The organism is Planctomycetaceae bacterium (assembly GCA_041398825.1).
Taxonomy (GTDB): domain Bacteria; phylum Planctomycetota; class Planctomycetia; order Planctomycetales; family Planctomycetaceae; genus F1-80-MAGs062.
Map to the genome: position 1 here is coordinate 115,091 of JAWKTX010000014.1, position 41,145 is coordinate 156,235.

Sequence of the window (41,145 nt, forward strand, 5' to 3'; positions counted from 1 at the left end):
CTGGCGTAGACTTCAGGCAGGGAGTCATTGCGGAAGTGCTCCCCGAAGAACAGGGCTCGTCCGGGAAGTCTGATCAGGCGATTTCCACCCGATGCGTTCGTATTGTTGCAACTGAACTGGCGCATCTCCCTTTGCCTGATGGTGGGGACTGTGGCCGGGAAACATCGCTTCGAGGACGAGTTGTGCTTGTCTGTGACGGGCTAAGCCAGTCTTCACTTGGCAGACTCACGGAATTCCGAACGGATGTCCGTCGCGGATCTCGGATTGGCGCATCCATCGTGTGTGATGCGACGCCGGCGGACGGGCATTTGATGAATGCAGATTTGCTGATGGCTGTCTGCAGTTCGGGCTACGCAGGAAGTGTCTTTCGAAGCGATGGCCGGGTGAATCTGGCTGTCTCCATGGATGCGGAATTCCTCCGGCAGCAATCATCCATAGCGCATGCTGCTGCCGCGATCCTGAAGAGCGCCGGAGTTCGCCCACCGGAACGACTGAGTGAGCTGATTAGAAGTCGGGAGAACGCGGCGAGCCATGCTGCATGCGATGGCATCTGGGTCAAAGGGACTCCGCCTTTAACACGAAGCAGTCCGCGTCTTTCTGCGGATCGTGTTTTTTTGCTCGGTGACAGTACAGGCTATGTCGAACCGTTTACGGGCGAAGGGATGGCGTGGGCACTTACAGCCGCATCAGCGGTCCAGCCGGTCATTGCAGACGTCGTTGCATTTGGCTGGACCCCTCAATCTGAACAACGGTGGAACACCATCTTCTCTGCGTCCGTCGGGCGTTCCCAGAGCCTATGCCGCTCACTTTCGAACAACCTGCGTCGAAAATGGCTTCTGCACCCGATGATGACGCTGTGCCAGTTATTTCCGTTTGCCGCTCAGTCACTTGTCAAGAGAATGAACCGCATGCCTGCCATGCTGGAGCAATCATGAACAGACCCTTCCGGATTCTTGGTCTCGGAACCGCACTGCCAACCCACCATATTGTTCAGACAGAGGCTGCTTCGTTTGCGGAAACGTGCCTTGCGGGTCAGGGGGGCGAGGCCCGACGATCATCCACTCTGGTTCAGGCGTTGTACCGTCGCTCGGGTGTAAAGACGCGACACAGCGTCGTTTTGAATTCGTCCACAAACGGCACCGCTGCGACCCAGGATTTTTACTGGCCGTCAGACACGGAACAGGACCTGGGGCCGGGGACCGCGGCACGTATGTTGCGGTACGAAACCGAATCTCCACTCCTGGCCCACGATGCAGCATCGCGTGCGATGGAAGAAAGCGGCGTTCGTGCAGATCAGGTAACCCACCTGGTCACGGTTTCGTGCAGTGGATTTTCGGCGCCAGGTTTTGATTTATCGCTCATCGATTCGCTTGGTTTGTCGCCGCGCACTGCGCGTACACATGTTGGCTTCATGGGATGCCATGGAGCGTTGAATGGCCTTCGTGTGGCCGCGGCGTTTGCCAGTTCTGATCCGAATGCTGTCGTTCTGGTTTGTGCGGTAGAGATTTGCACACTGCACCATCAGTACGGATGGGACCCTCAACGTATCGTTGCAAATTCGCTGTTTGCAGATGGTGCCGCAGCCGTTGTGGGTCGTGCCGCAGACAGTAAACATACGTCTTCGTCGGACGAGACATCCGAATCAGGGGGACACGCGACAGGGCCATCCCTCGCGGTGATCGCGCATGACTGTTGCGTGATCCCTGACACTCGGGAAATGATGACCTGGCGCATTGCCGATCATGGGTTTCAGATGTCGCTTTCTCCGGAAGTGCCCGATGTTATTACTCGCCAGTTGGCTCCCGTACTGATCGCTTTTCTGGCCAGGCACCAACTGACGATCGAGCAGGTAGGAAGCTGGGCAGTTCATCCAGGTGGGCCGCGAATCCTGAAGGCTGTTGCAGATGTGGCTGGGCTGACCGATGAGCAGCTGGCCCCTTCACTGGGAATTCTGGAGCGATGCGGCAACATGAGTTCGCCCACCGTTCTGTTTATCATTGACGAATTGCGTCGTCGGTCCGCGCCAATGCCCTGCGTTGTGATGGGATTTGGTCCGGGACTGAACGTCGAAATCGCCCTGATCAACCACTGAGATCAACCACTGAGATCAACCACTGAGATCAACCACTGAGATCAACCGCTGAGATCAACCGCTGAATGGGAACAACATCGGAATCAGGATTGTGGCGGTTAGCCACAGCAGAGTGTTCAGTGGCAGTCCGACTCGCAGGAAGTCGCTGAAACGGTAACCGCCGGGCCCGTAAACCATCATGTTTGTCTGATAGCCGATCGGCGTTGCGAAACTGGCAGACGCCGCAAACATCAGAGCGATCAGGAAAGGCCGCGGGCTGACTTCCAGCAGTCTGGCAGTTTCCAGGCAAAGTGGAAACATCAGTGAAGCGACCGCATTGTTGGAAACCATTTCCGTCAGGATGGATGCGATCAGATAGAAACAGATGAGCGCCGCTACGGGCCCGAATGATTCGGTGGCTTTGACCAGGGTTTGAGCGACCGCCGCAGCGGCCCCGGAATTTCGCAGTGCGTCGCCCACGGCAAATGAAGCAGCAATGGTGATCAGTACCTGCCACTCGACACTTCGTCGAGCATCGCCCGATGAAAGACAGCCGGTCACTACAACCGCGCTTGCGATCAGCAGAGCGGCAACGGCCGTGTCAACCAGTCCGGTCGTCATCAGAATCAAAAGAATGGCAAACAGGCTGAGCGCGATCCAGGCGCGATCGCTTCGAAGTGGCCGCCAGTCTTCCACGCTGCTGACCAGATAGAAATCCGTACTGTTTCGGTTCGCTCGAATGAAGTGGGGACGCGTTTGCATGAGCAGTGTATCGCCCGGGCGCAGTTCGATGTCGCCCACTTTGTTTGTCAGGCGAGCTGCGTTTCGATGGACGGCAAGCACCGCTGCATTGTAGGTCGCCCGGAAATCCGCTTCCCGAATCGTCTTGCCCACCAGCGGCGACGTTTCGGAGACGACGGCTTCCACCAGTTGCCGTCGGCGTTGCTGACCGGGAGAAACCTGATACTCAGGATCCGCCGCAGGCAACAGGCCACCGATCCGTTCAAGTTCAACAATGCTCGAGACGACTCCTGTAAAGACCAGCCTGTCACCAGCGACCAGCATTTCTTCCGGACTCACCGGTGCGATGATGCGACCTTCCCGATCGATCTCAATCAGAAACAGTCCTGGCAGGTGACGGAGGTTGGCCTGTTCGACGGATTGCCCAATCAATCTGCATTCGGGCTGGACCATCATTTCGACGAGGTATTCGCGACGCGAATCGCCCAGTTGTTCCAGCAGTTCCTTTCGCTCGGGCAGCAGGCGTGTTCCCAGCAGCAGCAGATATCCCATGCCAATCAAAGCATAGGGGATCCCAATCACAGAGATCTCGAACAAGCCCAGTGGTTTCAGTCCTTCGCGGAATCGCTTTGCTGCAATGGACTCAGGGGCGGGTTGTGAATCCGATGACTGTGTGTCTGAGTTGATCTGATCTGGCTGCTGTTCCTGCAGCAATGCATATTCGTCCCGAATCTTCCCATCGATCAACAGATTTGTACTGGTGCCAATCAGAGTGCAGGTACCACCAAGGATTGCCATGTAAGAAATAGGGATCAGCAGTTTTGATGGAGAGATGTTTCGGCGGCGACACCATTCGATCACGATGGGCATCATCATCGCAACGATGGGGGTGTTGTTCAGAAACCCGGACAGCGGCACAATCAGGAAAGACAGACGCGCGATCGCGCGGCGCTGTGAACGAACGCTGCCCAGTACTCGCTGACCGATAAAGTCAAGAAGTCCGGTTTCCCGCAAAGCAGCCGAAATGATGAACATTCCTGCGACCGTCAACATGCCGGGGTTCGCAAATCCTTTGGTAACCTCAGCCGGCGAAATGATGCCAGCTACGGAAAGCACGGCCGCCGCAAATACAAAAACAACATCCGGCGTAGCCCAGTCCCGTACAAGCGCGATAAATACCATCAGTGTGGTAATGAGCGTGAACCAAGCTTCCCAACCCATGATGAATTCTCTTCTTCCCTGTTGGTCAGGGATGCCCGAAACTTTTTCTTGCTGTCGTTCGTGTTAAGCAGGTTGATTCACATCGGAACACATTCAGGTTCGAGTGAGCAATTGTAAGAATACAGTCCCTGCTCTCTCAGACGTCGGATTACCCGGATTTGTTCTTCACGCCAGCTAGGCACTACCTGCCCGTGCTGCCAGCGTGGTGAAGCCCCACGATGCCTGCCAAAGCCCTCAATGCAGAGTTCCAAGTGCGGAGATTCACGGAGAACGTCTCCCGGTTTGTGGTTTCAGATTGTACGACAGGTGTTCATTAGAAGGGAATTGGCCTCATGGGCGGTATCCAATTCGGGATTCGAACCGGGAATTCTACCTGCTGACACAGGGAGGCGTTGGGGTTAAGATGGCCGGACCTGCCATTACGTCGTGTCTGGCGATGGCAGGAAGATACGACTGATTCGTCCTGTTGTTTCCAGCGGTTGGGATGAGTTCATCAATCCGCATTGCGAGAATTCAATCATGTTCCCCAGCTTCATGAACCGCCGCACGTTTCTGGGCCAGGCAGGATTAAGCCCCGGAGCTGCTGCTCTGGCGGCAATGATGGCCGCAGATTCAAACGTCGGCAAAGGAGCGACCCCCGAATCAGCCGGGTCAGCTGTGGTCGGCCATCAATCGGGATCTCATTTTCGGGCCCGGGTGAAGCGAGTCATCTTTCTGTGTATGGCAGGTGGTCCGTCGCACCTGGAGACTTTTGACCCAAAGCCGGCACTGGCGAAACTGGATGGTCAGCCAATGCCCGAATCCTACACGGCAGGCCAGCCTATCGCTCAGTTGCAGGGCCAGGCACTCAAGTGTCTGGGACCTCAGACCCGATTCCGTTCGTGCGGCCAGAACGGCCTGGAGATCAGTGAATTTCTGCCGTGGCATCAGAAGATGGCAGATGACATTTGCGTCCTGCGGTCGCTGGTGACTGAGCAAATCAACCACGACCCGGCCCACACATTCATGAATACCGGGACGGCCATCAGTGGTCGCCCCTCTATGGGATCGTGGGTGAACTACGGACTTGGAAGTGAGGCACAGAATCTTCCGGGGTTTGTTGTTATGACCAGTGTTGGAGGGCGAAATCCGCAGCCGATCGCATCACGACAATGGTCTGCTGGATTTCTTCCGGGCCGTTTTCAGGGTGTGGAGTTCAATTCTACGGGTTCTCCCGTGCACTATCTTGACACGCCCCCGGGTGTCAGCATGGAAAGTCAGCGAAGACTGCTGGATACGGTTCGCGAGCTCAACCTGCATCGCAATCGCAGCCATCCCAATCCTGAACTGGAAACTCGCGTGAGCGCATACGAGATGGCATTTCAGATGCAGATGTCGGTGCCAGAACTGGTTGATATGTCAGATGAACCGAGGCATATTCTGGAAATGTACGGGGCAACTCCAGGAGACGGATCGTATGCATCCAACTGTTTGCTTGCCCGTCGAATGGCAGAACGCGGGGTGCGGTTTATTCATCTTTATCATCGCGGCTGGGACCATCACGGAGGATTAGTCCAATACATGAATACCTGTTGCGGCCTGACGGATCGACCCACCTGGGCTTTGATTCAGGACTTAAAACAACGCGGCCTGCTCGATGACACTCTGGTTATCTGGGGTGGAGAATTCGGTCGTACACCAATGTTCCAGGGAAAAGGCGGAGCGGGTCGGGACCATCACATTAAAGGGTTTTCGATGTGGATGGCAGGTGGTGGCATCAAAGGCGGGACCTCTTACGGGGCGACAGACGAATTGGGATACAACGCTGTTTCGGATGTTGTACATGTGCGTGATTTACATGCGACAATGCTGTACATGCTTGGCCTGCAGCATGACCGACTGTCTCTGAAGTATCAGGGGTTGGACATGCGGTTGACAGGTGTCGAACCGGCACGCGTGATTCATGACATTCTGACATAGACGTAGTGGAATGAATGAACGGAAGCGTTGATGTCATGGAATTCTATCCCGTAGCTTTCAGGCATTTTCTCATGACACCTGTTTCTCGCCGCAGCGTTCTGAAATCGGCCATTCAATCCATGACGACCGCTGCATCTCTGCCTGCTCTTGCTGTTGCGGGTTCAGGGGTACCTCGAATGCTGTCATCATCGTCGGCCATATCGGCCGTGGTTACAGAAGACGGGATGGCGGGAGAACGTCCGATGCAGGATGCGGCTGTGTCGGTCATCAATCCACGTGCTCGAGTTCCCGTGTCTTTTATCATTGACGACTCGACGTGCCTGGTAAATCTCGCTCATTACGCGATGCCTCAGTTTGCCGAAACGTGGCCTGATCGAAAAGACTATCAAAAGCCATGGTGGACATGGCCTCGTGAAATTCCCGACGCTTTTGTTCGTAAATTCGGAGAATGGTGCGCGGAGCGAGAGATTAAAGGCAAATACAGCATTGTGCCTCAGCCGGCCTGTGTGGGATGGGTGGATCGTGAATTGCCCGGCTGGTCTCACAAGCAGCTCGAATCCAGCCTGGATCTTGTCCGGACGCTGATGCTGCCCAACTGGGATATTCATCCGGAAATGGCTACCCATACCCGAGTGATTGACGTGAGGACAGGCCGACCGTTTCCGGATCGCGGCGAGAACTGGATGGAGAACTGGGGCTGGACCACGGGGAAGTCCGTGGAGCAGTTGACAGAGTACCTTGCCTATTCCCTGAATATTCTGAAAGAGGCGGGGCTGCCATGCGAAGGTGTAACAACGCCTGGTGGATTTGCTGGTCGTGTGGTTTCCGAGTTGTCGCAGGCAACATTACGTTCTGTTCGCGAAGTCTTTCGTGCAGAGATTCCGCACTATTTCAAGTTTCTCTACACGGGCGAACAGAGTGTTGTACCTCGCGTTGAGTATGCAGCCGGGTTGAATTCGGAGAGACCGGAGTGTGTTGTTTCGGTCATCGGCTGCACGGGTGACTGGTTCGGAGGCTGGGATGGCGACGAAGCGGGCGACCCCGACAGATTCATCACTGAGGACTTGCAGACCGGCCGTATGGTGGAAGTCATCGATCGTGGCGAACCGGCGATCATGGTCTGCCATTGGCCCGGCATTTATTTCAACGGAACGGAGCACGGATTCAACGTGTTCAGGACCGTGGTCGAACGGATGCATGCTCGATACGACCACCTGCTTTGGATGAAGCTCAGCGAGATTTCACGCTACTGGGCAGCCAAAGAACTCACCGCGATTCACTTTCAGCAGGAAGAGAACATCACCGCCGGATCGACCCTTCAGTTTCGTGCTCCTTTTTCCTGCCCGGATTTTACCGTTCAGTGGAAGAGGGACGCGGCATCAACGGTTGGCCGACTGATAGTTCGGACGGACGATTCGAATGTCGAACTTCAGCCTGTCAGTGGCCTCCTGAATCTGAGGGCTGGAACGTACCACCAGCATGGTGAAACAGTAACGGCCTGCTTCAACCTGTTCAGGGGGCCGTCAACATTGGTCTGTCAGACATAGTCCATCCGCCGGGAACGTTCGCTTCCCGAGGGATGTCCCGCCGGATGTTCAGGCATCGAAATCGGGCCTTCGGATTTAGCCTGTTGCCTGCGGCTCAAAGAACGCACCATTTTGAATTCCGGGCGTGTGTGGGTGGGACGAACAGAGTCTCAGTTCACCAAACTCCGGCCTTCGTGGCAGTCTGCGGACAACGTCGGTTGAGTTAAGAACGAGCGACGGTAAGATCTCGCGGGTCGCAGTTTTCGAGCTTTCTGCCGCCCGAAACGGCCCGGAGTTACAGTGGACGGGCCAAAGGATCTTACTCGTTCATGAATTCTGACTCTGCCTCTGCTGGCAACCGCCCTGGCCCACGCCTCCAGCATTTTCAGGCTCCTCAGGGTGATTTGGCAATTCTGCCGGGTTCCGGGAACCCAGTCTTCGCCGGGAAAATTGCGGAAGAACTGGGCGTCAAACTCGTGCCGTGTGAAGCCCAGATTTTCAGTGAAGGAAACGTCTTCGTTCGAATTCTCGAAAACGTGCGTGGGCGAGATACCTTTGTCATCCAGGGTGTACATCGACCTGTCAATGATAACTTTGTAGAGCTGCTGTTCTGGATCGACGCGCTCAAGCGGGCCAGCGCGCAGCACATTACCGCGGTCATTCCGTATTTCAGCTATGCGAAGGGGGATAAGAAAGACGAGCCACGTGTGTCGATCCGCGCTCGTGTTTGTGCCGATGCACTTGAAGCTGCCGGAGCGGATCGGGTGCTCACCATGGATTTACACAGTCCGCAGATTCAGGGATTCTTTAGCGTGCCTGTTGATCACTTGTACGCTCGCGCTGTGATCTGTGAACATGTGCAAACGCTGGGCATCGATAACCTTGTCGTCTGCAGCCCTGATGTTGGCTTTGCAAAATCTGCGTCGGCCTATGCGAAGATTCTGGGTGTGCCGGTTGTCATTGGCAACAAAGAACGCAAGGATCACAGTGAACGAGCGGAAGTGCTGGAAGTAATCGGTTCGGTCGAAGGACGCAATGTGCTGATGGTGGATGATTTTACCATCACAGGCGGCTCGCTCTGCAGTATGGCGGGCGTCCTGAAAGCACGGGGGGCGAAAGACATTTACGCTGCCGTTTCACACGGAGTGCTTTCGAAAGGAGCGGTTGCCCGCATTGAGGCCAGTGAAATTCGAAAGCTGTTCATGACGGACACGATCGAGCCCAGCGACGAGCCACTTGGCGATCGCATTGAAATTATCAGTGTCGCACCGCTGTTCGCGCAGGCGATTCGATCGATTCACGATCGAACAAGCGTCAGCATGCTGTTTCCGGATGGAACCAGCTAACGGCGTGTTGCAGGACGTTCTCCCCTCCCACTGGCATTTGTTTACATGTGATCTTCTGTTATGGCCAAGCTTTCTCCGATGATGGAACGGTACATGGAGGTCAAGCGGGAGAATCCCGGTGCCATGCTGTTGTTTCGCATGGGTGATTTTTATGAGCTGTTTTACGAGGACGCTCAGAATGCTGCACGAGTGCTGGGACTAACGCTGACCAGTCGGGATAAGTCTTCCGAGAATCCGGTGCCGATGGCGGGTTTCCCTTATCATCAACTGGATGCCTATCTGCAGAAGTTGATTCACGCCGGCTTTCGGGCCGCTATTTGCGATCAGGTTGAGGACCCGAAAAAGGCAAAAGGTCTGGTCCGCCGCGAAGTGACGCGCGTTGTGACTCCCGGGACACTGACGGACGACCAGTTACTGGATCCGCGCGAGAGCAATTTTATTGCATGCATTGCTCCGTCGAAGACGACCATTGGTCTCGCCTGGCTTGAACTTTCAACAGGCCGCTTTCTGGTTTCGGAAATTGAACCCGCGTTATTACACGATGAGTTGGCGCGTATTCAGCCAGCGGAGTGCCTGATCCCGGAAAGTGCTGTTGAAGAGCGGTCGCTCTCGCTGACTCGCCCGGATCTTGGCGGTCCTGTTCTGACGCCGCGCCCGGCCTGGTGTTTTTCAAAAGAAGAAACTCGCCGCCTGCTGAATGAACACTTCGAAACCGCCACGCTGGAAGGCTTCGACATCGAGATGTTTTCTCCGGCAGTCACAGCGGCGGGAGCATTACTGGAATACGTCCGGGATACGCAACGGACGGCATTGCCACACATCGAGCGGATCGAGGTGTTTCGCCGCAGTCGCCACATGATTATCGACGAAGCCACTCGCCGCAGTCTGGAATTGACGCACACGATGCGGGATGGTCGCCGCGAAAACACGTTGCTTGGTGTTCTGGATCAAACTCAGACACCGATGGGCGCGCGATTGATGGCAGAATGGCTGTCGAGCCCGCTGACGGATCTCGAACACATCACTCAGCGGCTGGATGCAGTTGAAGAGCTGATTGGTGATATGAATCTGCGCGATCAGTTGCGTGCATCGCTTAAAGAAATCTATGACCTGCAGCGTCTGACATCACGCGTTGCAACGGGGCGATGCAGTCCTCGCGACCTTGTGTGCCTTGCTACCACACTTGAGCAATTGCCGCGCTTACGGGCGCGTCTTGCCGAACGCAGGTCACGACGTTTACAAACGCTGGAGCAACGAATCGAACTCTGTCCGGAAGCAAGGACAGCCATCCGTGACATGCTGGTCGACGAACCGCCGAACACGGTGACGGATGGGGGAGTGATCCGGCCTGGCTTCCATTCGCAACTGGATGAACTTCGCGATCTTGCTCGCGGAGGCAAGCAGTGGATTGCCAACTACCAGGCCAAAGAGAGTACGCGAACCGGAATCCCGAATCTCAAGATCGGATTCAACAAGGTGTTCGGGTATTACCTGGAAGTCACGGGTTCGCATCGAGACAAAGTTCCGGAAGATTACATCCGCAAGCAGACGCTGAAGAATCAGGAACGTTACATCACTCCTGAGTTGAAAGAGTACGAAGACAAGGTGCTGCGAGCGGAAGATCAAAGCAAAGCACTGGAACAGGAACTGTTCGCAGAATTGCGTGAGAAGGTGGCTCATTTCGTGCCGTTGCTGCTTCGAACTGCAGAAGTTCTGGCAGAAATCGATGTCTTCGGATCGCTGTCGCACCTTGCGGCTGTGGCGGGATATTGCCGCCCCGAACTGACGGTGGAACCGGTTGCGGATATCCGTGAAGGTCGCCATCCGGTTCTGGATCGCCTGATGCCGGCCGGGCAGTTTGTCCCGAATGACATCCGACTGGGCATTGAAGGCAGTGAACCGGAAAAGCCGGTTGCCGGTCGCGTACAGATTATCACCGGTCCGAATATGGCCGGGAAAAGTACATACATTCGTCAGGCGGCATTGATCACAATTATGGCTCAAATGGGCTCATTTGTGCCCGCCAGCGAAGCGCGGCTGGGAATTGCAGATCGCGTCTTCGCTCGGGTTGGTGCCAGTGATGAACTCGGCAAAGGCCAGAGTACATTCATGGTAGAAATGACGGAGACCGCTCGCATTCTGAACGCCGCATCGTGCCGAAGCCTGGTGATTCTGGATGAAATTGGCCGGGGGACCAGTACCTACGACGGCATATCGCTTGCCTGGGCCATCACCGAATACCTGCACGATGAACTTCAGTGTCGCACACTGTTTGCAACCCACTATCACGAGCTGACGGAGCTTACACAAACCCTGAAACATGCATCCAACTGGAATGTGGCTGTTCAGGAAAACAACGACGATGTCATTTTTCTGCATCGAATTGTCGAAGGCGCTGCGGGGCGAAGTTATGGAATCCACGTGGCGAAGATTGCCGGAGTCCCGCGCTTTGTCACAGAACGTGCGACGACAATTCTTGATACACTGGAGAGCGATCACCTGAACAGCGATGGTCGCCCCAAAGTGCCTCCGCGAGAAACTCGGCGCCAAAGAAGTCGACAGCGCAGCCTGTTCGACATGCCGGAAGATCCTATTCTGGATGAGATTCGACAGCTTGAAGTCGATAATCTCACTCCGATCCAGGCGCTTCAGGAGTTGGCGAGACTGCGCCAACAACTCAGGCAACGCAGCGAGTAACAGGAAAGAACACCCACACCCCAAGGTACACTGGACGTGCCAGTGGGATTCGGCGAGTTGCACCAGCAAATCGCAGTTGATGCATCCTCAGGCAGATCCAGATCATCACCACCGAACGTATCCGTAATGTGGACCGACCGCCCAGTGTTGGAGACCATCGCAGGAATTGTCTGTTGGGAATCAGTGCTGGAAAAGGAATTCCTTGCTGTTGATGATGGCCCATGCAATGTCTTCCAGAGCGCGGGTGCGGTCGTCATTGGCGGCAATGTGGGCTGCGGCAATTTCCTGTTCGCGCGGAGAAGCTTCTCGACTGAGTGCAGCCAGGTAGAGAGAGTTGATGATCTCCGCGTCCGATTTTCCTGCCGTGATCATTTGATGGACAACCCCGGCATCGGATCGGAGTTTGTTATGGACAGTTGGCCCATTGATCAGCTGGAGAGCCTGGCTGAGGTTGCTGTCCGTACTGCGTTCGCATTCACAGGGTAGTTCGCGTTGTGGCTGCCCGAAGACCTGAAGAAACTTATGGCCTTCCGGCGGGTCAACCAGATCGACAGCACATGTGCCTGCCGGCATTCCCGGGAATTCTTCCTGAAGGCCGGTGACGGTGCAAATTGCATCGAGCAGTTGTTCTGCGGTTAACATCCGTGTTGTTGCATGGCTGAAATAAATTTCGTCGTCTTCATTGAACTGATTTCGCCGGGAACTGAGCTGGTAGACGCGGCTTGCCATGATTGTGCGAATCAGGTGCTTTGCGGAGAACCCGCTCTTGACAAGTTCGTCGGCAAGATAGTTCAGCAGTTCCGGGTTGGAAGGTGGATTAGAATCGCGGAAATCATCGACGGGATCAACAATTCCCCTGCCAACGACGTGTCCCCAGATGCGATTGGCAACGGATTTTGCGAAGAAGGGATTCTTCGGGCCGGTTAACCAGTTGGCAAAGATGACTCGACGATCCTGATCAGCAGGAACATCAACGTCGCCTTCCAGTAGAAGTCGCGTCTTCATGACCTGGCCGGTCCGTGGCTGAGTCACCTCACCACCTCCGCTCACGAAGATGAATTCATCATCCGGTAGTCCGGTTTCTTTTCGTCCAACTCGTTTGAACGCTGCTGCCAGGCCGTAATAGTCGTCCTGTGTCCATTTTTCGAAAGGATGATTGTGACACTTGGCACACTGGATACGAACGCCCATAAACAGCTGGGCAGTTGTCTCTGTCGCATCGATTTCGTCACGGCTGGCCTTCCAGTAATAGGCAGCGGGGTTGGCTTGGGTGCTTCCGGTGGCGGTCAGGAGTTCTCGCGTGAACTGATCCAGCGGGGTATCCTGATTGACCACATCAAATAACCACCGTCGGAACTTATGAACGCCGGTCGCGGACATCTTGCGGCTGTTGCTGCGAAGAAGGTCGGCCCATTTCATGGACCAGAAGCGAGCGTAGTCGTCGCTTGCCAGCAGACGCTCGACCAGTTGTGCTCGCTTGTCCGGGGATGCATCCGAAATGAACTGCAGAGTTTCATTTGTGTTCGGCAGGCGTCCGGCAAGGTCCAGTGTGGCCCGTCGAAGGTAGTCTGTATCACTGCATAATTCGGAGGGCTGAATCTGAAGTTGCTGCAGTTTTCCAAAGACGAGCTCGTCGATCCGATTGTTTGGTGATGGGTTGGGCCACTGAAAATCCGGTCGGTCGGTCAGGAATGTAATCATGGTGGTCGACATGCGATCCAGGTACCGGGCCAGAATAGTTGCTTCACCGCGCCCTTCTCGCCGAACGACTCCGGCAGCCGAAATCGTAGCAATGTTTTCGTCAGAAGAATCGAAAGCGGTCAGGGCAGTCACGTCGCGGATGGTGCCATCGCTGTAGTAGCCGTTTACGACCAGTTGCTGGCGGTCTGCCCCATCCCGCAAAACGCGAGGCGATGGCAGCAGTTCGATGCGATCCAGCGTCGGAGTTCCTTCTGGTTCGGTTCGCATTCCTTCCGCAATCCATTGCCGCAGGACAACGTGGCTGGCATCGTTAGCGTCGAGTCGACGACCACCACCATGCGCGACTTCCATCAGCGGCTTTCTCAGCAACAGACTTTCATCCGGTTGAAGCACATTGGAACGACGATTGAAGAACTCACCGCGAAGAGTGACCAGATCCAGTTCCGGATCGTACCCACGCAGCGACAGGCGAAAACCGCCTTTTCCAGACGGTGAACCATGGCAAGCTCCCATGTTGCAACCAGACTTTGTCAGCGCAGCGAGAACTTCCGTGTGAAACAGAACAGGGCTCGATTGTTCAAAGCCAGTCACAGTCACGGTTGCGGAAGACTCTTTACCATCGACGACGGCTTTGATGGTGGCGGTTCCGTTGCCCGTCGCTTTCGCGATTCCATGGTCAACAGTGACAACGGCCGGGTTATCCGATTCGATGGTGACTTCGTGAGTCATGTCGCGAATGGTCAGGGTGTCCGGGTTGGCGGTCACCATCAGTTGTTGGGTTGCACGCGGCCCCTGCAGTACGAATTCTGCTGGTTGAAGTTGCACACTGTCAGCAGTTGGGGCGTCTTCGGCAGCAGCGAATGCCGAAGTGATGCTCAGGCAAACGATTGCGACGCATCGAGATTTGAAAACGGTCGTCATCATGATGGAACCTCGGATTACGATTTGTTCGCTTTTCGGCGAGCAACAGGCGAGTCGTCGTTTCGGAGCTGTTGGCACAAGTCTGTGACAAGTTTGCAAAGACTCTTTCGACTTCTCCAGAGACACGAGATTCTCACGAATCCCGTAACCGTGACGCTTTACAATGGGTCTTCTATTCAACGATTTCCACCGTAATCGGTGGAAGAGGGTAGGTGGCTGTTTCCTTGTCTTTCCTGGCTGTTCCCTGCACGAAGACGGAGCACTTGCCAACGGCGGCGTCAGCGGCCGCAGTGACCGTCAGTATGGCTTCGGACTTCTCATTTTCGAACTTGATGTTCGGCACAGTGAGACCTGGCAACAATTGATCTGCTGGCGCTGCGAGGGCGATTTCTATCTCCATTTTCCAGTCATTGTTTCGTACGGCTTTCAATGCAACTGTCGAGGATTCTCCTCGCTTGAGTGTGACGACTGCAGGATCCGGCGTGATGGAAAACTGAGCCGCAGGACGGATCGCAGCAAAGACGTCGGATCGAGCCAGGATTGATTGAAACCGTTCCCCGGCTTTGGCCTTTGTCGGTGGTGGTGCCGTTCGGGTGAAGACCAACGGGGGAGTTTCCCGCCCAGGCGACGTGAGCTGAAACTGAAGAGCTCCAAATTCTGTGGTAACGTCTTCACTGGCTGCATTCGTCGCGGTCAGTGTGATGGGGACCACGGATTGCTTTGGACCCAGGAAGATCGGCATCATCACCAGGGCATCTGGTAAATTCACGGGCTCCAGGACCAGTGGTCCGTCAAAGTGAATTCGTTTGACCGTCGCTGCCAGCGAAAGGCTGCCTCCCCGCGGGACATTCATTCGGTCTGAAGGGATGGTCAGCTCAATTCGACCTTCGCCTCGGTTCAGCTGCAGTTCGTACGTCCATTCAGGTCCACCCCGCCCGGCCAGCTCCTTCACCAGAAGCAGATACTCACCAGCTGCCGGAAGCGACGTGATCAGCTGGGCATCCAGCGGACCGTTGTCGTCTGCCTCTGCCAGCTTCTTTCCATCGGACGACCACAACTGCAATACCAGGTCTGCTGCGCTGCCAATGTCACGCGTGGATGACGTGACGCAGAGTGGCGATGCGTCAGTGGCCTGAATGCGATACCAGTCAATATCTCCCGGTTCCTGAAGTGAGCCGGTGATGAACTGAGTCTCAGCGGACACCAGCGAGGCCGACTCCTGATTGTTGTTGGGTTCGGCGTCGTTGGCAGCTTCGGACTGCTGCCAGGGGTGCATGCGGGCATCGATGGACTTCAATGGAAAATCACCGATGCGAAGATGGAAGAAGTGCCTCCCGCCTCCCGTGTATTTGACATCACGAAGTTCGATGTTGTATTCCCCCGATGCCGGCGCCTCAAAGCGAAGGGCAGCGTCTCCCTGTAAACCGGGGACATCGTCAGAGAATCCCACTTCTCTCCCTTGTGGATCTGTGATTCGCAGGACGGGATCCAGGTCCGATCCAAGCCGTCTGGCCAGCACTTCCAGCGACAGCCCCTGGCCCTGTTGCAGCGGGATCCTGAAGAAACGTGACTTGACCGGATTCAGCTGCCCGACCACAAACGCGGACTCCGGAATCAATTGTGGAGTGGTGGAAACTTCAGACTCCGCTGCCAGTTGAACTCCGGGAAGGACATCAACCACCAGAAGCTGCGAAGCTGACGAACCCTGGTCGGTGATAACCCGTGCCGAATAAACATCCGGTTCAACGTCTTTCGGGACATCGCCTTCAAAAACCACCAGATTGTCCACATTTTGGTCGTGCCCTGCTGTCGGGGACATGACTCCGAAGGGTAGCCACAGTCGGCGAACGTTCTTCAGGCCTTTTCCGTAAACCGCCAATGTCGAGTGGCTTCCGGGCTGGAGAGACGAATACTCAATCCGGTCAATCGTCGGTTCCTGCGATCGTGCATCGATGCCGGGGAAAACGGAGACGGCAAGGACCGACAACCAAATGCAGGTGCGAATGGTGGCAGCAAGACGAGGATTGTTAGTGAGTTCAGCCATGGAAGGCAGGTTTTCGAAGAACAAATGGCTGGGGTGGGCGCGTAGGAAGAGTGCCAGTCTACGCAGCTGACAGCGGCTTCGTCAAAGCGAAAGCCCCTTCTGAGGGAGTTGCCGGCTGTTTTGATTCGGGCATTCGTCACATTCGAACGGGATCAAACCACAGTCCCCGGAGAATGACGAAACCATAGGAAGGACGGTTTTGACAACTGGGCGCAAAACGGTCATTCTTAAAACAGCGGCAGGGGATTTGCCCCTGTCAGATCAGATTTCAGACCGAGAAGAACTGCTGCCTGAGCCGCCGGGCTGTTTCCCTTGATGGCCCGTCCTGAGCTTTGTGGTGTGATTTGGCAGCGACCGGCTCGGAGGGATTTCGCAGGGTGAGATCGATGAAGACTGTCTTTGCGTTCGCATTAATTCTGGTGTTCTGCTGCACGCTTATTTTTAGTGGCCCGGCGGTTCTTAGTGGCCCGACTGTGTCTGCAGCATTGCCACCTGAAGTCCGGAAGGAACTGGCCAGTCTGCAGAAGGACCTGCGATCCGTGACGACGCTGGTGCGAAAAAAAGAAGTGGATGAAGCCAAGGCCTTGATTCGGAAAGTCGAAGATCGACTCGCCGAATTGGCGATCAGCGACGACGAAAAGGACCGGAGCTTCACAGCGCTCAAAAGCACTTTGGAGCGGTCGAAGCTCCTGATTCCGGTGAGTTTCGAACAGCAGGTGGCCCCGATATTGAAGGACAATTGTGTGAGTTGCCACGACGCCGATAGTGCTGGAGGCATGCTGCGTCTGGATACCTATACAAATATGACGCGCGGAAGCCGAAGTGGTCCCCTGGCAATTCCCGGGCGTCCACTGAATAGTTTGATTATGGCTAAAATCATGACGCCGGATATGCGGCAACGAATGCCCAGGAACGCGGCGAAACTGTCAGACGAAGACATCAGCTTGATCGGCCGGTGGATTGAGCAGGGTGCGGAATTTGATGGCGAAGACAAGGACGCCATGATTGGCGAATCCACAACTCCGAAAAAGCCACCTGTTAAAGTTGTCATGGCCGATGGATCCGAAACCGTATCCTTTATGAAGGATGTTGCCCCGTTCCTGGTCACAATCTGTCTGGGCTGTCATTCAGGAAACAACCCTCGGGGCGGTTACAACGTGACCACATTCGAACAGTTACTTTCGGATGGCGACACCGGCAGCACGATTGTCCCTGGCAATCCGGACGAGAGTTACATTGTCGATCTTGTCCTTCGACAGGACCCATTGAAGATGCCGGCGGGCCAGGCCCGAATCAAGCAGTCGCAGGCTCTGGCGCTGGAAAAGTGGATCCGTGAAGGTGCCCATTTCGATGGTCGGGATCCGAAAGCACCATTGCGAAGTCTGGTGCCCACCGATGCAGAAATCGAAGCGGCCCGTCTGGCTGCGATGTCCGACGAAGACTTCAGCAAACGCAGAATCGATCAGGCTGCCAGCATTTGGAAGCAGGTTTCACCAAGAGCCGAAGGCGTGACTCATACAACTGATAATCTTGTCGTTCATGGTAACGTCACGGACGCTCGATTGAAGCAGTTCGGCGAATGGGGCGAATCGCACCTGGCTGGCCTGATGGAGAAATACAAGCTTCCGTCCGGTAGTCAGCCATGGCGTGGACGGTTGATCGTATTTGTCACGAAGGATCGTTTCGACTACGAAGAATTCAATACTGTCTTAATGGATGGCAGAAGGACGCCCAAAAGTATTTCGGGACACGCATTCCTGACGCCTCGCTTCGAAACGATGTATGTTGCGATGCATGACGTGGGCGATACTGAATCCGCAAATTCCATGTCTGCACAGCAATTGCTGAATTCACTGCTCAGCGAAGCCTATCTGAATCGTAGTGGTGCAAGTCTTCCGGACTGGCTGCGACAGGGTTTTGGGATGATGGAATCCGGCATGGCGCCCGGTTCTGAGTTTGCAAAGGCGCTGCCAGGCCGCGCGATTCAGGCTTTATCGACCATCACAGACGCCAGCAGAATCTTCGAAAACAATACGTTCGCTCCGGATGAAGTGGGCCCCGTTGGTTATCTGCTGGTCCGGTTTTTGATTTCGAACGGAGGTGTCGGAAAGATTCAGCAACTGATCGGCTCGCTCAGCACAAATCCGAATGTTGGCCAGGCGATCCAGCAGGCTTATGGAACATCGGCTGCGAATCTGGGGCAGGCATTCATGAAAAATGGCCGTTGAAAACGCTGCCCGCCAGACAGATCAGCAGTTCTCACCGAGCCTGATGGTTCGGTTGAGTGGTAAACACGACTCTACTGGTGTTGAAGGTGTTGAATTGAAGGTGCAGAAAATGAATCGGATTGTCGTGGCGTTGCTTTGGCACCTTCTGTTCGTGCCTGTGGTCTGTGGTCAAAGTTCGGAGTATTCCCTGGAAGAGAATGTCCCGTATCGATCGGGCGATGAGCTGACCGACTACATGAGGGAACGTTGCCGGCTGGACGTGTACTACCCCCGAAACAAGACTCAGTTTTCCACCGTGGTGTGGTTTCACGGCGGCGGAATCAGTGCCGGAGAAAAGTCGATACCGCCGGGGTTAAAAGAAAAAGGGATTGCGGTTGTCGCCGTCAACTATCGATTGAGCCCCCATGTTCGGGCTCCGGCCTATCTGGAAGATGCCGCAGCGGCCGTTGCATGGACCTTCCGTAATATTGAGCGATTCGGGGGCTCCCGAGCCAGGATCTTTGTCAGTGGGCATTCTGCAGGCGGCTACCTGACCAGCATGATTGGGCTGGATAAGTCGTGGCTGCAGGCGGAGGGCGTGGATGCTGATGATATTGCCGGGTTAATTCCGTACAGCGGTCACACCATCACTCACTTTACCATTCGAAGTGAGATGGGGCTGAGCAGGACCCAGCCGCTGGTCGACCGGTATGCCCCCCTGTTTCATGTCAGGGACGATGCGCCGCCGCTGTTGCTGATCACGGGGGATCGAGACATGGAGATGCTGGGGCGGTATGAAGAAAACGCTTATCTTTGGAGGATGATGAAGGAAGCCGGGCATGCGAAAACTGAATTGTTTGAGCTGGAAGGGTACGATCACGGTGGAATGGCCGAGCCCTCTCACCCACTGCTGCTGAAGTTCATTCGACAGCACGCGTCCCGCTGACCTTGACGTAGGAACTGTTCCAGAAACCTGGAATTGGTTGTGCATGAACAGCAACAGGAGTTTGCACATCCTTCAGGCCGGTCTATGAGGCGGTTTACCTTGTGAAAGGCCCGGAACTTGTTCTCTGGCTTTCGGAATATCGGATAAGGGAACGGTATCTGGTGTTGAATGGCGGCAGTATCGTCGGTATTCTCCCGCGTTTCCGCGATTTTTGCCGTGTCTGGGATCACCATCGTACGGCTTGATGGAATCACTTGAAGAGAATCTCTGGTCGGTGTGTACGCAAAGCGGGCGTGCCGGAGCTGAGATTCTTCCTGTTTGATGTCTGGAATTCTTTCCGGCGGAGACCTGATTCCAGTTTGCGGGCCGAAATGGCCGAAACAACGCTGCATCCACCCATTTGGTTACAGGACGCGTTTGTTGGTGGCGTTTTGTCGGTATACCCGACTTGTGAATACATTTGACAGAATTTGAATTGGGATATCCTCGATGTCCGAAGATCTTCGACTTCCAGTGGAACGCCGCGGTAAGCTGGGTTCAGCAGAAAGCCGGCGCCTGCGAATTGCTGGTCGTACGCCTGCAAATCTTTACGGAATGGGTAAATCGCCCGAATCCGTGACTGTTTGTTCAGAGCTTGTTGAAAAGCTTGTCGCGACTCGATCATCTGTTGTTGATGTCGAGCTGGACGGGCAGACTGAAAAGGCTGTGGTGCAGGAGCTGCAGTGGGATGTCTTCAGTACGCATGTTCATCACCTGGACCTGAAGCGGGTCGATCCTGATGGTGTGGCGACTCTGGATGTTCCTATTGAGCTGCGTGGTGAGGCGGTTGGTTTGAAGGACGGCGGTGCAATTCGCCAGTTGTCCAAAACCATCCGAATTACTTGTCCGGATTACCGGATACCTCGGTCAATCGTAGTTCGAACAGGGGCTTTGCGGATTGGCGATTCTGTGAAAGCGGGCGATGTTCAGTTGCCTGAGCACGCGACCCTGGCAGGTGATGCAGGGGCCGTTCTTGTTGAATTGTACGACCCCCGAAAGGTTTGATCGTCGCTTGTGTCGGGTTGTGCAGACTGATGAAATTAATCGTAGGCCTCGGGAATCCCGGGGCGCAGTATGCAGGTACTCGGCACAACGTTGGGTTTGATGTGATTTCGGATCTGTGCCAGCGATGGCAGGTTGGGAAATCACAGCTGAAATATCAGTCAGAGATGTGGGAGTCTTTTCAGGGGGGCCAAAAGGTCCTTCTGGTAGCCCCTCAGACATACATGAATCGAAGCGGAGAATCTGTTCAGCAGATTGCCCGCTTTTTTCAGGTTCCGTCGGAGCAGGTTCTTGTGATCTGCGACGATATGAATCTGCCGGTGGGGCAGCTCCGATGGCGGGCTGCGGGATCGGCTGGTGGTCAAAAAGGATTGGCGGACATCATTCTTCGTTTGGCAACGGAGCAAGTTCCCCGGTTGCGGATCGGGGTTGGTCGGCCACCCGGAAGAATGGACGCAAGTTCATGGGTTCTGGGGCGATTTCGCCCTGATGAACAGGATGTGATAGGCGTTGCCCTGAAAAGAGCTGCAGATTCTGTGGAAACAGCGGTCTGTGAATCGGTAGTGGCAGCGATGAATAAGTACAATCGTGCTGACGAAGGCTGACCCCGTTCTTCCGAGCGGGGGTGGCAGATAGAATTTGCCCTGGTTTGTAACCTGTTGTTGAGGAGCGTGAGTTAGGTGTCTGTTGCAGAAGCAAAACCGGTTCGAGAGAACCAATACGAAGGCATGTTCCTTGTTGACAGTGGCAAGTTCGCCATGGATTCAGAAGGCGTCGTGGCCCAGATCATGGCGGTTCTGAAGCGTGCGGGGGCCAATGTTGTGGCTCATCGTCCCTGGCAGGACGGAAAGCTGGCCTATGAAATTGAAGGCATGAAAAAGGGCCTGCATTACATCGTCTGCTTTACCATGCCAAGTCAGGGGATGACGGTCCTCAACCGTCAGGCACATTTGAACGAAACAATCGTTCGGCACATGGTTATTCGCCATCCGAAAGAAGTGTTCGAAGCAACTGTGGCTGCAATCACTGGTTCCGGTGCGAGCGAAGAATCGGCCGAAGAAGGTGAATCTGCCCCTACTGACGAAGGCTCTGAAGCAGCAGAATGATGCTGCACCTCCGTCCAGAGTTTCCGTCCCGTACACGTGGCGTTGTGGCTCTGTCTGAGGATCATCAACCGCGGAGTGTCCTGCGATGGCATCGTTCAACAAGGTGATTTTGGTCGGAAACCTGACTCGTGACCCCGAAGTTCGCTACACAACCGGCGGAACAGCGGTAACTGAGCTGGGGATGGCCGTGAGTCGTCAGTGGACCGATAAAGGTTCGAATGAACGAAAAGAGGAAACCACGTTTGTCGACGTGACACTCTGGGGCCGAACTGCAGAGATTGCAGGAGAGTACCTTTCGAAGGGGCGACCCGTCCTGATCGAGGGTCGATTGCAACTGGATCAGTGGGAAGACCGGGAAACGGGTCAAAAACGATCGAAGCTGAAGGTGGTTGGTGAGTCCATGCACATGCTTGGTGGGCGCAATGACAGCGGATCTGGCGGAGCTCCCCAGTCAGCTGGTCAGGGGCGACCTGCCAGCAATCGTTCATCGATTGGAGCAGGCGGAGACGAAGATCACAGCGGCGGGCGATCACCGGATCAAACGTTTTACGACGACGTACCGAGTTCGGATGACGACGTGCCGTTCTAGCATTGTTTGGAATCAAAAGGCTGAGGTCATAGCCTCGTTTAAGATTTAAGGAATTGGTGATTCAATGGTTGGTCAGTCTTCATCTGCTTCCCGCTCAATCGAAGTGTTGCTGGTTCACGACGTTAACAATCTTGGCCACCGGGGCGAAATTGTCCGAGTGAAGCCGGGCTACGCCCGTAACTATCTGCTGCCGCAGGGCAAGGCAACTGTGGCCACGGCTCAGAATAAGCGTTTGGTCGAGCGCCACAAAGAGCAACTGGCTGCTCTGGAAGCTGATCGTATTCGCAGCTTCGTCAAGATCGCTGAAGCTGTTGGCAAATACAGTGCAACGATTGAAGCTAATGCAACCGCAGACAACCATCTTTATGGTTCTGTTGTTGCCAAGGATATCAGTGAAGCTCTGAAGGCTGCAGGCCACCCTGTTGAGGCAGAACATGTTCGCCTCGAAGGACCAATCAAGGAACTGGGTATGTACACAGTGAAGCTGAAGTTTCACGAGAAGGTACAAGCCGAAGTCAAAGTCTGGGTCGTTCCATCAGCAACCAGTGCATAAACAATCACTCTGGTGAACGGACTTTGTCTGTCACTCCCCAAAAGACTCTGATCCTCAGCTGGTGCAAACCGGCTGAGGATTTTTTCTCGGATTCGTGCAATGGCTGAACGCTTCGATTCCTCTTCCCGAGGCCGCAGAAAACGCTTTGACCGATCTCGGAGCGAAGACGATGCAGCGATCGATCCTGTTCGATTACCGCCTCAGAATCTGGATGCCGAACGTGGTGTGCTCGGTAGTATATTGCTCATCAATGAAGCGATTGACGAAATCGGTGAAGCGCTTCGCGCAGAACACTTCTATGTGGACGCTCATCAAAAGATCTTTGCCGCAATCATCCGAATGTACGAGGAAGGCGTTCGTGGTATCGATGGTGTGACACTGGCGGAAGAGCTCCAGCGGCACGGTCATCTTGAAGAGATCGGTGGCACTGCGTACCTGGCTGAGATTCTGGAAGCCGTACCCCACGCTGCCCACGTCCGTTATTACGCGAAAATCGTGCGTGAAAAGTGGATGTTGCGAACGCTCATTTACAACTGTACGGAAATCCTGGCGGACAGCTATGCGCTCACTGAAGATGTCGAAGAGCTTCTTCAGTCCGCTGAGAAGCGGATTTTCAGCATTATGGAGCAGCAAACGAATACTGGTAATATCGCCATCAGTGATATTCTGATCGAAACGTTCAATCGCCTGGATGAACGGATGAAGACAGAAGGCGACGTGACCGGTATTACCACCGGGTTCGCTGACCTCGACCAACAGACCACCGGGCTTCAGCCAACCGAGTTAATCATTCTGGCGGCTCGTCCTTCCATGGGGAAAACGGCGTTGGTTTGTAATGTTGCAGAAGCTGTGGCGAGGCGTTCAGGAAAGGGCGTCCTGCTGTTCAGTCTTGAACAGTCTAATCTGGAGCTTGCCGAAAGGTTTCTTGCGATCACCGCTCGAATCAATGGTCACGATTTGCGGTCGGGCAATCTGACTGACGAACAACGTGATCTGCTCTACCAGGCATCTGATGAATTATCCCGCATGCCGTTGTTTATTGACGACAAACCCGGGAGAACGATGACGCAGGTGGCCGCCATTTCCCGGCGTCTGCATCGCAAGAGCCCCCTTGGCGTGATCATCATCGACTACCTTCAGCTGATTGAACCGGATGAAAAAGGCATTCCGCGTGAACAGCAGATTGCTCAGATTTCACGTCGCCTGAAGTTTCTTGCGAAGGAGCTGAGAGTTCCCGTGATTGCACTGGCCCAGCTGAATCGTGGTGTTGAGCTGCGCGAAGACAAACGACCACGTCTGGCGGACCTCCGCGAGAGTGGTTCCATCGAGCAGGACGCCGACATGGTGATGTTTCTGCACCGGCCTGATGCTTATGATCCGGAAGATCGTCCCGGGGAAGCTGAAATTGTTGTCGCCAAACACAGAAGCGGTCCCACAGGTATCGTCCGATTGACCTGGCGAAAAGAGTACATGCGATTTGAAAACTACAGCCCAGTCGCCGACATCGATATTGATATCTGAATCATCGTTTTCAGTGATGTTTCAATTGATTTCAGAGGTACAGAACTGCCCTGAATCCACCTTAAACTGAGCTGTTGACCTGAGCAGAATGACATGTTGATCTGTGGGTGAGGATTGACACTCTTCGCACTTGTGTCAGCACCAGCCATTGATATACCAATCCATTCCGAATGAACATCGTAAACTCCACCGGATGTCTGGTTAGGACCAATGTCAATGCAGGCAATCATTGATGCAATAAACGATCTTATCACCGATCACTGGGTGAAGTTTGTTTCCGCCGCCGCATTCACCATTGTGGGATGGATGGTGGCGCGCTGGCGAGCAGACCGCGAATGGCGAAAGCGGGAATTCTTTAACCGACTCAATATCTCATTGAATTCGATTGTGGATGGTAAACTCAGGATCCGGACTGTCAGTGAAAAACTATGCTCTGAAATCTTTCTTAATCGCGTGGCGGTTGATCGACTGATATCCACAGCTCAGGCAACAACCAAAGAGAACCCGATTATTCCCATCCCTCGGGATGACTGCTGGTTCTATCTGAATTCGGTCCTCAATGAACTCTCAGAGCAGTTTGCTGATGGGCTTTTTCGGCGCGAAGCCGGACTCAATCACACGTCAGTGACATACCTGATCTGCCTGACAAATGAATGTGACGGTGAAGTTCGAACTCGAAAAGTTCGGGCAATGGTGATTCGGAAAGAACTACTGGAGACACTGCCGGAAGAATCGCCGGAGCTGGAAAGTCCGAACCACGCCATCCGATGGAAGACCATTCAGAAGATGCAGGCAGTCTGGAAATCCGAGCCCTGGAAGTTTCTGCAGGCGGAAATCGTCGTCTGATTGCTGCTGTCCTTCAGGGACGCTCACCATCCCTGCAAATAGCCTGCCGCGCGGATTTGTATTATGTCCGACTGCATCATCGTGATGTCGCGCTATCCGGTGCCGGGTTTGGCCAAGACGCGGTTGATCCCCGCCATAGGTGCCATGCGCGCTGCAGCACTTCATGAACGCATGGTTCGGCACACCCTGAACACTGTGGATGAATTTCGTCGAAGCAGAAGCGTCGACGCATGTGTTTGTTATACAGGCGGAACAGCCGAGCAGATGCGTGAGCGATTCGGGAGCCATTTCCGGTACGAGAAGCAATCCGAAGGCGACCTCGGCCATCGAATGCATAGGGCGATCATCCAGGCGATTCAATCGGGGGCCACTCGTGTCGTGGTCATTGGAACGGATTGTCCCAGCCTGAATACGTCATTCATTGAACTCGCTTTTGATCGCCTCATGGATGCAGATCTGGTTTGGGGGCCCGCCAGGGACGGCGGATATTACCTGCTGGGATGTCGTCGCGTCCATGAAGTGATTTTCAACGACATCCATTGGGGTACTGCAGGCGTGCTGTCTCAATCGATCCGAAGCGCAGAATCGGCCGGACTGATTTCGGCCAGATTGCCTGCACTTTCAGATGTTGATTTTGCAGAAGACCTGGTGAGTTGTCGGAGACTGTTCGTCGATGCGAGCGACGTATTCCCGCCGTGTATTCAGGACCGGCTGTCGGTAATTATTCCAACGCTTAACGAAGAATCATGCCTGCCTCGCACCCTGAAACAATTCTCGTCTTTGCCTGACGACAGTTCACTTGAAGTAATTGTGGCTGACGGAGGGAGCTGCGATAAAACGATCTCAATTGCTGAAAGTTTTGGCGCACGCGTGGTTTCGTGCAACAGTGGACGTGGGCCTCAACTCAATTCCGGGGCCTGTATCAGTACCGGAGAATGGTTGCTGTTTCTGCATGCTGACACGCTTCTTCCGCCAGACTACCGAAGCCAGATCGAGCAGTTGCTTGCTGAAGTTCCGTCAGTCAATCCTGCCGATCGGCAGTCTCAGCGATTCATCAGGGCGGGAGCATTCCGCCTGCGAATTGATGCCGAGGGCTGGATCTATCGGATTATCGAAGCGGGGGCCAATCTTCGATCGCGATGGCGACAAATGCCATATGGAGATCAGGCGTTTTTCATTCGGTCTGGCGACTTCTTCGATGTCGGCGGGTTTCAGAACTGGCCGCTGATGGAAGACTTCGAGTTCAGTCAGCGAATACGTCGTTGTGGCCGATTCGCTTTGGCTAGTGGATCTGTCAGAACATCAGCACGCCGCTGGCAGAAAAAAGGTGTTGTCCGAACCACCATTCGAAATCAGTTGACAGCTCTTGCCTTTCGCCTGGGAGCATCCCCGGAATTTCTGGCAGACAGGTATCGGCGATAACTGTCTCCTGCTCGAGCCGGTCCCGTTTTTCAACAGACTGCCAGAAATACCGAACGGACGAATTCCATCTTTCATGGCCGATATACCGTTCAGGTCGACATCGGAGCGCGTTTGATTGGCGTGCACGGTCTCCTGTTTGGACCCTTTGTGACCAATCCGCAGAGGAGGCGATGATTCAATCGCGGTCTCTTTGAGACACTGCACTCTGGCCATGCCGATTCGTCCAGTGGAACATGCGAAATAAACGCGTACGGTGGTTTTCGAATCGACAGCCCGGGGAATGATGTGCCCAGTTTGCAGCTCATCGTAGACTTACAGAGCGCTGCCCAAACAGCTATTCCGAATGCATTCATGCCGCAGCAGTCTCTCAACTGAGCCACCGTGATTTCGTTTCCGGCCCATTTGGGGTTCATTGCGGAATTGTTACGGATGGCGAGGCGACCGCTGGCTGGCCTTGTCTACAGCTGCGGCCAACTGGCTTCGAGTGAAAGGCTTGCTGAGGAATGCCCAGTTGCTGCGGGGCGGATGCGCCTGAGAAGCGGCCCATCCGCTCATCAGAATCACTGACACTCCGGGAAAGCGAGTTGTGAACTCGTCCGCCAGGAAGAAGCCATCAGCTCCATCGCCGAGACTGATATCCGAAAGCAGAATATCGATATCGGTTGATTCCGCGATCTGCAGCGCGTCGGCCGCATTTTCGGCAATCTGAATCCGATGGCCATCACGCCGAAGAATGGCAGCGGTCGAATCCAGCACCGCTGGCTCGTCGTCGACGACGAGAATTGACAATCCACTGTCCGCGGTTTCAGAATCCAGGTCTGTCAGCAGGGTTACTGACGGTCGAGGAAATCTGAGAATGACTTTTGTCCCCTGATTCGGTTTGCTTTGAATCAGCAGGTGACCACCGCTTTGTGACATGAATCCATGAGCAATGCTGAGCCCCAGACCATTCCGTTCCGGAAGGGGCTTTTCGGAGAAGAACGGTTCAATCGCTCGCTGGCGGATTTCATCCGTCATACCGGAACCGCTGTCGGTCAGGCGGAGTTCAATCCAGTCCCGACCAAATGCAGGGTCATCAAAGTCTGTTGCGCCCGCAGTAAGGTTGCGAGTCTCAATGACCAGATCCCCGCCACGGATCATCGCCTGCTGTGCGTTCGTGCACAGGTTGCCGATGACGGTACGAAGCCGATCGACATCGACGTTGCACATCCACAGGGCGGGGGCTGGAACCATCTTCACAGCAATATGAGGTCCGACGGTTTCTTCAATGCGTCTTACGTCTTCATGAAGCAGCTGATTCAGGGAAACGAGGCGAGGTTGAAGAATTTGTCCCCCGGAAAATGCCTGTAGTTGCCGGGCCAGCGTTGCAGCACGTGAGGAAGCTCGCAGAGCGCTGTCCAGAAGCGGCGATTTTGGAGTGTCACTCGATTCTGACAGGTGCAGTTCGATGTTGCAGTCGACGACGGTCAGTGCATTATTGAGTCGATGGGCGATGCCTGCCGCCATCTGGCTGACAGCCTGCAGTCGTAATTGTTCGGCGGATTTCTGGCGTGAAATGTCAATTGTAATCGCCGATATCACGTCCTTGTCTGTCAAGGAATCGACCGTGGTGGAAAGCGACGTCTGGACCCAGATTTCCCGACCGCTTTGATGCTGCAGTCGATACTGGCACGTGGCCGCTCTTTGATAGGTCAGTACTTCCATACAGCGATCAAACCGAGGCCGGTCGGCTTCCACAATTAACCCGCGCCAATGGCTGAGGCTGCCAAGAAACGACGTCGACCGGAGTCCTGTCAATGTCGTGGCAGATGTCGATATCAGCAGCAACGACCCGGTACCAGGATCCATTTGCCAAAGTACGGCTGGTACGGTTTCAATCAGATTCCGGTACTGTTCAGAATCATGATTTACGTCCGAACTGATGCGCAACAGTCGGGAAACATCGTCCATCACCAGAATCGATTCATTTCTGGTTGATCGCGTCTGATCGGATTCGCCGGTCAGTGTGATCTGGTACATCCCTGTGGACCACGGCATCAGTCGTGAGGTGCTTCCCTGTCCGCTCCGGCTATGCTCCTCGAATAACTCAATGATCATTGGAAAGGGTAACGCATCGGTGAGACGCATCATTCTCAGCAGCGCAGGTTCGACTCCGGTGAGCGTCACCATTTTTTCGTTGGCGTAAAGAATTCGCTGATCGGTATCGACAACGGCCACCGCCGACTGCAACCCCTTCATCACTCGACCGGCCAGCCCCTCCGCATGCATCAATGTGGCGGCTCGCGCTTCCATGTACGAATCAATCACAAAAGTCACATCGAAGAAAACGCCTCTTACAAATGCGGTGCATGCTGCCAGCGGATCATCTGCTTCTGTAGCCAGTGCACGCAGGAATCCGGCCAGCTGACGAGCCAGCCCGGTCAGATAGTGCTGTGGTTCAAGTCCAATTTCTTCATGAATCACTCCGATGCGCATTCGAGACGCCGCATACGGCCGATCGAATCTCGCCTGCATCAATTCCTGCCAGTAGGTCTTTACCTGTTGTTTCAGCGCAGTCACCCGTTCTGGCGGGACCAGCATTCGTAAGTCCTTCGACGACGCGAAGTGTTGGTAAAAATCCTGCAGAATCGAAGGTGTAGCCCGATCCACAATACTGGCTGTTTCCTGCAATTTCCGCACATCGCGATCATCAAGTCCGATGAAGTCCATGCGAGATTTTGTCTCCATCTCGCTTAACTGCAGTCGTGACATCGTTGGTCGCGGTGCGCGAAGATTTTCTGCAGAAGGAGCGGAAGTAACACCTGCTTTGTTACCGACTCTGTTCCCCGATTCGCCACGGCGAGCCTGACTGGAAGGCACCGAAAGGTCTTCGTGATAGCCGTAGGACTGCAATGCCAGGCTGACGTCAAACAGCAAACATCTGGACAGAACCTCGATGCAGCGAATTCCATGGATCGAATCGCACCTATACGTCAGCAAGGTGGGAAGGAGCGCTGTGAGAAAGTGGCACGCGGCGGCGATGTACCACTGAGGCGTTACTTGAAGGCGATAGTGGACCCAGCCAATTTTCAGACGGCTGTTTACATAATCAGAATCGATTCTCGCGCAGAACAGCTGTTTCAGATAGTTGTACTGGGCCTGACGCAGTCGTTCACGGCGATTCTCCTGAACGAATAGTGGTGCAATCGAAGGCGTTGCCGCAAATCGGTCGTACAGACTGTTCAAAAATGAATCCAGATGCGGTTCGACGCTCGGCCAGAGCTCAGCCAACTGAGATCGATCCGTCTCATTGATGCCAATCGCCTGAAGCCGCTGCTGAAGATCTGCGTGATTGATATGGAAGGATGCAGCCAGATTTTCCGGATTCATTCGTGTCTTTCTCCTGGCCCAGGCAGTGTAAATACGACGGCGGCCAATATCAGCACATGTCAAATCGTGATTCAGCAACAATGCTCTGCCATGAAAATTGCCTCCTGACGTTCAGGAGGCAACTACTCTGTGTGACAGGATCTTCATCGTCCGTTTCAGTCACACATTCTAGAAGCCACGCGCCAGAAGTCACACTGGCAAGCCGTGCGGTCAGTAAGCAGGTGGAATCGCCAGTCCACACCCGCGAGAAAAATCTGAGCTTCACCGTCGAGTGTGTTCTGCACCCCGAAAAGCAGTCTTCGAAGAACGCCTGGCGCACAGCGAATGGCTTCTTCCTCGCGCCCTGGTCATAACTGAATATCGTCCGATTCGATTGTGATCAGCAATTGCCGTGTAATGGGTGTGATCAGAATGACTCGATTGGCAAGACTGCGAATTGTCCGTTCAAACAAATTGCGAACTGTTCGAGCGTTACCAAATTGGTCATCTCGGGTACTGCACATCGCATGAAAACCCTTCGACAACTTCTTGTCGGCATCCGGAGTAACGACATAGTGATGTTGCCGACACAACTGGTGAAATATGTGCAGCAATTCCTCGGCGGAATAATCCGGAAACAGAATTGTTCTCTGAAATCGAGAGGATAGGCCCGGATTCGATTTCAGCAGCTGTTGCATCCGAGCGGGATATCCGGCAAGAACAACGACAAGCTGATCGCGTTCATCTTCCATTCGTTTTAGCAGAACCTGCGTTGCTTCCTCACCAAACGGGTCGTCTCCCTGTTCGGCGACAAGGCTATAAGCTTCATCAATAAACAGTATGCCACCGATCGCTTCATCAATACACGCATTGGCTTTGATGCTTGTCTGCCCCGCATATCCGGCCACCATACCAGAGCGATCGGTTTCAACAATATGCCCCTGCTGTACGATACCCATGGCTCCAAGCGCGCGGCTGAGAATTCGTGCCACCGTTGTCTTGCCCGTGCCAGGGTTACCCACAAATACCGTGTGAAGGGTAATCGGCGTTCCCGGCAATTGATGTCGTTCACGCTGTTGTTGAACCCGCAGAAAATTGATGAGTCCTCGCACTTCCGACTTCACGTTTGCCAGACCAATCATCTGATCCAGTTCCGCCATCGCTTCGCCGATTGCAGTGTGTTCGGACTCGCTTTGACCGCCAGCTCCCGGGTTCCTCTTCTGATTGGAAGCCCGGGACTGATTTCCATCGGACTTCATTTTTTTCCCAGTTGTCTCGCTGGATTTCTTTGGGCCCATTTTCTTTCTTGCGAGGCTTGTCTCCCCGGCAGGACGAACACTTTTGCCGGGCTCCGTAGCCACCTGCATCCAGGGATCGGCGACCGCGGTTTCTGACCGTGCGGACGGACTGTGACGCATCCGCAACGCAAACACAGATTCCATGGAGTCAACAATTCGATTCAGGGCCTCCCCCTCTGACGGCACGATACGACCGTCGGCTTTAGCGATAATGTTTGCGATACGAATTGCCAGACAGTCCAGTTGTGGAATCTGTTCTGCCAGTGGCGGCATCTGCACGAAGACTTCAAGAAGTGCCTTCCATCGCAGCGATTTCGCGAGGTTGATGGAGTTCTCGAGCGCTCGGTCGAGATTTTGCTCGTCGACACGATCGCCCCAGACATGTTTCAGAAGCACCAGCCCCGCTTCACGTTCAGCTCGATGCCAGCGTCGGTCGCAGAACGCGATCTCTACGAAGATCTTGATCAGCAATCCACGATGAAGATCCGCCATCGTGTCTCGGAAGAATTCCAGTCCATTGGGAAGTCGGTTCGGGCAGAGTCGGCCGCAGAGCATCGCACCGGCCGAATAAAGGGTCTCGATTTCCTTCAGACTCTGGCGGAGCTCCAGCATCAGGTCTTCATCCATCGCCGGCTGCCGGACGATCTCCGGCGGCGAGGTTACCAGATTCCGAATCCAGTCTTTCATACGGCGAGACTTTGCCTGAGGAACGCGCGTCGAACGACCGCCAGTCGTTTTGAAACGGGCCGAGACTTCCCGATCGAGTGGCGGTCGCCCGACAATCTCGTCTGCACATGGGGAGCTCTCCGGTGAAGCGGAATGTCGCGTGCAAAGTCCTCCGACGCAAGCGTTCCATCGCTCCTGACGGATTTCCACTGACCGATCTGCCTCAGTTGAAGCCGGGCACCGCTCGATCGCTCATTCAGTTCGATGACGTTTTGGTTTGTTTGAAATCTGCAGGTCTGCGGTCAACCAGTCCGTTCAAAAACCGGGACAGACACGCAGGACGAACGGGAACCGTCGTGTCTTGAGGTCTCCTGCTCAAGCCAGTCCCGTTTTTCAACCGGCTGCGAAATGAGGGCACCTGTCAGCGATTAACGTGTCCGGAAAGGTTCGACCGGCTCGGATGCCGTTCGGTAGTCGTCTCTGTCCGTGAGCTGCACGCTGACAATCTGCTGGCGTCGACCCCGGTGCACTTCCATCCGTGCTGCGGTACCAACATCCGCAAGGCTGACAAGGTTGATCAAGTGATTCTCATCCTGAACCACCACCCCGTTAAAGGTGAGGATGACGTCATCCGCTTTCAGGCCGGCGAGAGCCGCTGGTGTTGATTGGCTATACACCCTTGTGATTCTCGCACCGGTCGCTCTGGGCAGCCCCAGTCGTCTGGCGGCTTCGTCGGTGAAGTCGCTGTCCAGCTCGACACCCAGGTAGGCTCGACGTACCTTGCCGTGTGTGACAAGCTGCTCGAAGACTCTGTGTGCAAGATTGCTGGGGATGCTAAAGCCAATCCCCTCATTGCCGCCACTGTTAGATGCGATGGCTGTATTGATGCCCACCACCATCCCGTGCATATCGATCAATGGACCACCACTGTTGCCCGGGTTGATAGCGGCGTCCGTCTGGATGAAGTCCTGATTGATGACTGTGCGATCTTCGGTCAATGAGAGGTCTCGGCGGCCCTTTGCACTGACAATCCCCATCGTCACAGACTGGCTTAAACCGAAGGGGCTTCCAACAGCCAGAACGAAATGACCAATCTCCAGTTGATTGCTGTCTCCCCATCGGCCTGTTGGCTGGCCTTTGTCGGCCACCTGAAGCACCGCGAGGTCGCTCTCGCCATCCCGAAAGACTCGGGTTGGGTTGACAATTTCACCCGTCGCAAGAGTGACATTGATTTGAGGGGAATCTGCGCCCCGGACGACGTGATTGTTGGTGATGACGTACAGTCCCCGAGCTTGAGTGCTTCGCATCAGCACGCCGGATCCCGTCTCTTCAACTTTCCGACCATTGTCGGTACGAATCGCCTGAATATGGACAGCGGCGGGCATCACCTGTCGGGAAACGCGTGCAATATGCTGGCCGCTCTGAAGCAGAGATTCAGCCGAGGGGGGGATGTAGTTCTCGCGATCCAGTTCCGGTTTGGCATTCGCAGTTGAGGTAATGCGCAGGTGGCTGAGATGCCCACCGATCGCCAGACCGACGGACAGAATTGTCACGCATTGCAGAATTGAAAAATATCGTCGCGCCATCAACGGACTCTCCGATGGAAAGTGTCACATCCTGTGGCGCGGGTCCGTCCGCTGTGAGAAATTCATGCTCTGCACGCACACGAAGCGTTTGAAGCAGGCTTCAGACGGGAAGTATGGTGAGAGTTGGCTCTTCGCCTCCTGCGAAACGGCCAAAACGATTGTGCTGAACAGGTAAAATGAGCTCGCTCATTTATCTGCACACCACAGTCCTCGTATCGAACGGCTGATTGGGCAAAAGCAAATCGTTTTCGGTAGAAACTGCCGAACTCAGCCTGAAGTCAGTCTGCCTGCCGAGCGACCGTCAAACTCTGCTCAAAAGCAACAGTGATGACGCAATATGACGGCTTTCAGTGCTGCGAAGAGAATGCAGCGCATGGCAATAGAAAGGGCGGAGCAGCCTGGCTGCTCCGCCCTTTGTTCTGGCATGGAGTATGTCTACGGCGAGCCGTCTGGCTCGAGTCGGAGACTTTAAAACACGACGGTTTCCAGTCGTCCTGCGTGCCTGTCCTGGATTTTCAACGGACGGTTAGCCACCAACAGCCGCCAAACCTTCCAGAAAGCCCTGTAGTTGTCTGCTGCGCACAGGATGTTGAAGCTTTCGGACAGCTTTCGCTTCAATTTGGCGGACGCGTTCGCGAGTGACTTTGAAGATTCGCCCCACTTCTTCCAGTGTGTAGGTGTATCCGTCACCAAGACCGTAACGCAGCTTGATGATTTCTCTTTCGCGATAGGTCAGTGTCTTCAGAACGCTGTCGATCTTATCCTTCAGCATTTCCGATGCAGCATTGCTGACCGGGCTGTCATTGCCACGGTCTTCAAGGAATTCCCCGAAGCTGTTGTCATCGCTGTCGCCGATCGGCTTGTCGAGGCTGATTGGCTGACGAGAAATCCGCATGACTCGTCGAGCTTCTTCAATCGGCACACCCGCAACTTCGGCCATTTCATCAACGGTCGGTTCGCGTCCAAGCTCCTGAAGCAGGTCGCGTGCCGCCGCTCGCAACCGCGTCATGGTTTCGATCATGTGCACGGGGATTCGGATTGTCCGTGCCTGATCGGCAATGGCCCGTGTGATTGCCTGGCGAATCCACCACGTCGCATAGGTAGAGAATTTATACCCGCGGCGATACTCGTACTTATCAACCGCACGCATCAGGCCGGTATTGCCTTCCTGAATGAGATCCAGAAAGGTGAGGCCTCGGTTGCGATATTTCTTGGCGATGGATACCACCAGTCGCAGGTTCCCCCCCGACAAGTCGCGCATCGCCTTTTCGTATTCAGCGTGACGCTGAAGGATGTTCTCCATTTTGACGGCCAGTGAATCGGGGGATTCTTTGGTCATCTCAATCAGGTCATCCAGTTCCTTCTGCATACTGCGGGTTTCGTCTTCGGCGGATGACAGATTCTTCAGGTTTTCGATGTGATCCTGAAGCTCGGTCATGCGGAGAGAAATCTGCTCCAGTCGCTTCATGCAGGGCTGAAGGCGCTGGGTTCTCAGGCTGAGTTCCTCCAGCAGTGTGATGGTGCGTCGTCGACGTTGTTCAACCTGCTGAACGACTTCCTGTCGGCGATCTTCAGGAGTTTCCGGATTGAAGATGACGGCGTAATCCGCTGCATCTCTGACTCGAATTGACTCAATCGTTGCCAGATTGAATGGCATTCGGCCAAGGATTTGCTCCTTCTCCAGGCTTTCCGTCATCGACACTTTAATCGTGCGATCAAACGGAAGTTCGCTTTTATGAACGCGAGTCAGGGTTTCATGGCAGAAGTTCAGCGCGAACTCTGTACCCAGCAGCGCGCGTCGGAAGCGTCTTCGGGTGACTTCGATCTGCTTCGCCAGAAAGATCTCTTCTTCGCGGGTCAGCAGCGGAATTTCACCCATCTGCGACAAGTACATACGGATCGGGTCTTCGGTGCCGCGGCCGCTGTCTTCGAGTCGAATCTCCGGACGGCGTTTCTTCGCGGTCGCCGGATCCTCAGGCTCTTCAACAACCGGATCGGGAACCAGTTGAAGATCCATTTCTTCCAGACACATGATCAGGTTATCGAGTTGTCGGGGATCGTCTGCTTCATCGGGCAGGAAGGAATTGACCTGATAAAAGGTCAAATGTCCCTGCTTAAGCCCGATTTCGATCAGCTTACGAAGTCCCTCATCCAGACGATGCATGAGCAGTTGCTCCTGAGTATTCACTTCAGATTGATACGTTGACCCATTTGATTCAGACGAAAGCTGTACATCTGACGGAGAGCATCCTTCTGGTCGTTATTAAGTTCGCTCGATGCGTTGTCGCTTTGAGCCAATTGTTGTTTCGACAGAAGAGTTCTTTGTTTCTCGCGTCTGAAGAGCAGCGGCTGCAGAACACGCTGCAGATGCATTGGTATCCCCTGGTCTTCACCAGGTTCCGCTCCTTCCGGAACCTCCTTCATCAGATTCAGAATATCCTTCTGCTCGGCAGAATCCATGACTGCATTCATCAGGCTCAGCAACGCTGAATCTGAGTCCGCGGCCACGACCAGCCGACTGATTTCGGGAAGGTCTCCTTCTTCTTTTCTCAGATCAATACACAACTCCAGCAGACGCCGGTGTCGAGCATCTTCGAAGTCATCCGGCCCAATCAAGTGTCGAATAACATCTATGAATTCCGGGCACGTGAGGATGATCTCCAGCAGTTCTTGTTCCGCAAGGCGAATCGCCGGCACGGAAATCTGGTTGACTGGATCGTCCTGAAACGCGTCGGTTTCTTTCGTTGGCGTCGTGCCCTGACTCTCCTGATCTCTTCGAAGTTGGTCCCTCTGGATCTTTCGTTGAGATTCACCCTGTTGTCGCGAACGCATGTCCAGCAGTTGCCTGCGGGCCACGCGTTCATCGACCTGTACTCTCTGGCAAACCGTTCTGAGAATCAGGTCCTCCCGAACTGTTCCCCTGATACTGGTCGAAGCCACCAGCAGTTCCAGCATTTCGTTCAGAATCTGCTGCCGTGCATTGATGGTCTCGTTCCCGTACCTGCCGGAAATCATCTGCAACTTGTATTCCCATGCCTCGGGGGCACTTTGAATCAGTTGCCGAAGATCGTCGGCCGTATTGTTTTCAAGATAATCTGCCGGATCCTTTCCTTCTGCCAATGTCAGTATTCGGAGGTCCAGATCCTGTCCAAGGAACCGAGTGATCGAGCGTTCAGCGGCTTTCTGTCCGGGATCATCTCCGTCGTACGTCAATACGACCCGGTCTGCAGAACGCCGCAAAAAACGCACATGTTCTTCGGTGAGTGCTGTGCCAAGCGTCGCCACCACATTGGTGACTCCGGCCTGATGACAGGCAATCACGTCCATATAACCTTCCACAACAACTGCGATTCTGCACTTCCTGATTTCCTGCCGAGCCCGATCAAACGCATAAAGCATTCTGCTTTTGTGAAAGATACCGCTTTCCCGACTGTTCCAATATTTCGCATCACTCTCGATGTTGCCGCCGGGCAGCAAGCGTCCTCCGAACGCAACGATTCGACCTCTCTCGTCAAGAATCGGAAACACTAAACGACCCACCAGATTGTCAAAGTGTCCTTGCCCGTTTGACCTTTCCTGAACAAGTCCGGCAGAAACCAGTTGCTGAGGGGTAAAACGTCCTCTCGCTTTCTCGAGAAACCAATTCCACTCCTCGGGGTGATACCCGATCCGAAAATTCCGCACGGTCTCTGCGTTGAGATTCCTCTTCGACACGTAATCTCTGGCGTTGGCGGCCTCGTTCCCCCGGATCAGGGAATGCTGCATGAGCGACGCAGCCCACTCCAGAATTGCATAACTATCATTCTTCCTCTGCTCCGACTCTGCCGAATAATGCGGGCTGTTTTGTTTTGGAATCTCCAGGTTCGCTCGGCGAGCCAGGCCTTCGATTGCCTCCGGAAATGGAACTTTCTCCATTTCCATCACCCATCGAAAACAATCTCCGCCTGCGTCACACACCCAGCACCGATACGACTGACGATCCGGGTAGACGTGCAGAGAAGGATTCTTGTCCTCATGAAAAGGGCACAAACCAACATAGTCAGAGCCACCGCGCAAAGGCTTCAATGCAACAGTTTCTGACACCAAATCAACAAGACTGGTGCTGGACCGTACGAGTTCCTTGAATTCGTCACCCATACCCAGCGACACAGACGACTCCCAATCCACATCGCGAACAGCCGATAGAGACGGCGATTCGGGGCGATGCACTATTCTTTATTCAAAACAGCAGAAGTACATGGCGAGGCCGCGCCTCAAGCCAAAACACTCAACCGCTGACAAATGACGTTTGCTCAACTTGTAACGCCACAGAGGTGCATCCTGAACGACTGGTTCGGCGTCGGTCAATTCTAGCCGCCTAACAGCTTCGGTCAAGAAGATCAACCCAATGTGGGAGGCAAAACCCACTGGTGCAAACTCAGGTCAGGCACAAGCTGGATCAACCCGTCATACTTGCCAGGGTGCCCCAGTCGCCCCTCTTTCTCAACCGGAACAGACACGCTGACCGACCAGCTTTGAAATACAGAACGCGCCGAATAAGCTGTGGTATCCGAGGAGGCTTCTTATTCCTGATCGGCCGTTTGCTCCGACAAAGTCCACCGCAGGTACGCTTCCAGGAACTTGTCCAGATCGCCGTCCAGGACAGGTTGAGGATTGCCGACTTTGGTCCCGGTTCGGGCATCTTTGACGTATTGATCCGGATGGAGTACGTAATTCCGGATGGTTTGGCCGCCAAACCCGATCTTTGATTTCTGACCCCGCTTCGCGGCGATATCCGCGTCCCGCTTGTCGATTTCCTGTTGGTACAGCTTTGCCTGCAGCATTTTGCGAGCGGTCGCCCTGTTCTTGTGCTGACTGCGTTCGTTTTGACAAGCCGCAACAATACCTGTAGGTATATGCGTCAGGCGAACCGCCGAATCGGTCTTGTTGACGTGCTGTCCACCAGCGCCAGATGAGCGATAGGTATCTTCTCGCACATCTTTGTCCCAGTTAATCTCAATTTCGATGTTGTCGTCCAGTTCCGGGGTTACATCGACGGCAGCGAATGCTGTATGGCGACGACCAGCTGAGTCGAAGGGACTAATTCGAATCAGACGATGGTTTCCGGTTTCTCCGCGCAGATAACCGTAGACGTAGTCGCCCGAAATCAGGATGGTGGCATTTCTGATTCCAGCCTCTTCGCCGTGAGAGATGTCGATTTCTTCGACCTTGAAATCGTTCCGTTCACCCCATCTTGCGTACATTCGAAGCAGCATCTGCGCCCAGTCTGCGGAGTCGGTGCCGCCTTCTCCGGCCTGAACCGTGACGTAGGCAGAGCATGCATCCTCCGGGCTTGCCAGGGTGGCCTGTAATTCGACTTTGTCGATATCGGCCTCAAGCTTTCCGACGGCCTCTTCCAGTTCTCGTTCGGAATCACCGGAATCGTCATCTTCCGCGAATTCCATCAATACTGTGACGTCTTCGCCACTGCTCACAATTCCTTCCAGGGGACCTACGGTTGCCTTCAACCGGCGCATTTCATCCATGACCAGCTGAGCTGCCTGCTGGTCATTCCAGAAGTCGCTTGCGGACATTCGATCGTTGATTTCTTCGACGCGAGCTTTTTTGCCTGCCAGGTCAAAGACAGTCTCGCAGGTGAACGATTCGCTTTAGTAACTCTTCGCTCTTGTCTCGCAATTCCGGATCCATGTCGGCACATCTTCTAAATGCAGAGTTTCTACAGAAGGACTCATCCCCCCGGGGGATTACAGTCACTGGTTCAGAATTTCACCAAAGGGCGTCTGCCCCTGCAATTCGTTCCGGGACGGAATGAGAGGCTTTGCCTGAATTGGCGATGGCCAGCCCGAATACGGGGGCTGTTCACCAGCCAATTGCCGGCTTTTCCGGGGCTGCGCGATTCAAATCGCCCTGATACCTCTACAAATCCTGTATTTGACCGAAACCGGATCCCCGCAAAAGTGTTCAAGCCAACTCTGCTCCGTAATTCTGAGTCCAGTTGGGCGAGGCTGAATCTCATGAACTCGAATCCGCGTCCCGTTCGTCTCTCACTGCGTTATTGGTGCATTTGTTTCACAATCGCATTTCCTGTCTGCGTAGTTTCGGCCACCCGAATGCACGCTGTAGATGGGGCCCCCATGGCAGAGAGACGGGCGGCGATCCAATCAACGGACGAGGATCGGTTTTCTGTCGCTGCCGTCGCAAATCGAACTGACGCCCACATCGGGCTGCCTGAATCTTCGGCTGATCCTGCGGATGACTACACGTTTCTGCGGCGCGTCTATTTGGATGTCGTGGGGCGACCCGCAACACCAGCAGAAATTACAGCATTTGGATTTGATCCGGATCCGGACAAACGGGATCGGCTTGTTGAGCGACTTCTGAAATCGAACGAGTATTCTGCCAACTGGACGCGATACTGGCGTGACACAATCTTTTCTCGAGCCACAAATGTTCGAGCAGGTCTGGTTCGACCGGCATTCGCCCAATGGATGAACGACCAGCTCAGCGAGGGCGCTGGATGGGATCAGATCGTAACGGAATTGCTGACCGCCACAGGCCCGGTCAACGACAATGGTGCATCTGCACTGATATTCGCTCACGAAGGTGTCCCGGAAGAAATTGCGGCTGAAGCATCTCGTCTTTTTACCGGGATTCAGATCCAGTGCGCGAATTGCCATGATCACCCATGGGATCAGTGGAAACGCGAACAGTTTCACGAACTGGTTGCGTTCTTCCCCAGAATCAGCGTCCGGCGTGAACGCGGCTCGGACAATATGTTCGACTATGAAATTGCCTCAGTAAACAACAACACCCGAACGAACCCCGCTCTGTCTCGATTCTTCCTGACACGATTAGACCGCAATCGGGATGGAGCAATCTCCGAAAGTGAAGCGAAAGAAACACCCATCGCTCGCATTTTTGCTCAGCCACAGGCGCGAGAGAACATCGATAAGAACGGCGACGGGCGAATCACGATTGATGAAATCGCCAATGCCCGGCCGCCGGAAAATCGGCCCGGCCAGGGAAAGACTGAGCACTTCATGCCGGACCTGTCTGATCCGGCATCCGAAGGCACTCGTATCGATCCCAGGTTCTTTGTCACGGGACAGCGCGTTCGTACCGACATGACGGACGAAGAAAGACGCACCGCTGTCGCTCGGCTAATCACATCAAAATCGAATCCCTGGTTCGCCAAAGCCATTGTCAACCGGATGTGGTATGAGCTCACGGGTACAGCGTTTTACACGCCGGTCGACGACATCGGCCCCGGGCGAGAGGTTCGGCATGAAGCCGCACTGGAATCTCTTTGTGAAGGCTTCATCCACAATAACTACGATCTGAAGTGGTTGATTCGAGCGATCACTCGAACCGCCGTGTATCAAAGATCGCCCAACTCTGATGGCGACGGTTTCCAGCACTGTGAACCCACCCGACTGCGGGCCGATCAGTTGTATTCTGCTCTCTGCCAGACCCTGAACGTTTCCTCGCTGCCCATTCGATCCGCTGATGTTCGCCCGGGCATGATGTATCGCAATGGACAGGCTGATCCGGGGCGAGAATCTTTTTCCCGGGTCTTTGGATTTGATCCTTCTGTTTCTCGATCAGAACTGACGGGCAGCATTCCCGAAGCGCTGTTCATGATGAATTCTCCCGAGGTCCAGCGAATCATCGCTGCCAACCGGGATCAGGATACGGTTTCGCAGTTGCTCACTCGATTCACGGACAACGATTCTTTGATCTCTGAAATGTATTTAAGGTGCCTCGGCCGGGAACCCCGTAATTCAGAAGT

At 54.5% G+C, this 41,145-nt stretch carries 26 protein-coding genes (1 of these 26 running past the window's edge); 17 read left to right on the forward strand and 9 right to left on the reverse strand.

Annotated features, from left to right (window positions below):
- A protein-coding gene (locus R3C20_22010) for an FAD-dependent monooxygenase (protein MEZ6043181.1) crosses the window boundary here: on the forward strand, window positions 1–935 show its 3' portion. Its footprint begins 343 nt before the window's first position; the window shows 935 of its 1,278 coding nt (coding positions 344–1,278); its start codon lies off the left edge, out of view; its stop codon occupies window positions 933–935.
- Window positions 932–2,092, forward strand: coding sequence for a type III polyketide synthase (locus tag R3C20_22015; GenBank protein MEZ6043182.1), 1,161 nt, complete (start codon window positions 932–934; stop codon window positions 2,090–2,092). Before R3C20_22010 ends, R3C20_22015 begins: the two co-directional genes overlap by 4 nt.
- Window positions 2,093–2,146: 54 nt before the next feature.
- Here the strand turns inward: R3C20_22015 and R3C20_22020 are convergent, their stop codons facing one another.
- Window positions 2,147–4,033, reverse strand: coding sequence for an SLC13 family permease (locus R3C20_22020; GenBank protein ID MEZ6043183.1), 1,887 nt, complete (start codon window positions 4,031–4,033; stop codon window positions 2,147–2,149).
- 519 nt (window positions 4,034–4,552) lie between these two features.
- On the opposite strand from R3C20_22020, the gene R3C20_22025 reads away from it, so the two are divergent.
- From R3C20_22025 to mutS, 4 genes are all read left to right on the forward strand, one after another.
- On the forward strand, window positions 4,553–5,992 hold the full coding sequence (locus R3C20_22025) for a DUF1501 domain-containing protein (GenBank protein ID MEZ6043184.1): 1,440 nt from the start codon (window positions 4,553–4,555) through the stop codon (window positions 5,990–5,992).
- A gap of 14 nt (window positions 5,993–6,006) precedes the next feature.
- The gene (locus R3C20_22030) at window positions 6,007–7,539 is read left to right on the forward strand and encodes a hypothetical protein (protein ID MEZ6043185.1); all 1,533 of its coding nucleotides are present in this window, start codon (window positions 6,007–6,009) and stop codon (window positions 7,537–7,539) included.
- Window positions 7,540–7,847: 308 nt separating this feature from the next.
- Window positions 7,848–8,864 carry a ribose-phosphate pyrophosphokinase gene (locus R3C20_22035; GenBank protein MEZ6043186.1) on the forward strand — a complete coding sequence of 339 codons (1,017 nt, stop codon included), beginning with the start codon at window positions 7,848–7,850 and terminating at the stop codon, window positions 8,862–8,864.
- Window positions 8,865–8,924: 60 nt separating this feature from the next.
- Complete coding sequence (gene mutS, locus R3C20_22040) at window positions 8,925–11,561, forward strand: DNA mismatch repair protein MutS (protein ID MEZ6043187.1); 2,637 nt, start codon at window positions 8,925–8,927, stop codon at window positions 11,559–11,561.
- A gap of 180 nt (window positions 11,562–11,741) precedes the next feature.
- Here mutS and R3C20_22045 read toward each other — a convergent pair whose 3' ends face one another.
- The gene (locus R3C20_22045) at window positions 11,742–14,186 is read right to left on the reverse strand and encodes a DUF1553 domain-containing protein (GenBank protein MEZ6043188.1); all 2,445 of its coding nucleotides are present in this window, start codon (window positions 14,184–14,186) and stop codon (window positions 11,742–11,744) included.
- A gap of 169 nt (window positions 14,187–14,355) precedes the next feature.
- Window positions 14,356–16,227, reverse strand: a complete 1,872-nt coding sequence (locus R3C20_22050) for a hypothetical protein (protein MEZ6043189.1) — start codon at window positions 16,225–16,227, stop codon at window positions 14,356–14,358.
- Between the two features lie 386 nt (window positions 16,228–16,613).
- Between R3C20_22050 and R3C20_22055 the strand changes: the two genes are divergently transcribed.
- The 10 genes from R3C20_22055 (at window position 16,614) to R3C20_22100 (ending at window position 26,458) form a co-directional block, all read left to right on the forward strand.
- Window positions 16,614–18,455, forward strand: a complete 1,842-nt coding sequence (locus R3C20_22055; protein ID MEZ6043190.1) for a c-type cytochrome domain-containing protein — start codon at window positions 16,614–16,616, stop codon at window positions 18,453–18,455.
- A complete protein-coding gene (locus tag R3C20_22060) occupies window positions 18,445–19,380 on the forward strand; it encodes an alpha/beta hydrolase (protein MEZ6043191.1) in 936 nt (311 codons plus the stop codon). Before R3C20_22055 ends, R3C20_22060 begins: the two co-directional genes overlap by 11 nt.
- 489 nt (window positions 19,381–19,869) lie before the next feature.
- Entirely contained in the window at window positions 19,870–20,424 is a 555-nt protein-coding gene (locus R3C20_22065) for a 50S ribosomal protein L25 (GenBank protein ID MEZ6043192.1), read from the forward strand.
- A gap of 29 nt (window positions 20,425–20,453) precedes the next feature.
- Window positions 20,454–21,026: an aminoacyl-tRNA hydrolase gene (pth, locus tag R3C20_22070; GenBank protein ID MEZ6043193.1), complete on the forward strand. Its 573-nt coding sequence runs from the start codon at window positions 20,454–20,456 to the stop codon at window positions 21,024–21,026.
- A gap of 75 nt (window positions 21,027–21,101) precedes the next feature.
- Complete coding sequence (gene rpsF / locus R3C20_22075; GenBank protein ID MEZ6043194.1) at window positions 21,102–21,527, forward strand: 30S ribosomal protein S6; 426 nt, start codon at window positions 21,102–21,104, stop codon at window positions 21,525–21,527.
- An 85-nt stretch (window positions 21,528–21,612) separates the two neighbouring features.
- Entirely contained in the window at window positions 21,613–22,116 is a 504-nt protein-coding gene (ssb, locus tag R3C20_22080; protein ID MEZ6043195.1) for a single-stranded DNA-binding protein, read from the forward strand.
- A gap of 64 nt (window positions 22,117–22,180) precedes the next feature.
- On the forward strand, window positions 22,181–22,669 hold the full coding sequence (gene rplI / locus R3C20_22085) for a 50S ribosomal protein L9 (protein ID MEZ6043196.1): 489 nt from the start codon (window positions 22,181–22,183) through the stop codon (window positions 22,667–22,669).
- Window positions 22,670–22,768: 99 nt separating this feature from the next.
- Window positions 22,769–24,190 (forward strand): replicative DNA helicase, encoded by a 1,422-nt coding sequence (gene dnaB, locus R3C20_22090; GenBank protein ID MEZ6043197.1) that lies wholly within the window; start codon window positions 22,769–22,771, stop codon window positions 24,188–24,190.
- Window positions 24,191–24,406: 216 nt separating this feature from the next.
- Window positions 24,407–25,036 carry a hypothetical protein gene (locus R3C20_22095; protein ID MEZ6043198.1) on the forward strand — a complete coding sequence of 210 codons (630 nt, stop codon included), beginning with the start codon at window positions 24,407–24,409 and terminating at the stop codon, window positions 25,034–25,036.
- Window positions 25,037–25,099: 63 nt separating this feature from the next.
- Window positions 25,100–26,458, forward strand: coding sequence for a TIGR04283 family arsenosugar biosynthesis glycosyltransferase (locus R3C20_22100; protein ID MEZ6043199.1), 1,359 nt, complete (start codon window positions 25,100–25,102; stop codon window positions 26,456–26,458).
- Window positions 26,459–26,881: 423 nt separating this feature from the next.
- Here R3C20_22100 and R3C20_22105 read toward each other — a convergent pair whose 3' ends face one another.
- From R3C20_22105 to prfB, 6 genes are all read right to left on the reverse strand, one after another.
- Window positions 26,882–29,827 (reverse strand): protoglobin domain-containing protein, encoded by a 2,946-nt coding sequence (locus tag R3C20_22105; protein MEZ6043200.1) that lies wholly within the window; start codon window positions 29,825–29,827, stop codon window positions 26,882–26,884.
- A gap of 347 nt (window positions 29,828–30,174) precedes the next feature.
- A complete protein-coding gene (locus R3C20_22110) occupies window positions 30,175–31,791 on the reverse strand; it encodes an AAA family ATPase (GenBank protein ID MEZ6043201.1) in 1,617 nt (538 codons plus the stop codon).
- Between the two features lie 407 nt (window positions 31,792–32,198).
- The gene (locus tag R3C20_22115) at window positions 32,199–33,356 is read right to left on the reverse strand and encodes a trypsin-like peptidase domain-containing protein (protein MEZ6043202.1); all 1,158 of its coding nucleotides are present in this window, start codon (window positions 33,354–33,356) and stop codon (window positions 32,199–32,201) included.
- Window positions 33,357–33,882: 526 nt separating this feature from the next.
- On the reverse strand, window positions 33,883–35,520 hold the full coding sequence (rpoD, locus tag R3C20_22120; GenBank protein ID MEZ6043203.1) for an RNA polymerase sigma factor RpoD: 1,638 nt from the start codon (window positions 35,518–35,520) through the stop codon (window positions 33,883–33,885).
- A 20-nt stretch (window positions 35,521–35,540) separates the two neighbouring features.
- Window positions 35,541–37,565: a DNA primase gene (gene dnaG / locus R3C20_22125; GenBank protein ID MEZ6043204.1), complete on the reverse strand. Its 2,025-nt coding sequence runs from the start codon at window positions 37,563–37,565 to the stop codon at window positions 35,541–35,543.
- A gap of 353 nt (window positions 37,566–37,918) precedes the next feature.
- Window positions 37,919–39,044, reverse strand: a protein-coding gene (gene prfB, locus R3C20_22130) for a peptide chain release factor 2 (GenBank protein ID MEZ6043205.1) whose coding sequence is annotated in 2 segments (ribosomal slippage) — window positions 37,919–38,974 and window positions 38,976–39,044 — 1,125 coding nt in all. Because the reading frame shifts where the segments join, the coding sequence is not laid out codon by codon here.
- Window positions 39,045–39,490: 446 nt separating this feature from the next.
- On the opposite strand from prfB, the gene R3C20_22135 reads away from it, so the two are divergent.
- Window positions 39,491–41,145, forward strand: a 1,655-nt coding sequence (locus R3C20_22135) for a DUF1549 domain-containing protein (GenBank protein ID MEZ6043206.1), incomplete at its 3' end; no start/stop codon positions are given.

Bases quoted from the DNA above. Each gene is read 5' to 3' on its own strand.
- R3C20_22015 (MEZ6043182.1), top strand. From the start codon at position 932: ATGAACAGACCCTTCCGGATTCTTGGTCTCGGAACCGCACTGCCAACC.
- R3C20_22020 (MEZ6043183.1), bottom strand. From the start codon at position 4,033: ATGGGTTGGGAAGCTTGGTTCACGCTCATTACCACACTGATGGTATTT.
- R3C20_22025 (MEZ6043184.1), top strand. From the start codon at position 4,553: ATGTTCCCCAGCTTCATGAACCGCCGCACGTTTCTGGGCCAGGCAGGA.
- R3C20_22030 (MEZ6043185.1), top strand. From the start codon at position 6,007: ATGAACGGAAGCGTTGATGTCATGGAATTCTATCCCGTAGCTTTCAGG.
- R3C20_22035 (MEZ6043186.1), top strand. From the start codon at position 7,848: ATGAATTCTGACTCTGCCTCTGCTGGCAACCGCCCTGGCCCACGCCTC.
- mutS (MEZ6043187.1), top strand. From the start codon at position 8,925: ATGGCCAAGCTTTCTCCGATGATGGAACGGTACATGGAGGTCAAGCGG.
- R3C20_22045 (MEZ6043188.1), bottom strand. From the start codon at position 14,186: ATGATGACGACCGTTTTCAAATCTCGATGCGTCGCAATCGTTTGCCTG.
- R3C20_22050 (MEZ6043189.1), bottom strand. From the start codon at position 16,227: ATGGCTGAACTCACTAACAATCCTCGTCTTGCTGCCACCATTCGCACC.
- R3C20_22055 (MEZ6043190.1), top strand. From the start codon at position 16,614: ATGAAGACTGTCTTTGCGTTCGCATTAATTCTGGTGTTCTGCTGCACG.
- R3C20_22060 (MEZ6043191.1), top strand. From the start codon at position 18,445: ATGGCCGTTGAAAACGCTGCCCGCCAGACAGATCAGCAGTTCTCACCG.
- R3C20_22065 (MEZ6043192.1), top strand. From the start codon at position 19,870: ATGTCCGAAGATCTTCGACTTCCAGTGGAACGCCGCGGTAAGCTGGGT.
- pth (MEZ6043193.1), top strand. From the start codon at position 20,454: ATGAAATTAATCGTAGGCCTCGGGAATCCCGGGGCGCAGTATGCAGGT.
- ssb (MEZ6043195.1), top strand. From the start codon at position 21,613: ATGGCATCGTTCAACAAGGTGATTTTGGTCGGAAACCTGACTCGTGAC.
- rplI (MEZ6043196.1), top strand. From the start codon at position 22,181: ATGGTTGGTCAGTCTTCATCTGCTTCCCGCTCAATCGAAGTGTTGCTG.
- dnaB (MEZ6043197.1), top strand. From the start codon at position 22,769: ATGGCTGAACGCTTCGATTCCTCTTCCCGAGGCCGCAGAAAACGCTTT.
- R3C20_22095 (MEZ6043198.1), top strand. From the start codon at position 24,407: ATGCAGGCAATCATTGATGCAATAAACGATCTTATCACCGATCACTGG.
- R3C20_22100 (MEZ6043199.1), top strand. From the start codon at position 25,100: ATGTCCGACTGCATCATCGTGATGTCGCGCTATCCGGTGCCGGGTTTG.
- R3C20_22105 (MEZ6043200.1), bottom strand. From the start codon at position 29,827: ATGAATCCGGAAAATCTGGCTGCATCCTTCCATATCAATCACGCAGAT.
- R3C20_22110 (MEZ6043201.1), bottom strand. From the start codon at position 31,791: ATGAAAGACTGGATTCGGAATCTGGTAACCTCGCCGCCGGAGATCGTC.
- R3C20_22115 (MEZ6043202.1), bottom strand. From the start codon at position 33,356: ATGGCGCGACGATATTTTTCAATTCTGCAATGCGTGACAATTCTGTCC.
- rpoD (MEZ6043203.1), bottom strand. From the start codon at position 35,520: ATGCATCGTCTGGATGAGGGACTTCGTAAGCTGATCGAAATCGGGCTT.